Raw genomic sequence first — 53,426 nt, 5'->3', positions numbered from 1 at the left:
CATGAATAGATTTTTATTTCGTAAGGAGTAAGAGATGAAGAATCATCCCTTGCACATAGATATTTCAGAGAATCATCCTGCATATCTGTGGGCAAAGAAGCAATCAGACTCGGTGAATGCCTTTGGGCACATAGGGACTCACTTAGATTGCTACACCGCACAACCGCAATGTAGTTCATATAAAGTTGATGTAGTAGTTTTTGAATGTAGAGAAGGTATGCCCACTGTCGCTGACTTTGGAAAATTTGATCTAAAAGGAAAGGCCGTAGTATTATATACTGGTGTCTTAGACCGTTGTGGTTATGGGACTGATGAATATGGGCAGCAAAATACTTTTTTAACCAGTGATGCATTGGATGCGTTGTTAGCCGCAACACCGTCATTTGTACTGATAGATGCATGTGGAATTGGCGGTCATGGCAGCGAGCATCAAGAGTTTGATATGCGTTGCGAGAAGCATGGATGCTTTGTTATTGAAAACATTTTGTTAACTGCTGAGAGTGTGAAATATCTTTCGTCTGTAAAAATTGATATTGATCTATCAACTCCATCAACAGGCAAGCGTTGTCAGGTATGGGGACAGACAGAATAAGTTTGATATCCTATACAAATGTAAGGTTCTTTTACTTGACCACTAAATCTGCTTACGATAAAAATCTTTCCGCACATAAGCCAACATAGCTCAGTCGGTAGAGCAACTGATTCGTAATCAGTAGGTCGTCGGTTCAACTCCGATTGTTGGCTCCAAGATATTACAAGGGTTTACGTCACATTTTAGCGTGTGGTGCGAACCCTTTTTTGCGTCCAACTCTCGTTTTGTCCCACCCCTGTCCCACCAAGTTATCACTGCGAGTAATCCACCAACGATTATTCAGCAGCATCTATACACCTGTCGCCGCGCTAGCGGCATCCTTCATTCATGTCGTGCGCGACCGTATGGGAGCGTTCGACTCTCCGGTCGTGTTTTCCATCTTTATCCCCTCCCCCTGTTTTCAAGAAAACGACAAAAACTCTAAGGATCACCAAGCAGAGGCCATCTTGCCAGCAGGAGAGCGTAGGTTCTTTCGGGAGGTTGATCTCACAGGGGTCAGCGTAGGCGCGTGGCGTTTGCGGAGTGGTGGTTGGGGAATTTCTGAAAATTTGAAAAACGTGCTTCTGGCGCGGGTTTCGACAGTTTTTTCCATTCAAAATGACCGTATTCTGCGTCCAGAGAAAGTTTGGCCGAGAGGGCAACTTAATCATTTGGCTAAGAGGTCAGCTCGCAGGGCTAACAGCTTGGCTCATGGGACTAACCGCTTATCTGGTGATTTGATTCATCAGGCTAAGAGGCCGGATAGCGTTTTTGCGAATGCGGCTATCTATATGACTCACTCAGCTAGTGCTGTGTCGTGCCCAATCTATACGCTTCATTATGAAGAGAGCGCGGATCTGCGCTTGGGGAACTTGGAGCACCATGTTCCGGATGAGCCGCTTCGCTTTGAGGTTCAGCAGCTACTTATGGTGAACCATTCCCAATACGATTCGAGATGCATTTTGTATGCGCTGAACCGCGCTCTCAATGTTGTTTCGCACGTTGTCCGGAAGAGAGGGCAACGCACGAAGCCCCTCCAGCTGGTCGGACTGAAGAGATGGCGTGCTCAACCATACTGCATTCACATGCGTAGGCAATATGTGGTTCTCTTTCTTATTCTTACCGTGGAGGTACGTGATGCCTAAGACTCCGAAAATTTCGTTGGAAGATATCAAAGAGAAACATCTTTCTGAAATGACGCGCGATGAGTTGCGTGTGCTGATTACCCAGCAGGTAAAGGAGGAAGAACAGGCCGCGTGGGATGAAGCGCGTAGGAAGTTTCCTGACAAGCTTGATGTGAACAGGGAAACACCGCCGCCTTCGTATGCCATTTGGCAGGGCTTAGCGCCGAAGGAAGAGAAGCCCAAAACGTACTCCATAAAGCAGCTTTCACACTACATGCACAGGAACGAGCTGGGCGATCTGGAGATGCTTTTGAACGCAAAGAGGGGGAAGTTCTGCTTTGATAAAAAAGCCGGAGAATGGTGGCGATTTGACGGAGTATGGCGGCCTGATGCTGTGAGTGATTTTGGCAGGGAGGTAATGAACCTTGCTGAACATTATGACAGCGCAGCCAAGAAGCAGTGGAAGGTGGTGATGAACCCCAAGACCGTACAGGAAGGCAAGCTTACTGAAGCAAAGTCTCTGCATAAGGCTTTTACATCCAGAGCGAAATCGTTGCGCGGCAGCGCACGCCGAACATCGGTAATGCGCACAGCAGTTGTAGGAGAAGAATCCATGGCGATGTCAGGAGAGGAATGGGACAGGTATCCGACGTTATTGGCAGCACAGAACGGCTATGTGGATCTGGAAACAGGCAAGCTCTATCCTCCAGATCCGAAGATGTTTATCCGCCAGCGATCTCCCTATCCATATGTGGGATTGCATGCCCGAGATCCGTTCTTTTCTGACATGGTTTTCAAGCTGCTGTGCGGGTCGCACGGGCTTATGTCTTACGTACGAAAGGTGATTGGTTATGCGGCAACAGGGCTGCTTACGCATAAGGAATTTTATGCGGCATTTGGCCCGTTGGGGAACAATGGCAAGTCTATGTTCTTCAATGCCATTTGTGACGTGCTTGGGGATTACGCAGCCACTTTGCGCACGGAATTGTTGCTGGAAGGAAAGATGCAGAATAACGAGGATCCGTTTTGGATTGCTATGCGAGATAAACGCATGGCTGTAGCCAGTGAGGCGAAGAAAGGGAGTAAATTCAGCATGGACAGGATTAAACTTGTGACGGGAGCAGACACGACTGTTGTGCGCGGATTGTACGAAGCGCCCACTGAAATTCGCATGCCTTGCAAGCTGTTTTTGCACACAAACTACATTCCGCGAGCACATGGCGGTGACCATGCTTTTATGGATCGTTTACGCATAATTCCGTTCACAGCGCGTTTTGTGAATGACGCAAAAATGGTCAATGAGGAAAAACACATTTACATGGGAAAACCCATGAATGTCATTGAAAATAAACTAAAAAACGCTGGTCCGGCGATTCTCTCTTATGTCGTAAATGGCGCAAGAATGTACCTAAATGGAATGGATTTGACGCCTCCCGCAGAAGTGCAGGAATACACCAAAGAATACATTGAAGACGCTGATGTTATTGGTGAATTTCTTAAAATGAGGTGCATTTTAGGAGAAAATCAAAAAAACCAAGTTAAGCCACTTTTTAGCGCTTTTAAGGCGTTTTGTGTGCAAGAAAAGGACAAACCGGAAAAAGCGATTCCAGTCTTTAGCAGTTTTGTTTCTGACCTTGTTCGACGTGATGGAATTACAAAGAAAACAACTAATTATGCGTTCTTTTATGGTGTGAGTTTACGTCCTGAATTCCAAAATGAGAAGCAGTGATGCTCCAAAAAAACTCTAGAGTTGCATAAAACTCTAGATCAACTCTGTGAGCAAATCTATCTTCTAAACCCCTTTTTTTATTTCTTTTCTTTTCTTTATCTAGAGTTATAGAAAAAGAAAGAAGGAAAAGAGAGAAATAAAAAAAAGGGGGAAAAGAAGAAAAATAATAAGAATCGTTTTTTTTAAAATTTCTCTTGGTGGCTCCAAAAAACTCTTTTTTTCTATTTTTGGCGAAAAGTCTTCTGAAAATCAGGGTTTGCGCAGATAGAGTTTATTTAGAGAAATAGAGTTGCCTCTAGTTCGATGAAAAGACCGCCGAGTGAGATTGAAAGGAGTTTAATATGGGCGTTGCTATGCAGCTTCAATTTGCGGACAGAGAACGGATTGCGAGAAGCATACTTGTCGACGATAAGCCGCTTCATGGCGAAAGGATTCCTGCGAATTGTCCGTTTCACAAGGAGGGAACCCCTGGAGGAGCTTTTTTTTACTACCCCTCGAAAGACATTGGCAGGTGCCACAGCTGCGGTGAATGGACCGATTTGGTGGGCATTTTCAATGCGGTGAACGGTCGGGCGTATGACGACGGGCAAGGATATCTTGAGTTTGTTTCCACGTACCTTGACGATTCTGTGCACTTTAAGCCCAGAGAGCGCAAAGCGTTTGTTGCAGCTGAGCAGCCGAAGTGGAAGCCAAGAGCCTACGATATGCCGCCGGAGCGATGGAGTACGAAAGCGCTGGAGTTTGTGAACGAATGCGTGGACGCGTTGCAGCGTAACGAAGAGCAGCTTGCCCGTCTAAAAGACTGGGGTATTACGCCTGCGGTTGCCAAGGCTGCCAAGATTGGCTGGTTTTCCGCAGCAGGTGAGCGTGGAGAGGTTGCCTACCGCAAGGTGACACACTGGGGTTTGCCCATGCAGCGGAATGCCAAGGGCAACGAGCGGTGCATACGGCTGCCGAAAGGGTTTGTTTTTTGCGGCTACAGGTTTGACGGCAGCCAGTACCGCATAGCGCGCATGCACATACGCTGCGAGAACGCAGGCGTTGATGGCTTGCCAAGCTATTTGCAGATTACCGGAGGGAGTTCCCAGTACTACGTTTTCGGCAAGCAGGATTCCAAGATATGGGTGATTGTTGAGACGGTACGTGATGCGATTTTGATATGGCAGGAGCTTGGTCACTTTGGCGTAAGCGTGATGGCCATTGGCGGCGCTTCCAACAGACCGGACGACGGGGCGCATAAACTGCTGCTTGAAGCTGAGCTGATTATTAACGCCATGGACGCGGACACAGCGGGCGAGAAAAACAGCTGGAAGTTTAACGCGGATGCACACGGGCAGTTTGCATGGCAGGTGGAATACCCGCACACGGTTCGGTGGCCTGTACCTAAAGCGGCAGGCAAGGATGCAGGGGATCTGCCCCGCAGCGGAATGAACGTGTGGGACTGGTTTTGTGCAGGATTGCCTGAGGAAGTTTTGCGGAAGGTAGAGGGCGAGAGAGATAGAAAATTGCGGGAAGCGGCGGCAACACAGCCGAGCGGCAAGGAGGCAGCGTAAGATGGCAGGCGAATTTTTTGAAAACGTGAATCAGGTTCACACGTATTTGCAAAGCAAGGGCTGGAAGATTGCCTACAACACTCTGCGCAAAGCCATTGACGACAGGAAACTGGTGGAACGTAGAAAGGGCGGGTTTGCCCAGCGTACGGTTGACCAGTTTGCTCGCGTTCACCTTGCCAAAAAAGTGGACCCGACACCGGAACCTGAACAGCCGGCAGAGGAAAAAGTAACGCCTGGACTGCATGAGCAAAAGCTGAAGCGCCAGATTAGCGGCTTGGAAATGAAAGAGCGTCGCGAGCATTTTGCTTTTATGCGTGAGCGCGGCCTGTATACCCAGACCGTGACGGTTGAGCGTGAGCTTGCGGACAGGTGGATGTCTATGAAGCTGTTTTTAAGCTCATGGCTTGTGGCGGAAGCGGACACCATTCTTGCCATGCTGGGCGGAGATCTGGAACAGGCGGAGCGTGTGGCGGAACTAGTGCACGGCGAGAAAGTGCGTGCGGATGCACTGAGCCAGCACATATTTTCCCGCAAGGCTGAGCTTGTGGATCTGTTCCGCAAGGGGCTGACAGAAGCCTTGAACAAGTTCGGCAGCGGGCAGTGGTTTACGGAAGAAATGCGCGAGGCATGGGAAGAGTTTGAACTGAACCGTGAAGATGCCAGCCGTGAAGCAGCGGAAGACGTGCTTGAGCTGCTGGGTGCTGACATTGAGCCGGAAGCTGTGGAAGCCATTTTAGCCCGTTACTGGGTATTACCGAAGGAGGCAGCCTGATGACGTATTTACCACCGCCTTTTGAACTGCGTGAAGGAGAAAAGCAGGTGCTTGTGGTTCGGGAATGGCTTTCTACGTATGACTTTTCCCGCAGGCACTTCTTCCTCGTTACCGGCCCGTTTAAGGGGCAGAACTTTCGGCACGACATCATTCCCTGGGCAAAGCACATCATGGACATGTGGGACAGACCGGAAGTACGCGAGATCATCATTTGCGGTACTTCGCAGGTTGCTAAAACTTCCATTGCCTATGACTGCCTGCTTGCAAACCAATACCGTTCTCCTGCTCCTGCAGGGCTTGGTATGCCGGACAGGGAAAACCTGAAACGCGTAATGGACGAGAAGATAGCGCGCCATATTCTGGCTTCCAGTGAGCTGCGCAGAATGCTTTCCGACGGGGAAACCGTGAACAAGGGGCAGGTTCGATTTAAAGGCTCCACCATTTACGGCATGTATTCACACTCTGAAGCTTCCATGTCTTCCGTGACTATGCGTGATCTTGGCTTGGATGAAGAGGACGCCTACGCACCGTATGCAGTGCAGACCATGATGGAACGCCAGATCTCCTATGGGGATGAAGCAAAGACCATGCGTTATTCCAAGCCGCGCGGAAGCGAAAAGAATTCTTCCATATGGCGCGGGCTGAAGCATGACGCACAGGTGATTTACCAAGTGCGGGCGCGTTGTCCGATTGAGCTTTGCGGACATAGGCAGGTAATGACCGACAAGAACATTGTTGTGCCGCGCCTGTGTAAAAGCTGCGGTTGGCAGGGCTTTCCTGATGCTGAAACCTGCCCGCACTGCGATGGCAGAATGGAAACCATAAGCGACCCGCAGCGTATTCTGGTGCAGGATTTAGCCCGTTATCGCTGCGAGAAATGCGGTGCGCTGTGGAACGACCACATGCGTGATTTGGCTGTGCGCGGCGGTGACATGCATGCGGAACGCGAAATAGAGCGCCCCACAAAAGTGGGCTACCACTTCCCGAGCTGGGTTTCTCCTTTTGTGAAACTCTCCAAGGTGATGTCTGACTGGTTCAAGGCGTACAACAGCGGCGACCCTAAGCTGCTGCGTAAGTATGACAACGACCACAAAGCCATGCCGTACAAGGTGCAGGCAGTGCAGACGGACGCGGATGTGCTGCGCAAGATGGTGCGCCCAGACTGCGAGGCGATGGTGGTGCCGGAAGGCGTGCTTGCCTTAACTTGCGGCATTGATATGCAGATGGCGGGCTTTTGGTTTACCGTGCGCGGCTGGATGCGAACCCGTGAATCATTCCTCATTCAGTACGGTTGGCTTGATTCATGGCAGGACGTGGAAGAGCTGCTGTTCAACACTACCTTCCCGCATGTGAGCCGGACAAATGTGCGTTATCCGATCTGGCGCGCGGGCATCGACATCGGTGGCGGTGAAACCGAAATTGAGGGCTGGTCAAAGACGGACGAGGTGAAAAACTGGCTTGTGACGCTTCCGAGTCGTGGTTTTCCTGACAACGTTGTTACCGGCATCAAGGGTGCTTCCAGAACGCAGCAGCTGACAGTTCGCGCATCGCGCATGCAGCTTAACCCGCTGGATGCGGCAGCAGGGCAGGACAAGATTGGCTTGTACACCTTGGACACCAACGACCTGAAGGACACTATTTTTTCCGCACGGATTGGTGAAGATGCACGGCAGCCCATGTGGCTACACAAGGATACGGACGAGCGGTATTTTACCCAGATGACAGCGGAGGAGCGGGTGGAAAAAGAAAACGGAACTGTTGCATGGCGCGCTAAAAGCGCCAACAACCACCTGCTGGACTGCGAAGTGTACGCAGCGGCCTGCGCCCACGCAGACTGGATGCCTGCACTGGTTACACTGGATCAGCCGTACTGGAACGTAGTAACCCCGAAAGTGGAAGCGCCTGTTGTGCAGGGGCAGCCTAAAGCCTTTAATGGCCGTATGAAACGGCTGGGGAGGATTAACCCAAATGCAAGATAACAAGAAATGCATAGCGGATTTGCATAATCTTCCGAAAGAAACCTTCCGCAAGATTATGCGCGAGGTGAGTAAAGCAAAGGCTGTGGACTTCAATGCAAAAAAAGGAGCCGTATGTCCCGTTTGCGGCGCTGAAAGGTGCAAGGTGACCCGAAGTATGGGTTGGTACGAAAACGTCCACGAGAGGTATCACAAATGCGAAAAATGCGGACATTGTTTCAAGAGTGTTGACGTGGCTTAGTCTGTTTAGTTGAAAAGTGCATTTATTCAGAAAATTAAACAGGTTATCGCACGTTTAAAAATTAATTATACAACGTGAATTAATGGCAAACAGTACCCACTGTTTGCCATTAATTTTGCTTAAATTTCATCAAGTGTTACCGCAACGGTCGGTTCGTTTTCCCGCCCTTTTGCAATTCGTGCGAGATCTGCATCTTCAAGCTGCTCCATAAGTGCTTCCCAAGCCTTGGCAGGGACGCAATAAAAGACCGTTTCCCCGTTCTCCAGAATAGCGACAGGGGAGCCGTTGCCTTTCTGGACTGTTTTCAGTGGGGAGTTTTGGAGTTCTGTGATGGTGGCGGTGTTTTTTAGCATTAGGTGCTCAATATAGTTTGTAAAAATATATAATTAAAAATGAAAATATGATTATCAAGTTATAATTTTTAATTATCAGATGTTGAGTGCCAAATATTGACAGAGAAGAGTTTGGTTTCTCATAATGTAAAAAAATAGGTGATAACTATGGAATTTCCAATAGAAATAAATTGCATGCGGTTTGGTGTAAAGACCGAGCTTTTGATTAGGTCAGGAATTACAACTATTCTTGGACCTAATGGTAGTGGAAAAACTCAATTAATGAGGGGGATGCAACAGGCTTTAGGTTCTATTTTTTGTAGTAAGAAGGTCGTGTTTGTATCAGCAGGAAGAGTAGGACAGTTTGAGTCTTATCGAGCTGACTGTGATGGTCAGCGTAATGGACGTATAAACTATGATGGCGCACAGTTTGCGTACAAGAAAGATGTTGTTCGGCAGCACCAAATAGAGACGTTAAATGGTGGTTTTTTAACATTTTCTTCCAGACCAGATATTCGGCTTAAAGTTCAGGAAAGGTTAAGAAAGTTGTTGCAGCGTGAAGTTACCGTTAACTGGGACACAGGCTCTTTAAAAATTTTTTTTAGTACAAGTAGTGACCCAGAAGCAAAAGAATATTCTGCGGGACGTGAAGCTTCTGGTTTACTTCACGTTGTATGTCTATTGGCTAGATTGTATGATGATGACATTGGAGTGCTTTTTTTAGATGAGCCAGAAGTTTCATTGCATCCTCAACTTCAATTGTTTTTGCAAAATGAAATTAGTCGGGTAGCTGGATACCCAACAGAAAACAGTTACAAGAAGATAATTATTCAGGCGACACACTCAGCAGAAATGTTTTCTTTGCGCACTAGGGATGATTTGTCATCATTGATTTTTTGTAATTCTGCTTATGCCCTGCCGTTACAAATTGACCCAGAGCATGAAGTGCTCAAGGGTAGGAAGGTACAAAATTTATTAGCAAGATTGCGGCATGGTCACAAAGCAGCTTTGTTTGCCTCCAAACCTTTTTTAGTGGAGGGGATTTCTGATGAATATTTTGTTAATTTTTTGTCGGGGCATTTCGACTTTCATATCGAGGCAACAGGATCTTACGTTTTACCTGTATTAGGTAATGATGAACTGCTTTCCTCTGTTAAGCTGTTTAATTTGATGGGTAAAAAATGCATTGTTCTTACTGACCCTGATACGCTTGTCGATAGTTCAAAATTTGCTCTTCATATGCTTTCAGATCAGCCAGAGCTTGATCAAGAGCTTGCAAAAGATGGTCATGATTCTTGTCATCAATTGGCAAAAAAAGTGTTGGATGATTTTAAGAAACTGGTTGCCACAAATTGGGATGATATTAAGCAATACGCATGTCAACATGCATATTGGTCAGGCGAGCAGGAAGACGCAAAGGATATTGAAAAAGAAAAAAGGCGAGCTGCATTTTGTAGTTTATTTTGTATTCCCGATGAAGAGCTAAGAGCGATGGCGGGAGGAGCTTTCCTTATCATCAAGAGTCGATTGGAAAAGTTATTAACGACGCTAACTTGCGTTGGTTGCTTTGTTTTACGAAAAGGAGCTATAGAGTCTTATTATTTGGATGGCACAGCTGAAGGTAACAGTGATAAAATTAACCGTGTGCTTCAAGAGATAGAAAAAGCTTCAGCTCTTTCAATAGATAAGGTTAAAGCACAGTATGGTGATTTGTATGATGCTGTGAAGTTTGCTGCTAAAGGTGTCCTTATTGATGAAGCCGAATCAATGCAAGATATGCTTTTGAATGTTGTGCCAGCCGTTGTGAATAGGCTTTCTAATATTACTAATGCTCAAGAAGCCGCACAAATGGCGAAGAGGCTTTCTCCTGAAAAGGCATCTCTTTTTACGTATGAAGTTTCGGATAGTAAGTTGGTTGTAGGTTTGAAAAGCCCAATTATTGATGTTAAAGGCTTTCCAATTGTGATTTCAAAGGATGATAACCCTTACAAATTAATTGAGGAAGCAATACGTAACATTACTTCATAGTCCAATGGTCGTATGGTTGTAATTTTGCCTCCTCCTTGACACCCCAACAACATCCATGCTTAATAAAAAAAGGTGCTTGAAACACACCTAAGAACAAGCGGCTAACCGCTCCCGTCAGCAGTGGCTTTTTTATGCCTTTTTTCCAGACGTTCCTTGGGAAAGGTGTATCCAAAATTAATTTGCCTCTATTTTGTCGGGAGTCTGCAAGCCATACAATACCCGTATGGGAAAAGTTTGCAGGGCGCACTTGTTCGCGTTGTTTCAAGCTCCCGACATTTTTTATTTTCAGGTCTTGAAACAACCGAGAACAAGGAGGCACCATGCCTAAATCAACCACTCCCGCGGCTCTTATGAGCCATCTCAACGACATTCTTTACCCAATTCAAGCGTATGCTGAGGTTCTGCAAAGCAGTGACAAAGATCACGCTTCTCTTGCAGGTTTTGTTCTTGATGCCCTCTGCAATGATGCAGAAGGCAAGATGGAAAAGCTTAGTGATGCATTAGAAGCGCAGTTTGGCAGCTTTGGGGTGCTTAATTCCTGCCCGACTGAAATAGTACTAAAGAGTCAAGTTACAAAAGTGAATTAAGTTACGTTGTACTTTTTTCTATTTTAACTTCACCAAGTTCTCCGCTGTGTGTAATGAATATATCAATTGTTGATACTTTGTATGCACAAGTGCGGGTTAGATACGCACTATAATGCGAAAACCTTTCCGGAGGGTTTATGTCTGATTTAGTACATTTTGATTTTGGTATGAATACCGTAAGAACGTTGTTACGTGATGGCGAAATATGGTTTGTGGGGAAAGATGTAGCAGAGGTGTTGGGATATGCCCGTTCTGCGGATGCAATCCGTATGCATTGCAAAGGGGTCGATGAAATGGAGACCCCTTCGGCTGGCGGCATGCAGAAAATGAAAATTATCCCTGAACGCGATCTGTATCGTCTCATTTTCCGTTCCCGTCTCCCTGAAGCTGAACGGTTTGAAGACTGGGTAGTGAGTGAAGTGCTCCCAGCGCTTAGAAAGAACGGAACCTACACTATAGAACGTGAGGAAGAACCTTGCGAACTGGATCACACTCAGTTGCCTGATGAAGTATTGCATTTGAAGCCGCATGTGCGTTCCCAAGTTTTGAGCTGCGCTTTGCAGGCTGCAAAGATGGACGACAATACCCCTGAGCGGATTGATTACTACTTCACAAAATATGCTGCGATGGTTGGTGCAAGACCTGCGATGCTCAGTAAGACTCCATTGCACCGTAGTGGTCAAATCTACCAAATGGTTGAAGAGTGGTTGGCTTGCGATAAACTAGAGCCAGCAACAAACAGAGCTTCAAAGTACCGAGTACAAAGTAAGCACCTGTATAAGCGTTTCGAAAAGTGGTGCTTCATGAAAGGGATACAGGATATCCCCGGACATCACTCTTGGGCGCGTGAAGCAAGAAAAATTCTTCCGTATCAGAAAAGCAATTACTACTTTTTCTACGTGAAGGAACAAATTGTAGAACGCGCAGCGTAGGTTGTGTGAAAGAAATGAAAAGCGGCTCTTAGGAGCCGCTTTTTTTTGTGGGAGAACAAGCCGATTTTTACTGCTGACATGCGCCTACAGATTCACAGCTTGGAATGGAGTTTAGTTCTGCAAGGTGTTTTGCCTGTGCTTTGGAAAGGTCATGCTGCGTTTGCAGGTTGAGCCAAAACTCAGGACTGGTGCCGAAGAACTTTGCAAGCCGTATTGCAGTGTCTGCTGTTACGCTGCGCTTCTCGTTTACGATTTCAGTAATACGAGAGAGCGGCACGCGCAGGAAGCCGGAAAGCTTGTTGGCCGAAATGTTCCACGGCTGCATAAATTCTTCGCGCAGAATTTCGCCTGGATGTGTTTTTATACGCATACTCACCTCACGCGGTTAGTGGTAGTCGACAATTTCAATCTGCGCTGCTGTGTTGGTGCGTTCGTCCCAGCAAAAACAGATGCGCCATTGATTGTTGATGCGGATGCTGTGCTGTCCAGATCGGTTTCCCCGAAGTGCTTCTAACCTGTTCCCCGGAGGAGCCTTAAGGTCGTTTAACGTCGCAGCAGCTTCAATCATATCAAGTTTGCGCAGAGCAACCTTAACAATGCTTTGAAAAACTTTAGTCTTCCCTGTCTGGTAGAGCTTGGCAGTTTCTTTACATGCGAATTCAAGTTTCATACGTACAAGCCTGTTAACTGTTTCTCGGTTAGCTGTTTAACAGATATGCTGTGAAGCGTGTGGTGTCAAGGATAAGCGGGAGCACTCCTTTTTAACCCAATTGAAACATCGTGCATCATTTGTAGGATAAATTTTGATGCTCTTTGCTGTGATGCTTTAGAAGCGTAGTTTGACAGGGTGGTATGGAAAGTCCTCTCAGCTGATGATGAGAGGACTTTCTTTCTTGAGCGTGTCTAGCAGTTACTTACATATGTTTTCGACTGAAATACTCTATTAAGTTTAGGACGATATAATTAATTTATAATCTATTATAGTATGATAAGCAGCATGGTATTGGTTGTCTGTGTAAATATAAATTTTAGTTAATTTAAGAGGTAGGTGCTGCGTGGGTAGGGGATATAATCATAGGCCGGATTGTACATGTGGGTGGTGCACTTCTAAATGGGGGAGTCGGAGTAGGGCTACTGTAAGTCCTGTACGGAGGAGTCAGCCGGAGGTGCAAACCAAGAGCTGCTACCAGTTGTTTGGCATTTCACCTATTCGACCTATTTATGAATCTTATACAATCCCAAATGCCCGTTGTCCTGTGTGTGGCGCAGCAGTTTTTTTCTATCAGTCCCCAAATGGAGGGCGAGTCTTTTTTGATGAATTGGGCCCGCCATGGCCAAAACATCCTTGTACATCAATGGGGGATACGTTTGGAAAACATTATGTGCCTGCTCCTGTTGGAGATAGAACAAATAAAGAAGTAGTAAGGCCAATTCAATGGCAACAAGAAGGGTGGCAACCTTTTTTTCTTTCAGATGTTTATAAAGATGGTGGGCTGTATAAACTGCACGGAAAGCTCGGCAACGTTAATTTGTCATTTTATGTATGTAAAAAGAAAAAGATTCCAATGTTCGTATGTGGGAATGTTCGTGATTATATATGCTTTGCTAAAGGTGTCCGGAAAGGTGTTTGGGAGGTGTCAATATACTATCAAACCCGAACAACTTTTTTATGTGCACAAGATTTTTGTGAAGCGAAGCAGATATGGAAAAAAGAAAAAAGGGAAAGGGTGGCACTGCAACAACCACCAAGGAAAAAACAAAAAAAAGCTGCTCATCCCCCCAATAAAAACGTCAAAAAAGACGTGATAACGAGCAAAGTTAAGGTTCTGGATGATCGAAGTAATAAATTCGGGAGACTTTATGCTTCTTTTTTTTCAGAAATTCTTGTCACTTGCTGTAAATGCCAAAAAACTTACAGAATTAGAATAGATACTTTTGAAAATAGAACTGTTTTGAATGTAGTTCGTGCTTGCCTGAAAGGTGGTTGTGTGGCGTGCAATCATAGGAAGTTTAAAGTGCATGGAATTTCGCATGCAAACACTTCATTCGATTTAATTGTGAAAGTTCCTTTTCTTAAAAAAGCATCATAAAAAAGAATTTAATTTTGTCGTTTTCCTATGTCCATTGCGGAGTTAATGCTTTTAAAGAAGGTCGTGATGTTAGATTTTATATCGAAGAATTATGAATGGATATTTTCAGGTATTGGCGTTTTTGCTTTAACAGTTGTTGTAGCTTTGTTTAAACGGCGTTCTTCTAGTCAGTCTATGGTTGTTGGGGACAATAGCACTGCGAATCAGGCAGGGCGTGATATTCTGAATAATAAAGGGGAGAAGTAAATGGTTGGGGATCAGAAAATGGAGGTTGGTAGCGGTGCTGTTGCCAATCAAGCAAAAGGCAATATAGAAAATCACTATCATGGGATGAGCTTTGCGGACGTTGAACGAATTGTTAATCTTCTTTTTGATGCAAATTTCCCTAAGTTGCTTGCGGATGCGAGAGAAACGATAGATCAGCGATTAGGTGAGGTTACGAGGCAGTTGTTTAGCCTGCTTGAGGAACATAAAGAAGAGATAGATGCACAACGGTTTGCTGAGCCTAATGTTCAGTTTCAGTTACAACAAATGACAAAAGCAGCTGCGCAAAAGGGAGAAAAAAGTAACTTTGAACTTTTATGTGATGTTTTTATTTTAAATCTTAAGAAGGACACTTCTGATTTAACAGAGCTTGTAGCCAATGAAGCGCTTGAACTTCTCCCTAAATTGTCTGCCCGTCATGTTGAATTTCTAGCTCTTTATGTTTTTGTTAGAAAAGTAAGTATCCCAGGTGCAACTCTTGATTATATTGAAGAGTTTTGTAGAGTTTTTCTCGAGCATATTTCCCTACCTGTAGATATAACAGAGCGAGATAGGACATATATGGCTGGCGTTGGTGCGTTCCAGATGGCGAATATGTCCCACGTTGAAATGATCCCTGAGTTTTTGAAGCAGCTGGATGATATAAAAAAATTGTCACCAGTTAATGTGCGAAGATACCTTGAAGAGAAGAAGCTCACTTCAACACTAGCAGTCTTTTTACTTTCGAATGATAGCCGTATTACTCGATGTGTTATTTCAGAGGCTGGAACTATGATTGGTTGGATTGGGTTGTCGAAATTTTTCCCTGTAGATCTTTCTGAAGTTCTAGAAACGAGCTAGTCTTTGTTTGTAAATAGCTATCAAGACATTTTCCACCTCTAGACATTTACTACGTCCAATCTATCGACATAATTTTTACCGCCATCGTATGGTCATTCGTGAATTTCACACAATGACCATGCGAGGTGGCTATGTCCGAACAAATCCTTCCTGATTCTCTTACAGCTGAAAAAACAGAAGATGCGCTGGAGCAGGCGTTACGACGCGGCTCTGAATACAGCGTGGATGGCTTTACGCAGAAGAGCCACAACATTCGCGATATTATGGCGGTGCGCCGTGAGCTGCTTGCAGAGCAGGCAGCTGAAAAGGGCAACTTGCTGCAGCGCGGCTTTAACCCTGTTCCTCGTAGGGGGTAGGGCATGCGTGGGCAGGCCAATCGCGCATTCTCCCGTAAGCGTTCATACGGGAAAACCGTTCGCCGTAGTGGTGCCAGTATTCAAGGCACCATGGCTAACTATGTGACAACGGTTATTAGCGAACGTATGGCAGAGCGGGAAAAAGCCCGCGTTGTGGAACGGGCGCTTGATCTCTACACGAACGATTCTATGGGGCACGGTGTTGTTGAAGGCGGTCTTATTGAGACTGTCGGCATCGGGCTTACTCCTTCCTTTACTCCCCGTGCTGAATGGCTTGGCAAAGACACAGCATGGGCGGAGCTTTTTGAACAACGCGCGAATCAGATGTTTAACCGCTGGGGGCTTGGTGTGCACCTGTGGTGCGATGCCCAGCGGCGGTTGAACTTTTATGCCTTGCAGGCGCTGCAATACTTTCAGTGGAAGATCTTCGGCATCGGACTTTCTCAGGCTGTTGTACGCAGTGATGCGCTGCGTCCGCTTGGGCTTGCGCTGCTGCCTGTTTGTCCTACCCGTTTGGGGACGCCTTCTGATGCTACCGGAGAAGTTTTTGACGGTATTGAAATTGGAAAATACGGCGAACCTACCCATGCATTTATCCGAAAACCTGACCGACCTGTTGGCAATACGACCGATTGCTATGATCGGGTAGCTATACGTGATCCAAAAACAGGGCTGCCCAAGCTGCTGCTTACATGCGATGTGCGAAACGTTGCCGAGTACAAGCAGGATTCTATTTACGCGACCCTTATTAAAACCCTGCGTGACGCAAACGACATGAGCGACGCCGTGCTGGTGGGCGCTGTAGTGCGCAACCTGTACGTGGGCTTTATTAACGCCGTGGGGCAGGGCGCTATGGGCGCGAATAAGAATTTGGACATTGAAGACCGCATTATCCAGACGGATAACGGCACCATTCTGCAGGGGCTTAAGGGTGAGTCCATGGACTGGTTTTCTCACACGGCAGCTCCCCAGAATCTGACAGATCTTACCAGCATGATTCATGACCGTATTGGCGTTGGTACTGTGCGCGGGCAGGAAAATATTCTGCGCAAGTACCAAGCCTCTTACTCTGCCAGCAAAGCGAGCTTTGAAAAGGCTGAAGAGGTTGCCGCCTACGAGCACACTATTCTTAACCGTGCCTTTAATGCGCCTGTAATGGCGTGGATGCTGTACGAAATGTGCCTTCGCTCGCTCCTTCCTGTTACTTCCTCCGAGCATTTTATTGCCAACATTGATGCGTATTACTCCGCTGAATTTTTGCCGCAGCCGATGCGCCAGATTGACCGCAAGAAAGCGGCTGAAGCTGATGTGATTGGTTTGAACAGCAATACGACTTCGTTGAAGGACGTGTACGGCAGGGACGGCAAAGACTGGCGTGTGGAAACTGAGCAGCGCGCAAAAGAGCTGAAGCACTTGCAGGATCTGGAAGAAAAGTACGGCGTAAGTTTGAGACCGCCAGTCAAAGAAACGGGAAGTGAAGGAACAGCAAACAGTGAGGAAGAGGATGAGTCTTAAAATTTTACAAGGCGAACTCTTCGCCATTTTACCTGAGAAACTGGAAGCTATTTGCGAAGTGGTGGAAGCGCACGCACAGGGCAATCCGTTGGCGTTTACCGGTTCCAGTAAACGCAGCAATCGTGATGATGAACCGTACGAAACGCTCAACGGTATTGCCGTCATTAACCTGTACGGCGTGATGGGGCGCAGGCTGGACGCATTTGAAGAGATGTGCGGCGGCTGCTCCTGCAAAACCCTTGGCAAGCATATCAGCCATGCATTGGCAAACGATGCTGTGAAGGCCGTGTTGCTTGATGTGGACAGCCCGGGCGGAACTCTTGCCGGATTGGACGAATTGTCCGGCACAATTTCGCGCGGTCGCAGCATTAAGCCCATTGTTGCCTACACAGATGCCACCATGTGCAGCGCTGCATATTGGGTTGCCAGCTCCGCCACCGCAATAGTTTCCACCAAGTCTGCCGTTGTCGGCTCCATTGGCGTTTTTACCACACACTATGACGAAACAGCCAAGGATGAGACACGGGGCGTTAAGCGCACCATCATTAAAGCCGGAGCCTACAAGGCTGCCATGCGCGAGAGCCTTACGGATGATTCCCTGACGTACCTCCAGGGACATTTGCAGGCAGCGTACGACACCTTTGTTGAGGCTGTGGCTGAACACAGAGGCTTAGACGTGAACGCGGTGCATCCGGCAATGGCAGACGGCAAAATTTTTACAGGCAAGCAGGCTCTGTCCGCTGGCCTTGTTGACCATATAGGCGACTTGGAGTTTGCCCTGAATTTGGCAGGGCAGCTCGCTGCAAACGTTAAGGAGAACACAATGGGAACTGAAGCAGTAAAGCAAGCGGCAGAGCAGAGCATTACCTATGCAGCCCTGACCGTGGAAGGTTTGAAAGTACACGCGCCTTCGCTGGTGGAACAGATTGTTGGCGAAGCTGCTGTTGATGCCAAGGCATTGGAAAAAGCAGCTGAAGAGGCAACGAAAACAGAACGCAGCCGTGTTGTGGAAATTATTAAAGCCGGTGCAGGCACAGAGCTTGCGCTGAAAGCCATTGAAGGAGGTGATCCTGCACACGACATTTACAAGCAGATGGTGACAGCCATGCAGGATGGCAAGGCAGATGCTCTTGCCAGTATGGAAAGTACCCTTGGCGACGGTGTGGAAGCCAAAGGTGAAGAGAAGAAACCGGACGGTGCAGGCGGTGGCGCAAAGCCTGACTTTATGAAGCTTGTAAATGACCACATGAAGGCTGAAGGCGTTGAAAAGGGCACTGCCATTCGCACAATGGCGCGCGCTCATTCTGAAGTGTATCAGCAGTGGCTTAACCGCTAGCGCAGCGCGGAACAAAGGAGACGACTCATGAGTATGGGCTACAAAGATCTTGGCTATGTGACTCTTCCCGTTGCGGAGCGGTTAACGGAAAACCTGCGCGTTAAGCATGACAGCGGCGTGTGCGTGGTGGCAGGGGCAGATACTGCGGGAATAGGCACTGTGTTTGATTCCCCGTTTGATGATCCGCGCGCTACCATTGCTTTGTACAACAAGCCTGGAACACAGATCATGATTGCCAGTGCAGCCATTAACGCCGGAGCTGATGTGTATGCAGCAGCCGAGGGCAAAGTGAGCATGCTGCCGACGGATGCGGGAACGTACTACAAGGTGGGCGTTGCGCTTACCGTGGCAAAGGCAGACGGCGACGGCGTGGAGGTTGCTCCTAACGGTGCGTGCCTTCCTGTGACTGTGTAATTTTTTGACCGCATTATCCGCACCATAAGGAAAACACTATGCGACCTACTGGACGATTTTTACCACGCGAAGACCTGAGCGCCATGATCACAGAGGATGTGCTTAATCAGGCAGAGCACTCCGGCTACGTGGCAACAAGGCTTATGCCGTATTGCTGGGTTAACCGCGATTCCGGAACGTATCCGGTAATGCCTTTGAAGTCCCTGTACAACACAGCGGACACCAACCGTACTTCCAGCGGTGCTTACAACCGCGCATTTGAAGAATTTGAACAGGGGAACTTCCGCACCCGTGAACATGGTCTGGAAGGGCCGGTGGATGATCGCAATGCGGCTGTCTACAAAGATGTTCTGGACATGGAAGAGACGGTTACCAAACTGACCATGGGCAAAGTGCAGCATGCACACGAAATTCGTGTTGCCAACAAGCTTATGGACACCAACAACTTTCCGACTCAGGCAGCAGCTGCGCCGTGGTCTGACCGTGAGACCGCAGATCCGAAGAAGGATGTGAACACAGGCATTGTAGACATGCGTTCTCGCGGGGTTAGTCCGAACACACTTGAGGTGAGCTGGGCGCAGTACATGAACCTGCTTAACTGCAAAGCGGTTAAGGACGCCATCCATTACATTTTCCCAGATACCAAGAAGACAGGGAATATTACCCTGACGCACCTTGAAACCTATCTTGAAATCAACATTGTTGTGGCGGGTGCTTTGTTCAACAGCGCCAATGCGAAAAAGGAACCGCAGCTTGACGGCATCTGGACTGATGAGCGTGCGTTGCTGTGCCTTACTGCCTCGCAGGATTCGCAGGTGGTTACTCCTTGCATCGGTCGTACCTTTATCTGGAACGAAGGTGCCAAGGAAGAATTTGTTGTTGAAGATTACCGCGAAGACGCAAACCGCGCGGACATTATCCGTGTTCGCCACGATGTGGATGCAAAGCTGTTGCGTTCCACAGATCCTGAAACAGACAAAGTCCTCAGCGATATCTCCCGTCGCTGCGGTTTATTGATCACAGGCATTCAGTAATGTACTGATCCTCCGCAAAACCCCTGTCCGACTGCATCTTCCCCCCCCTTTGATCGGTCGGGCAGGGCACAAGGAGACACAATGCAGGATTTGACGAATTACCTACAGGAAATGGGCAGCAACATGGATGTGAAGAGTATTTTTTCTGTGTTTGCTGCAGGTGCGGCTGCTGTGTTCGGTGGCTCTGTTCCGCTTGTGTATGCGCTGACTGCATTGTGGGCGCTGGATTTTATCCTTGGATTCAAGCGTGCGTGGGACGGCAAAAGCCTTTCCGGTCGCAAGTTCAGAGCCGGAGCAATGAAGATTGTGCTGTATGTGATGACCGTAGTGGTGATGGGGCTTGCTGAATATTCGCTTGGTGCCCTGGGAACGTTTTTACCGTTGCGCGACATAACCATTGCCTACCTGTGCATGACTGAGGCGCTGAGCTGCATTGAGCATCTTTCCTTTTTCGGGGTGCCTATTCCCAAAGGTGTACGGGAACGGTTGAGAAGCTACCGCGACTGTTTACACGAATGCGATTTGCCGCAGGGAGATTCCAAATGAAGAATTTAACTGGATACAGAACAGACCGTTTTGCGCTGTATGAGCTGCTGCCCAAGTACGAATATTCCGTGCTTTCCGAAGCAACCGGATGGGGGCTGTTTGACCCGCGTATGCTGTGGACGCTTGACCGCCTGCAGGAACGGTTTGGCACTGCCATTATGAATGACTGGTACTGGGGTGGCTCTAATCAGTTTCGTGGCTGGCGTCCGTTTGCCTGCCCTGTGGGTGCTGAGTGGTCTACACACAAGTTCGGTCGAGCCGGAGACATCATGTTCAAGCACTGCGCAGCTGAGGAAGTACGCGCGCATGTTTTGGCGAATCCGGAAGACGGAGCCTACCAGTTCATTACCTGTATAGAAATGAAGGTGGACTGGTTCCATTTTGATACCCGCAATTTCAATACAGCACGCGGTATCTTAAAAATTTATCCATAGGAGACAGCCATGAAACGACTTGTTGCATGTGCTCTGGTTGTTGCCTTTTGCCTGCCGCTTACAGGCTGTGAGGATTTTGCAAAGAACACTGAAACCACAATCAAGATGCTGACCGTGGCGCATGACGGCGTGATTACATCTGCCTCCATTGCCTACAAGCATGACCGGATCTCCAAGAAGCAGTTGTTGCAGATCCGCGTTGCTGGACACGCCTTTGATGCTGTGCGTGAAAGCGCCATCAATCTGCTTGAGCAGTACGTGCAGCTTGAGGCGCAAGGCAAAGATGCTGAGGCACAGGGCATAAAGCAGACGCTGATAGACATGCTGCCCACCGTACGACAAGAGCTTGGCATGCTGCGAAAGGCTTTGTCCGATGCCAAGGATGAATACCAGAAGCTAAAGGAAGGAGCTTTGTATGAAGAAGCAAGACTTGCATCTCGTTCTTGATTTGACCTCCAAGGTGGGTGTTCCCGCTGTTAAGGCTTTGCTGGATGCCTTGGACAACGACGAAGTGACAGCGGCAGACATTGCGCAGCTGCGCCGTGAAGCTAGATCTACAGACGAAATCTTTGAAGAGAACGGAATTACTTTCGACTCTGAATAGGCAGCGCCATGAACGAACTTTTTGAGATACAGCAGCGTGACCTTGCCATCCTGATTGAGGAGCACGGGGAAACTGTGACGCTTACGCAGAACAGTACAGATGCCACGATCAACATGATCATAAGCTCTGTCCCCGATGCTCCCAACTGGGTGCGTGACTACCGCAGGCGTGATGAAACAAGCTGGTTTATTGCGCGTGTGGTTGGGACAGATCTGCCTGCAGGGCTTGGTGCAAAAGTGACTGTAACAGACAGCATCGGTACCAAATTCACCATGCAGGATTTTAAACCTATCGGCAGACCTGTGAACGGCAAGTTCATCGGGTACATGCTGGCGCTGGTAACAGATACGCGCCTTGGCGGGCTGTAATGGCAAAGCTCCACGGCAGCGTTGCCCTGTGCAAAGTTGAAGATGAAGCACAGGGGCAGATGGAATGGCTTGCAAAGCATTTCCCCAGCGAGTTTGGCAGAGCGCTGCGCCATGTTGGATGGCGATACAAGATTGCTATCAGCAACGCCATCTATGCAGGGGGCAGCCCTCCGCAGTCCAACCGCAAGATTTCTTTGATGCGCCAGTACCGACGAATGGATTTGCTCGGACGAGTAAACAGCCTTTCTGGAACATCACACGATTACACAAGGCTTGCGCTGAAGCGCAAAACCAAAAAGCAGAAACGGTACGAGGCAAAAGGCGGCACACGACAACGGCACATGACAAGATGGAAGGTATGGGGACGGCGCGGGCGTGAACATGCTTTTCAAGGCAGCTTGGCAAATGCTGTGCGCTACAAGTTTTATCCGGAAACACAGGCTGTACGAATCGGCTTTTTAACTCCTTCTGCCGCTAAGTGGGCAGATGCTGTGCAATCCGGCAAGCGTGGCTCGGATGACATTTTAGGTTTCAGAGGCAGGCAGCCCGTAACAGACAGAATGCGGCGCGCATTCTGGGCGGCAGGTGTTCCGCTGAGTAAATCCACCACCGTGCTCGAGCAGCCGGAGCGTCCGATTATTGATCCGGTCTTTGAGCTGCTGAATCCTGAGCTGCCGATGATTGTTGAGAAGCGCATTTACAAGATCATTCAAAAATCAAAGGGAAGCGTATGGCCTCTGCTACCAGTTGGAAGATAATTGAAAGTTTTGCCGCTGCATTGCGTAACCATGCAGCGCTTAATGCTTGGGCGCAGGCAGAATACGAGCAGCCCTTGCGCATTATGCAGGGGGTAAACATGGCAGCGCTGCCGCGTGAGGAAGATTGCCCGCTGATTGCCCTTGTTCCGGAGAGTGGAAAGTTCGGGCGTATTGCAGAGCATGCAAGCTCAGTGCGGGTGATCTTGGCAGTGCATGATGAACGTTTTGAAAATGATGAACTGGCGGGCTTAAAGCAGCTTGCTACAAATTTTGGTTCCCTGACTCTGCAAGCTCTGCAGGACGGGGAAGACGGTTTTTACATTGGTGAAGTAACTGATCTGTATGAGCTTGCCGACTTTCCCCTGCTGTACAGAGAACTGAGCGTAACTGTTACCGGCTCCACCTGCATTGGTGGAAACGGACTAGATTGATGACAAACCCGCACATTGCGGCGTTGCTTCGATAAAGTCAGATACTCACATAGGTTGAACTATGCTTCGCCCCTGACTTTATCTTGCGCCTTGCACTGCACAGATTTGTCTCAATCTAGCAAACAAGGGTTTTACCAACAATATCAAGGGAGAACTTTATGGCACAGGCAAAAGGAAGCAGCGCCAAGGTCGTTGCCGGATTTGAGAACGCATACAAGGCTGGTGCAGGTGCAAAAGGCACGGTTATGCCGCGCGTTAGTATTTCCGCAGGGGCATCCCGCACGTTGAACACTTCCAGTGTGATCACCGGCAGCAGAAGTCCTTCTGCGCCAAGTGCGGGCAACACAGATTACTCCGGCAACATTGTTGTGCCAGTCGATGCGCAGACCTTCCCTATCTGGCTCATTGCCTTGTTCGGACTGCCTGCCACCAGTGCAGATGGAGACAACTACAAGCATGTTTTTACGCCAAGTGACACGCAGCCATCCATCTGGGTGGAAAAGCAATTTCCGGAAGTCACTTCCTACATGCTGGGCTACGGCATTAAAGCCTCCAGCCTTGCACTTTCTGTAAGCTCCGAGGGTGAAGTAACAGCGGACATCGGGCTTATGGGCGCAGGTGAAACAAGTAATGCAGCGGCTGCTGTTGCGGCTCCAACTGTGCTTGCCTCTCAGCAGTTCCAGAACTTTCAGGCAACCATCAAAATGGATGATGGCGCACTTTCAAACCGCATTACTGAGTTCTCCTTGAACTTGGATTGCGGGCTTGATGGTGACTCGTTTTGTGTTGGCGGTGGCGGCGAACGCGGCAGCCTTGCAGAAGGCATTCTGGGTATCTCCGGCAACATCACAGCACTGTTTACGGACAAGACCCTGCTGCAAAAAGGGGCTGACAACGCCACTGTGAGCTTTGCCGTTGAGTACGTTTTGGGCGCAACCAAGCTGCTAATCGAACTGACAGAAGCCAAGATCAACCGTGCATCACCATCCATTGAAGGCCCCAAAGGCATTAAGGAGAGTTACTCCTTCCAAGGTTTTGCCAGCAATCCTTCAAGCGATGCCATCCGCGTTTCTGTAACCAATGACGTTGAAACCTACAGCCTGACATAAGGATGTTGTGATGAGTGAAGCAAAGCAGCTTGTAGTTGTTGTGGGTGAATTTGAAGTGGATGTGAAATCCATGACCCGTTCCCAGATTCTGGAACTGAACGCACGCCGCAAAACCATGCAGAAAGAGAAAGATAACGATGATGCCGTGCAGGCGGTGCAGGATTACATGGAGTGGGTTTTAAAAGATCTGTACCCGCAGATTGTGACCAATTTTGATGAGCTGCCCAACAGGGAACTGATGGTGCTTGCTTCAGTTACTGAGCAGTATTCCGCAGCAGTGCCCATTGAGGTGATTGAGGCGCTTGTAAAAAATGCATAGCGGTCTGGGAGTTTTTTACAAACCCAGACCGTACAGAATATTGCAAGCAGTGCCGCAAAACCCACGGCGGCAGGGAGTGTCCGGCTTGCAGCTACATGCTGGATGCTCCCGAACTCCTGCCCCAGTGCCACGATGCGTGGACGCTGTGGCTTGAGATCCAGACCCAGTGGCGAATCAGCTTCGGCGTACGCACAGGGCTTGATATGACCGCCGTAAAAGCTGTTGCTGAACTGCTTGAAATTGAGCTGACCCCGCCTACGTATCGCATTCTCCGAGGTCTTGAGTTGCATACTTTGCAAAATGTGAAAACGGATGAGGACACCGCATGAGTACCGTAGCCACCCGCATTGTCATTTCCGCAAAGGACACAGCCACAGGCGTTTTCCGTAAAACCGGTATGCAGGTGGAGAGCCTGAAGCGTAAAATCTTCAGCTTAAATTCTGCCCTTGCAGGTCTCGGCGTGGGGCTTGGCGGTGTGGAAGTCTACCAGCAGACCAAAGCTTTTGAGACTGCGCTTACAGACATGAGCAAGGTCACAAGCCGCGACCTTGGCACCATCCGTTCCGAGATCATGAGCCTGCCTCCGGAGCTTGGAAACGCAACCCAGCTCATGCGCGGGTACTACCAAGTTATCTCTGCAGGTGTGACAGACCCTGCCAAGGCAATGGAAGTACTGGTTACTTCCGCAAAATCTGCCAAGGCTGCCCATACTGCGCAGGATGATGTTGTAAAAGCCCTGACAAAAACTATGGCAGGCTTTGGCGGTGAAATTAAAAACGCTGTACAGGCTAGTGATCTGCTCTTTTCCATTGAGAAGGCAGGTCAAACCAGTTTTGCGGAACTGGTACCTGTGATGGGCGACCTTTCCACATTGTCCCATGCCTTGGGGCTGAATACTTCCGAACTTGGCGGTGCACTTGCCCACGTTACCCAGACAGCAGGAAGCACTGCGCAGGCTGCCACACAATACAAAGCCGTACTCATGGGCTTGTACAAGCCGACTGAGAACATGCAAAAGCTGCTCAGCAAAATCGGCTATGCCTCCGGTAAAGCGCTGGTGGCAGACAAGGGCTTTGTCGGTGCGCTGCGTGCCGTTAAAGAAGAATCTGAAAAGTCCAACATTGCGCTTGGCAAAGTGTTTGAAAGCTCTGAAGCACTTATTGCCCTGAACGCGCTGTTCTCCAATTCCTTCCAGACGCTTGAAAAAAATATTTCCGCAGTGGAACAAGGCGTTGGTGGTAGCAATGCTGCGTGGCAGCGCTGGCTTACCACTTCTCAAGCAATGGAAGATGCTCTTAAGAATCAGCTTGCCAACACGCTGGTTGATTTAGGCACTGAGCTGCTCCCCACAATTAAAGATAGCATGAGTCAGCTCACAACTTGGGTGGGCAACAACAGGACTGAGGTTGTCGGCTGGGGTGAAGACGTAAGCGTGGTTCTCTCTTCCGTTGTGACGCATACGGGAGACATTTTAAGTATCTTCCATTCGCTTCCGGACTGGATGAAAGAATCCACCGGCATGGGCTTAATCGGCGGTATGCTGTTCGGCCCAAAAGGCGCAGCCGTTGCCATGCTGCTTGCCACTACCGTGGATGCTGCGGACAAGTTTTCCAAAGGACATGCTGCCTACAAAGACGGCACAATCTCCTTTGGTGAATGGGCAGGCTCTGATGACAAGGAACTGGCTGCACTGGTTGCAGAACGTAAGAGCCTTCAGGGACAGATTCAGCAGTTGGAGATCGAGCGGGAGAAATACCGCAAGTTCAGCAACAGCTCCTATTACAGAAATGATCAGGACATGCTGCAGGGCAAGATCGTTGAGATCACAAAGAAGATTGATGCGCTCAAATTACAACAGGAAGAACAGCGACTGGCTTTGGCTGCCAAGCAGTATGAAAACTTGCAGCCAGTGGAAAAGAAGCCCGATGCCATAACTGGCGGCAGCAGCGCAACACCTAAAGGCACCAAGGATAACCCTGTAAACGTCGCTCTTGCCGGAGCTGAAACCCTTTGGTCAAAGCTGAACATTCCGAGCAATTCTTCCTACGCTTATGACCTGAACAACATGGATTCTGTTCTTTCTGACCGTGACGCTGCAATGGATAGAGCCTTTGAACAGGCTGCAAAACGTCAGGCAAGAGCCATAGCCAGCGCGCATAAAAAAGCTGCCAAAGAAGCTGCTGCAGCGTGGGATGACAGCACAGGCTCCATGCAGCAGGTAAGCGAAACCGTTGCTTCCACCGTGGGGGATGCAATGGGTGAAATGGCGCGCGGTGCCGAAGTGAATTTTGAAAATATGGCGAACTCCATCATCCGTTCGCTCATGCGCATTTATGTGACGCAACCGTTGATTGACGGTCTGGGCGGCTTGTTTGATTCGTTCATGAAATCCGGAGGCGGTAACAATGTAGGCGGCGCTCTTGGCTCTTCCACCGGAACAGGTGGCGGCTACAACATGGGCAATGGTCTTGTGACCGGACTGCATACAGGCGGGCTTGTGGGACAGTCCTCCACCTTTACCCGCAGTGTTCCCATGTCTCTTTTCTCCGGAGCCGATCGCTACCATTCCGGCGGCATGGTGCTTCGCCCAGGAGAAGTTCCCATAATTGCCGAAGTAGGCGAACGGGTTCTTACCCGCGAACAGAATGCAAGCTACGAGCGCATGCGTAATTCTGCCCCTGCTGCCCCGCAGATCAACATTCACATTACCAACGAAGACGGCGTGAAATCTGAAGTGAGCCAAGAAGAATCCTTCTTTGATGGAGAACGCTGGGTGTGTGACATGTGGATGCGCGGCTACAAGAACAATACAAACGGCATGCGCGATAGCTTGGGAGGTAACAGGTAATGTACAACTGGCCGAACAGTCTTCCGTTCCCTTCAACGTGTCCTTCCGGTGTTCGTGATCCGCTGCTCGAAGATGAATTCCAAAGCGGTGATGATGCTGCAAGACCGCAGTTTGCTGCGCCGCGTTGCATGCCTGTGACTCTTACATGGAACTGGATGCATAAGACGCACCTTGCAACGCTACGGGCATTTCAAAAATACCACAGAGCAAAGCTGTTTTTATGGACAGATCCTTTTACCGGAGAATTATGGGAAGCCCGTTTTTCCGGTGAAGAGCCTATTAAGTGGAGTCCCATTGCAAAGCTCCCCGACTATGCGCAGGTGACAGTTGTCATTAAAGCCGTGAACGAGGTGACGTGATGCCGAGCTTATCCCAGTGTATTGAACGCAACCGCACACACTCTGAACACAGCTATGTATTGCTTGCCAAACTCACACTTCCGGACGGTGAAGAAATTCGCCTTGCCCGTAACCCGCATTCTCTTGTGTATCCCGAAAACAAAGGCGTGCAGCAAACTGTCAGCGTGGCAGGAGACGTGCTGAGCATCACCAACACCGATGCTGACTATGTGGCTGTGTCCATCACCGGAGAATTTACCGGATCAATTCTTTTTCAGCAGCTGCAAGGCGGTACATGGCACACCGTGGAAACGTTTATTTCGGCAGCTTCCAGCACATATGCTGCGCTGCCAAACACCCAGTACCGGATTTACGTTGCCAGCCTTGAGGCAGGCAAACCCTTTTGCGCGTTGGCAGAACATGGCGGCCTGTGGCAAGCGCTGGACTTTTTACCGGGGGATATTGAGGAGTCGGATTCGTACGAGACTCGCGGTTTGTCCCTCTCCATAGGTAACGGCGGCGGTATTATGCAGCCGTATCTGGAGCAGCTTGATGCGTGGCGCAAACAGCACGGCAACGAGTTTGTCAAAGTGCAGCTCCTAGTGGTGAACACAGGGCTTCTTGATGATCCCGAGCCTGTGGGGGAATGGCATTTTGTGGACGACGGCATAAGCCTGCCCGCGCCGATGGATAAATGTGAGATCAAACTGGGCATTGATGATGTGGGTACAGCGCCCATTCCTGCCCGTTCCATCAATCGTGACTTCTGCCACTGGCGTACCTCAACTCAGTGTCCATTTTACGCTGTGTGCAACCACACCCTTGCCATGTGCAGAACAGATTACAACCGCAGTGAGTACATAGGAGCATTCCCCACTGTGGAGCAGGGAGGCGTGTATGGATAGCGGACTGCGTATGTTGTGTAACAGCCGGTATGTTCCTGCAGGGCGCGGTGAACTTGATAACCACGGCATTCATCAGTTCGACTGCTGGGGCTTTGTTATGGCTGTTTTCGACTACTTTGGCGTTACTGTTCCGGACTACACAGAACATCCGGACAACTACAGTCTTGTTGCCAAGCTCTATGAATCTGCGTCTGTTTCCCCGTTATGGGAACGCATTGAATCGCCTGAAGTGCCTTGCCTTGTGGCAATGGCAACGGTCATGCCCAAAGTGTGCAACCATTTTGGCGTGTATCTGGGCAACGGTGTGTTTGTGCATGTGCAGAAGAAAAACGGCGTGCATACAGCGCGTATTGATGCTGCCCCGTGGGCTAAGTTCGTGCACAGCTTCTGGAGGTTCGTGGGATGAATGTTCTAGTGTATGAACAGCTGAACTTCGTAGATCCACTTTCTTGTGTGAAGCAGGCTGTGCCGTGGCAGGCAGGAATGAGTCTGCACGATCTTGTTCCGGAACGCATAGATGTTCCTTGCGGGCTTGATGTGATCTGCTCTGTGAACGGACATGACGTGACCGACTTTGAAGCGGAACTGTATCGCGTAAAGCCGAACGATGCGGTGCTGTTTCGTGTAGCTCCACGCGGTGGAGGTGGCGGTGGTAAGAATCCGCTCAAGCTTATTGCAATGGTGGCAGTCGCTGTTGTGGCAGCGTACACAGGGCAATGGTATGCAGCCTCACTACTCAAAGCGGGAACAATCGGCGCGGGCAGTGTTTCTGCTGTTGCAGGCATAACCACAGCGGTTGTGGGCATGGCAGGCTCTATGCTTGTAAATGCTATTCTGCCGCCGGATAAGCCCACCTTTACCAACAAGAACATCACAGAAGACTCCCCGACGTATTCATGGCGGGCATCCAATCCCAGCCGGAACGGTTCGCCCGTTGCCATCGTTCAGGGTGAATGCAAAAACATTCTTCCCTTCAAGCTTTCCCAGTACATCAGCACAGACGGTGATAAGCAGTACATAAACGCCTTGTACGCCGTTGGTGAAGGCGAACTGGAGCTTTCCAATTTTTGTATTCGCGGCATGCCTGTTGATCAGTACAAAGGCGTGACCATTGAAACCACTGCCGGCACAGCAAACCAGACCGCGCTTAAAGGTTTTCAGGACGGCATTTACGAGCGGCCTGTTTCTATGAAGATCACGCACAGCGACTGGACATATTTTAACGGCGAAGGTGATGCCATTCAGGCTGTGGGCTTTGGATTATCCTGCCCGTCCGGTCTTTACTACGCCAACGACAATGGCGGATTCAGCACCACCAGTGTGCAGATTGCGCTCGAGCGTGCTCCGCATGGCACAGAGAACTGGCAGCGCCTTGCAACGCAAACTGTCAGCGGTGCACAGCGTACTGCTTTGCGTAAGTTCTGGCGGTTTGATCTGCCTAAAGGACAGCACAGGTATCGTGTAAAACTGGCAGCGCAGCCGCCTTCAGATGCAACCCGCTACGTAAATGATGTGTGGTGGGAATACGTACAGGAAATTGTTCCGGATGACTTCAGACATCCCTATACAGCATGCTTTGCGCTTAAAGGGTTGGCCACAGATCAGTTTTCCGGCTCTTTCGACAGCTACCGCATTACCTGCAATGCCAAGCGTGCCACAGCGCAGCTTCCGGACGGTAACGGCGGGCTTGTTGAGCGCAGCCTGACCAATCCTGCATGGATGGCACTGGAGCTTGCCACGCATCCGCGATTCGGTGCCGGACTTTCTGAAAAGCGCCTCATCGTGGATGAGTTTGCCGTTGCTGCAGAATGGTGTGAGCAGCTCGGCATCACCTCCAACATGTATTGGGATACGCAGACAGATCTTGCCAGTGCGTGGGATGAGCTTGGGCGCTTCGGGCGGTTTCGTGTCATTCCACGCGGCACCCGTTACGGTGTGATTTCTGACAGACCAGTGCTGCTGCCAGACCAGTCTTTCATTGCTGCAGATTCAAATTCGCTGCTCGGGTCCACCTCCATTGACTACCTGCCTGTTAAAGATCGGGCAGAAGCCGTTGAGGTTACGTGGTTCCATCCGGAAAAAGGCAGACAGATTCTACGGCGACACAGCCCGCATTTTCATCAGCTGACAACTCGGCTGCCGTCTACAGCAAAGATCACCTTAGCTGTGTGTAACGATTTCGACAGTGCATGGCGTTACGCAGGCTACAGGCTGAACTGCAACAGATTCATTACCCGCACCATCAAGCGCACCATGTCTGTGGATGCTGCAAGCGTTCAGCCCGGGCATGTGATTCAGGCCGTTGTTCGTGACTGGAACTGGGGCGAATCTGCAAGAGTACGCGGCAGCTCCGCAACACAAGTTACGCTTACCCAGCCGGTAACGCTGAAAAAGAACACACCGTATTCCCTGCAGGTGAAGCACGGCGGCGTTCAGAATGCTAGCGGGCAGGAAAAAATCGACATGGTGGACATTACCCCTGTGGCTGAAGACACCGTGACCACGCAGCTTAATTTAGCAGAAGCACTAAGCGCTGCGCCGCAGGTAGGCAGCGTTGCCACTGTAGGCAAAGCAAACGATGCGCTGCATCTATTCCGCGTTTCTACCATCCGTCGCACCAGTAAAAACAGAGTTGAGATTACCGGCGTTGAATACGCAGAAGAGATCTATGCCGACAATGGAGATCTGCCAACGGTGGACGGTGACGCCGGAGTGATTGGCGCACGTAACTTGGCGTGCAGCGTTCAGGCCGTAGATGAAGACGGGCTGCATAAAAAGCTGGTGCACCTTTCTTGGCAGGGAAACGCCATTACATGGCGCATTTTCATCCGCAAAGTGGGCGCTGGCGTAACGCCGTGGCAGCTTTACGGCACCACGCGCGACACGCAGGTAACGCTGCGAGGCATTGAAGATAAAAACTTTTACCGCATAGCTGTAAGCCATACGGACAACCCAGCAGACGGCGCAGTGACAGAGGTTTTGTACGACCCAGACGTGATGGGCACAGGAACAATCAGGCCGCTGCGCGTGATCAAAGAAGATCAATCCGGATTTGAGCCGCTGATGTACACAGCAGAGTCCGGTGAAGTGCTGCAGCTTATGGAGGTGTTTTAAATGAGCGGATTCCACAGAGACATCAAGGGCGATCAGAACCACATAATCCACTTTCGGGAGTACGCCACCAAGGAAGCACGCGAGGCAGCCACAGGGCTTGATGCTACGCACTTGCATAAAATTGCCCTGCAAGCAGATGACAACACCATGTGGCAGCTGGTGGATGTAAGCCCTGTAGAATGGCAGGCGCTTGGCGGTACTGGCGGCGGCAGAGTCTCCGGAGAGATTGTTTCTTTCTGGGGCACCATTGATTCAGCCGGCAGGCCGTTGAGCATGGTTACAGGTGAACCCATGCTTGAATGGGGCTGCTGTGACGGGCGCACTTACCTTTCGCCGGACGGCAGAAGTGTTGGTACGCCGAACATGCAAAATCGCTTCATCGTTGGTGCAGGTGGTTCCTACGGCAAAGGTGCAACAGGCGGTGCCAGTACTGTAACCTTGTCAGCCGCTCAAATGCCGAGCCACTCACACTCCCGAGGCGTTAGCATCCGTACCAATAAGCATTTTACTAACCTTGATGATTCTGCATCTATCTTTGCCGCCAGCACATCCACCGGCGGTGCTGGTAGTTCCCATGCACACGAAAACAAACCGCCATACATCGGCGTGTACTTCATTATGTATCTATAGGAGCCATCATGCACATTACAGTTGTTGCTGCAGATAAGTTGGTATTGGTAAACGGCGAAGCCTTGCACCTTCCGGACTTTGCTTTTGATGAAGGACTGCACGCCATTCAGTTTGACGGTGAACAGGGACACATTGAACTGCTTACACCGGATGGCGGCATCTCAACTGCGCCTGTTTCAACGCTTGAAGTGCAGCCCTATGTTGATGCATGGCAGGCGGAAAAAGATCGCTTAGAAGCGGAAATCACGCCGCCACAGCCGCCAACATTGGAGCAGGTAAAGGCAGCCAAGCAGGCAGAGATCCGTGATGCCCACAATGCATTCTTAATGGCGCACGGCGTGGAATATTCAGAAATGGAGCGGCAAACGTGGGATACGCAACGCGAAGAAGCAAAAGCGCTTCTTGCAGATCCGCAGGCAGCAGCACCACTTGTTCGTGCGATCGCCAGTGCTAGAAACATGGATGTGCTTGAACTGGCGCAGCGTATTGAAAACAACACACAAGCATGGTCAGTCCTTGCAGGGCACGCCACAGGGCAGCGCTTGGCGTTTCAGGATGCGTTGGAAGCATGCACGACCATAGGAGCGGTTGAGGCAATTACAGTGACCTTTACGAATCCGGAGTAAGTTATGAAATTACTCGCACCTGCAACCTACCTAGAAGCATCGGAAGAATTAAAACAGCAAATTTGTAACGGCTGCGGTCCAGAAGGCTTGATCGGTAAACTTGTTCCGGAACACTTACTCGGAGCAAGTATTTCCAGCGCCTGCAATATCCACGACTGGATGTATCAGGAAGGTGAAGACAAGCAAAAAGCAGATCTCTATTTCCTCGCCAACATGATCTGCCTATGCGCCCAAAAGAGTAAGCTGCTGTTGCCAGTACGTGCGCTGTTAGCAGTGCATTTTTACTTGGCTGTTCATTATGGCGGGGAAGAATATTTTGCTGTGGATGAAGCATAAAAGAAGCAACGAAATGTCTTCCGTTGCTTCACTGAGTTGATAGTGCTTATCGGGAGGCACAATTGTCAGCAATTTTGAACTGACATTTTTGATCCGGTGCTGGAGTTCCAGCAGCTTCACAAGAGATAATATGTTGCTCGGGGTTGTTCATGATATAACTAAGACATGCTTCACATATAACTTTTTTTGGGAGAAAATGGTCGTCATTTCCAGAGCAGGCACTTGCAGAAATTTGAACGTATTTCATGTTTTTCTCCTTATTGTATTTTCTAAAAGTGTAAATCCTAAGAGAAGCCTCTTCAATGAGTATAGGCAGGAACCTCTTTGCTACTGGGGCGTATGAGCAGGTTGTTGTATTTTTTAGAGCTTTTCTTTGCCAGTAAGCACAAGTTGTTATCATTGTGGCTGCTTTTATAAATTTTGTACTCTTCAATGCATTATTAAAACGTGGAGGGTTGTATGAAGGCTGTGACGCGGTTGTTTCTGGTCAGCATGGTGTTAGTTCTGTTGAGCACCAGTGCTATAACTGCCAATGCTCATACTCCGCAGCAACTGGAACGCGATCGTATTTGTATGCTTGCTGCTTATTCGCTTGTTTTAAGTGATTGGCAGGAATCAAACCAGAAAATACGCGGGTACAATATTGGTTCTGTGCTGGTTTCTCCTGAAAATCGTATTGTTTGTCATGCTAGAGATAGCGTGTACGAAACACAAAACAATACCCAGCATAGTGCTGTGCGTTTAATGACGCAGTACTTAGCGGCTAACAAAGGGCTATCTATTCTTCCTGACTATACGATTTATACCACCTTGGAGCCGTGCGCCATGTGTACCGGCATGATGTTTTTTACTGGAGTTTCCCGAGTTGTGTATGGCCAGAAAGATTTATGTTGTGGTGGAGCTGTTGGGCGGCTTAAGCTGAATAGCAAGAAATGGAATAAGTCCGGATATACTCCGTACCCAGACTTAAGCACTCGTTATGCTCATAAGGAGTTTGGTGCTGCTAAAAGCGACTTGCCATATTGCGAAGAGCTGGAGCAAGCCTGTGCACAGGCTATGAGAAGGCTCCCAACTTTGCGCACCACTGATTTTTTAAAGTCTTCTGAAGCGAAGAAGATCTACGAAGAGGCAGCTCATGAGCTGTGGAATTACAAATTAGAGTATCCAGAAAATTCCAAGCTATTGGAAGATGCACGAAAGCTAGTTCCTAGAGAAATGATGATTGATGGAAATTTTTAATGGAAAAACAGGGAACTATATTTTTCAAAATAAAAGGGGTGAGAAAATTTTTGTGCTAAATTAGATCAATCGATAGTTATTTTTTCATGAATTTCATGAGAGAAGTTACTTGATGAGTATGTCTCTTCATTCAAAATTAAAACAGGCTACTAGATCTTCTTTTCTTGAGGTGGTGCTATGAACAATAAGACAACAGACTGGCTGCTGTTTGCTTTCGCAACTGTTGGCTTATGTTACATTTATGTAGCTATTTTTGTTTACGCTATCGTGCCATTAAATTCTCCATGCTACTATGAATGGATGCAAGGTCGTTCTATGGAGGAGGTTACTACCGATTACTCATCAGACTTTTTGGATTATTGGTTTTCAGTAGTTACCCCTTTGAGTCTGGTTCTTGGTAGTATCAGCGCCTTGTTGATCAAAAATAAATGTACAGAACAGCACAAAAAAATATTTAGATTGCTGGGGATAACAGGAGGAGTTTTTACCGCATACATACTAATAAGGTTACTCACCTAGCTGTTAAATTTTTTACTGTACAAAAAAAGCGTTGCAGGCTCGTGTCTGTAACGCTTTTTTGTATTTTAAGTTACGGTTGTGATATGAAAAGCCCGTTTTTATATGACCCTGTAAAATACCTGCTAGATAAAGGTGTAACGCTTCGTCTTGGCTTGCCGCAAGATGGCAAGCGTAAGATTGAAGTCTGTTTTGATAAGGACCGTTATTGGGAGGCCGACAAGGTACAAGCCATCTATAGGCGAGTACAGCAGAGTTGCAACCTGATTATGATGCAGCTGAATGTAGATAAAGGAATGCCAGCTCGAACGGTTGAGTCTTTGCTGGGCAAAGATCTTATTCGTATCGTGTGTGATGACCAGGGAAGAAAGCGGTATGTGATTACGGAGAGGGGGAAGAGGTGGATTGCAGTTTGTAAAATCTGAGAGATGAAATGGTTAGATGTTTTCTATTTTGAATTTGGTAAAAGCTATATAATTTAAGGTTTTTGCATTTTTTTGTGCGTAGTTTATATCTGCTTTCAGTAGGTAACGAGCCTCCTTTTTATCCTTTGTAATCCAGTGAAACCATAGTGCAAGGGTTTGATCAGTACTTTCTTTGCTTTTAGTTACAGAAGTTAACACAGCGCCCTTAGTCGGATATTTTTTGATTTCATCAATGAGGCTTTTCATATTTAAATTATTACTTTTTTATGTTTTAGATGGCTGATTAAATGGTAGGCTATAAAAGTTTGCGGGCGTAGGCAATGGCTGAAAATTTTTATGCTTTTTTGATTAGTTGAAATTAGTTCCAGATTATTTTTCTGCCATTCATTGTCAATGTTATTATAGAAGCCATTAAGGCTTTTTTTTTGTTTTTTGATAATAATGTTCCAAGTGGTTACGTTTTTATTATGCTGAATATAAAGAATAAATTTCTAATTTGTAAACTTCATTGACCAATAAAAAAAAATGTTACAAAAGGGTGCTATGACACAAGAACATGTACTGCTGAAAAACATAGCTGCGCTTGCTGCTCGACGCCCCGACAATGAACTGTTGATGGTGTTAAGGCGTAGTTTGTCAAAGATACGTAAAGAGAATCCAGATTTAGCGAACGAACTTTCTTATGCGATTTCCTCAGCTGGTGGAGTTGGCGCTGTTCGGCACTTTAACTCTGTTGGGGATATTCCAAGGGATCAGGATTCAGGACTAGAACTTATTGACCGAGAGGACGTAGGTGGAAAGGCTCCGTTACCAATCTTTTCTGAAGATATTTCTCAAAAAATTTACCGATTTATAAAAGAACGTAAGGCTGCTGAAGAATTGCGTAAGGCTGGGATCAAAGTTCCGTCAAGCTTGGCTCTTGTTGGGAAGCCGGGCACTGGAAAGACATCTTTGGCCCGTGCAATTGCCTCAGAATTAAATGTTCCTTTTATGGTAGTAAATCTTGCTGCAATAGTTACAAGCTATTTAGGTCAAACAGGCCAGAATATAAAAAAAGTGTTAGACAGGGCAAAAATAGAGCCATGTGTCCTTTTGTTAGATGAGTTTGACGCCTTGGGTTATCAGAGGGGGGATGACGGTGATGTTGGAGAGATGAGGCGTGTTGTAACCGTTTTGCTTCAGGAAATAGAAAATTGGCCAGAACAGTCTGTTGTTATCGCGGCTACAAATATGCCGGAACAAGTAGACCTTGCATTTCAAAGAAGATTTTCTACATGGTTAGAAATACCTTTACCTAATTATAAAGCAAGGTTAGATATTTTGACGCATTACTATCCAAACAGAAAGCGTACTGAAAAAATAATGAATTTAGCAGCTTCTGCGTTGGTGGGGGCTAGTGGGGCAGATATAGAAGAATTTGTACGTAGGGTGAGGATAGGAGAGGTTGTTGAGGGGTATAGTCCCAAGAAAGCAATTCTTTATGAGTTAGAAAAAGAGCTTTTCGATAAAGGTATATCGAAAAAGGATTTAAAGCAGTTTGCTCAGTTCGCGCGTGATTTTGATAGTAGGTATTTTACATATCGAAAGCTTGGGCAATTGCTTGGCATTTCACATACATCAATACAACGATTGTTGAGTTAGCTTGAGGAGGATCTAGTGAGTTCGTCTGAATATTTTCCAATTTTAGGGAAGGCTGAGGTTTTAAGTCACCAAGTCCCGCACAGTAGCGCAGGGGTTCCGCCAGAGGAAGTTTGGACTTTTGACGAAGCTCGCGAAAGACTTCTCCCGCAGCTAGAAGATACTATTGAGCTGGCTTCTCAAATTCCAGATATGAGAAGGCTGGATTCAGGGGTATTTTTTTCGGTTGATATTGACCACAAATATATTGCTAAAAGCTATTTTCCCAAAGGGTATTTTGATAAAGCAGGGTGGGACTTTGTTGGGTCAATAAAAATAGACCAAACGACTCGTGATGAAAAGCCGTTGCCACAAAAAAAACAGGCCCGCAGGCTTTATTTTAAAGCTCCTGTAGCTAAGTTAGAGCAGGCCGTTACAACTCTTCGGGAGAATTCTTTTACGACTGAAGAAGAGAGAAAAGGGCTGCAAAAGATTAATCAAATACTGATTGTTCCCCCAGAGTCTAAGTTGATTAACTTAGATCAGTTGGAGAGTAATATTTTGGAATTGATCGTTCACCCTATGAGAGAAGGGGAGTGGGCAGATTTTCAAGATAAACTATTTGATGTTGTGAATACAGATTCTTATCCCCGAAAGTTGTTTAATTGGGTAATGGGAGGAGGGATAAATACCCCTCGCTTTGTTCCAGTTCAAGCTACAAGTGATTTATTTGAAACGTTGGCGGAATTTAACCCAGTGCGCTCCATCCGCCCTATGCCCAGGCTTTCAAAATCTAGAGCAACCTATGAGGGAGAAATACCAGCTTCAGATCTTCCAAGGTCTAGCATGTTTCGTGTAGGTGATCGGCCAACGGTTGGTGTTTTTGACGGCGGAGTTGACCTGACAATTCCACACTTGGCTAAATGGGTTGTTCCTGTCGAACTTACAAACTCTCCGGTAACAGATGAATCGTTGCAGCATGGAACAGGTGTGTGTGGCACCGTGTTGTACGGTGATAAGCCAAGCTCCATTACAGAAGAGCCTCAGTTTGATGTAAAATCTTTTCGGGTTCTTCCAGAACCTTATGATCCAGAGCTTCCGCCGGATTTAGGTGCATATCAGTTGGTAAAGCTGATTGAAGAAACTGTTGTATCAAATGAAAATGCGGATATAAAAACGTATGTTTTAAGTTTTGGCCCTGACAAACCTGTTGAAGATGATGAAATAGATTTGTTTACTTCAACCTTGGACAGACTTGCATACGAGCACGATGTTCTCTTTGTTGTAGCTGTCGGCAATAGTGGGCGTTATGCAGCCCCCAATGATAGGATCCAACCTCCTGCAGACGCTGTAAACGCATTAGGTGTTGGAGCGTATATTTTGGATGCAGATGGTAATCCAGTAAAAGCATCTTATAGTAGTGTTGGACCAGGCCGTTCCGGAAATGCTATTAAACCTGATGTTCACTTGTTTGGCGGGGATTCAGGGCAGATGTTTGAGGTTTTTAAAGCAGGTGGAGGAGGGGCGTGCACCTTAACTTGTGGTACCAGCTTTTCTGCACCGTTAGCTGCAAGTGTAGCTGGGCAGCTGTTGTATCGAGCTGATGACTCTAGTTCAATGACCCCACAAACGGCCAAAGCTTTGATGATACATAAGGGTTTTCGAGATGGTTGGACCCCTCAGTGGGGATGGGGAGCGTTAACCTCTAGTGTTGAGGATATGATGTTATGTACACAGGGGCATGTGACGCTATTGTATAATGGCGAGTTGCCGTTGGGTAAACATACAGCACTTCAAATCCCATTTTATAGTGACATCGCAGAACGCGGAAGTGTGCGGCTTTCATGGACGCTTGTTTATGCAACTGACGTAGCATCTAATATGCCAGATGAATATACTTTAGGCGGGGCACAAATATACTTTAGGCCGAATTGTGATGTTTTTACCTACTTCTGTAAGAAAGAGAATAGGACAAAAACCATCAACAGGTCTGATGACCCAAATCAATTTGCGCAGTTAGTGGAAAAGGGAACCATAAAAGATAATCGGTTACCAAAAACTGAGTCTCCTAAGAAGAAAAATGTTCATCTGACGGAGGAGCAGCGCAGAAATCATGGTGTTTGGGATACCGCGAAGCATTACTGGACGGGGTTTAAAAGATTTTCGTCATTGAAAGATCCAATGATTGATATTCATGCTCAGGCTAGATCTGATTGGTATTATGATAAGGCACGTCCTTCTCATCTGACTTATGCTTGTGTAGTAAGTATTGAGTTGAAAAATAAATCATTACCACTGTACCAGACTATTAGGGAAAGAGTTCCAGAGCTGGTTGAGATCCGTTTAAGAGATCGTGCTAAAATTAGAGTTTAACTAATGACAATAAAAAAAACCCGCTTGTTTAGCGGGTTTTTTTATTGTCATGTTCAACGAACATGATTCACTTTAAAATACCAAGGCGACTATCTCTAAGCTTGATAGAGAAGATGGATTACAATAAATCAAGGAGCTTTTGTTCAAGTGTACCTTTTGAACCGCATGATAAGGTAAAGAATTTATCGTTCTCTTGGGCGGTGCGTTGGTACTTTTCATTTGTTGAAAAAGCTTCTGTTATAGTGCGTTGCAGTGTTGTACGATCTATAATGAATGCAGGATTGTTTGTGTGCTCATATCTAATGCTTTGTGTAACATTGTTTTTAAGCACATAGCGTATATTGACTGAATATTGTGTTTTGTTTTTTGAGATTGGTGCAAGGTAAAGGTTTATTCGGCCTTCTAAGTTACAATTTCTTGTAACATCAGACTTTGCCTCGTAGAAGCCGTTTGCACCAAGTTCAAGAGAGTACTGGGAAGATTCAGCTACAGGGTAGGTGTAGCTGCGGGTGTCTTCTTTGTATCGAGTGGTTGTTCTGTGGCTTGTGCCACAGTCAATATATTTTCCTGCGTTGTTGCTTGAAAAAGATATATTGATAATACGTGATTCTTTGTCGATGTTATTAATTACAAAGTAACTCTCTGAGAGTTGACCAACAAGTTTGTCCCATGCTTTTGCAAAAGGCATATTAATAGTTTTTTTGTTTTTGATGTGCTCAATATTAGGTGCAGCGTAGTCATACGTGCTTGAGCCTGGTTTAGCTCCACAGCCAACAATAAATAACAAACTTACAAAACAGGAAATAATAAGAAAGCGTTTCATATTACTTTCCTCCCCCTTTACTGTCTCCACCTACAGCACCTAGCCCTCCCTAATTTGCAGCGGGCGCGTGGGCAGGGACACATATTAAAGTCTATGGTTGTTTTATACTCCGATCGCGATCATTCGCGAATGCCGGAGTACGCAACGTCTCTTCTGCCTGAGTGTGTGGCTCATTTTGTAATTCTAAAATTTTAAAAAACGTCTGCTGAATCAATTCTGGAGATGCTCCAGCCTTCTCCAATGAATCAGCTGCTACCTTCATGCGCTGTGCAATCGGGTCTGTAATAGACTCGTCTTTTTTTTGTTCCGCAGCTTCTGTTCCTTCCCCAAGAAACATTTCGCCGACCCCAGTCAACAGCCAATTTGAATTGATGTTAAGTTCGCCGACCCACTCGGCAATGACAGAACAAACTGGAGTACGCCCCTTATTCAAATATCCAGAAAAGGTTTGCTTAGTTATTCCAGCATGATCAGCAAGGTTGCTTCCTGTCGTGCGGGTGGCGTCCATGAACGCTTTTAAGCGCTGGACAAATTCATCCTGCGAGAAAAAAGTTTTATCTTTATTCAAAATTAGTTGACCTTGATTTAAAATCTGCTTACCAAAGTTATAACGGAACAACAAAAACGAAAATGGAAAACAAAAATAACCGCAAGGGGTTAATTGATGAAACAACGAAACATGATTCCCGAACTAATATCCGATTTGACTCGTACTGAAAAGGTCGAAATCTACCTTAAACGCAAAAAGATTACCTTCACCGATATCGGGAAGGCGATCGGTGTCTCCCGTGGATCTGTCCATAATATGCTTTATGGCAAGCACGTTTCGTCCTACCGCCACGCACAGCTTCTTGCTGCCGGTCTTCCGGAAGTATTGCTGCCTCCTGCCCGTGACATTGCTCCTGGACCTAAGCCGAAGAATAGAGCGCTTGCAGAAGACAGCGATCCAAATTCAGTGGAGCAGGCTGCATAAAAGCAGCGCGCACCTGTTCTGCACAATATGCTGCCTAGAATGCCGCATAGTTCTGCATGGTGCCACGGTAATAAACAAGGAGCAGAATACACCATGAAATCATTAGCAAATTTATCTTTCGCCAGTGCGCTTGACCTTGCGCTGGGTGAAAGCGGGCTTACCCGTGACGACATTGGCCATGGAATGGGGTGGAGTGTGAGCAAAACAAGCCGTGTGTTCAGCCATGACGATAACTATTGGCCGAATATGCCTTCCATTCCTCAATTGTGCGCCATTCTTGGAAACGATGTTTTGCTGGATTGGCTGCGCGTCAACACGAACGAGTTGCGTGTGGGTAGGCATGAGCTTGTGCCGAGGTTGTCGGAACTGGAGTTGCTTCGGCTGCTCAGTGAGATTGGAAAGGAAATGGGGGACGTAAACAATGCAGTAAACAAAGCCCTCGCCAATGACGGCCTGATCGATAAGCAGGAAAGCAAGAAAATTATCCGAGAGTCCTACGATGTGCTGTCCCGCTATCGCGAAGTAATTGTCGCTATGAGGGCGATACAGGAGGGAACATGATTAATCCATCCGTAATTATCCGGCGTAAGGCCGAGTGTGTCCGCAATTCTGTGAATATCTTGTGTAAGCAGGCGGGCATCACCATAGAGGACGAACTGAACATAAGCAGCATTAATCGAATGCTTGCGCAGATAGACGAACGCCACAGAGATTTACTGAAGCTATCCGGAAAGGCTGTTTTGCCTGCGCACAGGCGGGCGCTTGCCGCAGATTGTTTGACTTCAGCTGAGCGAAATGCCTTGAAGGAACGTCTTTCCGGAGGTGGGGATCATGATCCCGCAGCTTGATCCATTTGAATGGGCTGTTTTTGGGCTGGTACTGGGGCTGACGCTTAGTTTTATCATAATCCTATGATGGAGGGTGCCATGAAGAATGCAGACGCTGATTCTGGCGGCACAGCTGCCACGGTAGACTTGTTTGCCTATGCTGAACGGCTTGGTGAGCTTCCTGTTTCAGAGCTGATCCACGAAGCAAAGCAGGTGAGTGGCGTAAGTGAAGAAGTAGTGTTGATTACAGTTCTGGCCAGACGGCTGGAGCACTTTTCGTTAGTGGAAGAATTACGCGGGTCAATGCAATGCGTGCGTAATGTGGCGTAGGCGTTTTTAACCGCGGAGACGTATCATTTAAAAGGGGATTGTAACGTGAATTACACTGATCATCGACTTAAAGAACAATTTGTTACGGCCTATTACGACACGTTGATGGAATACATGCGTATTTACAAGGCAGCCATCATAACAGGCAATGAACCACCTTCTATGCCGGAATTCGTAGTTGAATCGGAATTATGGGGCGAAGTGTTCGACACTACGCCGCCTGTGGTGAACGTGCTGCGTCCTTTGTTTTTTCAGTTGCCACCAATTGTTAAACGTACAGAGCTTGGACGCGGGGTGCTGAATTTTGTGTCCAAGTCTAACGTCTCTGTTGACGATAGCAGAGGCGCCGGCCCCCGTGTGCGTTTCAAAATAGGGCAGGGCGTTTGTTATCCTGTGGGGTATCTTCTTGAATACCTTGAAGCGAATCCACGCTTGCGCGTTATCGTTAAACAGCGTCTTGGGCGTGTTGCGTAACTATTTATCCAGGCGTTTGATAAATCCGTTTTGATGCGCACGGGCTACGCTTTCCACGCGGAAGCTTTCTACAAGTGGAAGATAGTTTTTACTTGTGGTGCCTATGTCGCGGTGTCCCAGTTGGAGGCGCAGGTTTTCTAAATCCATACCGCCGACAAGCATACGCACCGCATAGGTTGAGCGTAGGGTGTGGAACGTAGCTCGTAGCCGGTTGTCGTTGATCCCTGTGTTTAGGCCGATGGCATCGGCAATACGTGTGAACTGGCGGGAAACACTGGCGGCAGTTCTATGGCCGTTAACGCCATTGCCGGAAAACAGCCAGTTACGCGTTGCATCTTTTCGCATATGCATAATTTCATCTAATACAGGCGGGAAGCTCACAGTACGAGTGCCGCTTTTGGAGTCCAGAATATGGATAATTCGTCTATCAATAGCAGTAAGGTGTTCGCGCTGCAGGGAGACAATTTCCTGCTCGCGCATGCCTGTGTGAAGCGCGATCATAGTAATATGGTACTGATCGTTGCTACAGGCGTGAGAAGCATGAAGAATAGCATCCACTTCATCATCATACAAAACGCGAAGGTTGCGGTTGTCCTTCTTAGGAAGGATCTTGGCCGCGCCGAACTTCTTATGCTTCACTGGGTTTTCACCGGTGAACAGTTTAGTGTCGGGGTATTGCGCGGAAACCTCGGTCTCAATGCAGTAGTTGAAAACTTCGCGCACAACGCCAAGGCAGCCCGTAATGGTCGAAGCGGCAAGAGTTTTTCCACGGCCTCGCGTTGGCTTCTTCTTCTCAAGCTTGGCGCGCAGGCGCATGATCTCGTGTGTGGTAATCTCAGCAAGAGGCATTTGGCCGAGCTCCGGAAGGATGTGCAGGCGCAGATGCTGCTCGTATCCAACATGAGTCTTGGGCTTTGTATTGTAACGGGCCCATTCCATAAAGCGAGCGGCAGCTTCTTCGAAGTTCAGATGGGTAATACGCTTCTTTCTACGTTCTTCAGCACGCTGAGCTGCAAGGAGCGCGCGTTCTTCCTGTGCTTCTGCCTGCAACTCTTTGAAGGACTGAGGGCCAATGCCGCTCTTCATGTTCTTCTTGATGATGCCAACGTATCTGGCGGCTTCTTCAATGGTCCAGCCGTCACTCGCCCAGCCGAGCGCTTCGTCTACAGCTTTGCCATTCTTTTTAAGACGAATGATATAGTACACGTCCATTTTGCGACCGTGTCTGCGCGTCTTATGATCTCTGCAAAATACACCGGAAATGCCACTGTGGTATCTTTTACTCATGACCTACTCCCTGTCCCACTTGTCCCACCCCTGTCCCACCTTTTGATTATAAACAGGGGTAAAAGTAAGAAACCTCATTTTCATCTTAATGAGGTTTTTCAGCTACTTTTGCAAGTCTTCATGACGTTTTTATGCCACATCAAATTTTTCGTAATCAGTAGGCCGTCGGTTCAATTCCGATTGTTGGCTCCAGTAAATACAGGTAGTTATAAGTTATTAAAAGCTTCTAGCTACCTTTTTTTATACCCTATTTATACCCAAAAGTGTGGGTGAAGTGTGGGCAGGGTAGAAAAGTTGGGTAACGTGGGTATAAAATTTGGGTAGAAATTAGTGCCTATTCAGAGCGGATAAGTGAAGCTAGCTGGTATTCAGTTGCAGGAATTTTTTTTAAGTTAGCTTTTTTAATTTTTAGGTCACTAATTTTGTATGGTCCATAAAAGCTTACATCATGCCATCGTTTGGATCGCTTGAAATATCCGCCCCCAAAGTCTGTTGATTCTACATATAAAAGGTGGTGGGATAGTTCGTATTTCCAAAACATTTGTGAGCTGGGATCATAAATCCAAGCTCTGTCCTGATGAATCTTGTCTAGCCATTGCATCAGCTGAGTTGCTGAGAGCTTTTCGATATGGCAGTAGCCCTTCTCTCCTGCTAATTCTTTACTGAGTTTAGGTGGAGCGAAAGGGATCCACAGCGAGTTAATATTTGCATCGGCATATGCTTTTGATCTTTTTATGATGTCATTTTCAGTGATGTTTGTTTTTTGAAGTTCAATGGCAACTTTTGCCCCATTAGGACTTGTTACTAAAATGTCAGCAATGCGGTTTCCGAAGGGACTGAGGGTGCTAACATAAGCCTCAACTTGAGCCTGTAGTCCTCTTGCTGTTAATGCCTTGAACACTATTTCTTTTGCTTTGAGATGTTCTATCGATTCACTTTTATATGTACAGGTTGCCCCTGGCTTATGCTTAAAGTGATGAATTACCTTAGTGCCGAGGTGTGGAACAACTTGGCTGTGGCAATGAGGACACAGGTATTGTTCTTTGCGCTTAGCTTGGCTAGCGAAGACTCGTTTTCCATTGTTCAGAGCAACAAGCATTATATGACCCCTCTTTGTTGTGATCTTGTTAGATAACCAGTTAGATCCAATAAAAGTTCTTAGTCAATGTGTGATAGTTAGAAATACTCAGCCCCCGCATATTGCTATGCGGGGGCTGAGTATTTCTATGTACCGATGTTGGGTACAATTAGCGTTGATCTAAAGTTGCTTGTTCGTGAGTCTCTAGGAAGTTGATAATTGCCTGTGGTCGGTAATAAATCCGGTTGGCGATTTTAATATACTTGGGACCTTCTCCCTGATGCCGCCATTTAGCAAAAGTCTGCTTCGGAATCCCTGTAGCTTCGCTTGCCTGATCCGGTGTGAGACTGAGGCGGTCAAGTTCCTTAATCTGGATCTGGATATGCTGCGGGATTGGCTCAATGTATCCCGGTGGTTGTTCGTGTAGTGTCCGCATGGTGTCTCCTAGTAGTCAAAGTCGCAGATAAAAGTTTTGCCGCATTCAGGGCAGTAGACTTCTTGGTTTTTCAAATGAAGGATGGCGAAGCTGTTCGGCTTATCTTCCCAAAAATCACAGTCTTCGAGCAGATCCACTTCTTCCTTGCAGTGTGGACACGTAGCATTGAGTTCAAGTGTCCAGTCTGCTGTTATCTTTTCAGCCATGTCTTACCCTTTCGGCATACAGCGGGTGCACCATACGCCGTGGTTGTTGCTGGTGTGTGGTTCGCCTTCGCAGATCAGGTGACCGCAGCAGTCGCAGTGGGCTACTACTGGAACGCCGGATACAGATTCTACTTCGAGGTAGTAGGGGGAGTGGTGAAGATTACTGCGAAACTGTTCGGCAAGACCGGAGAGTTCTAGTTGACCAGTTTGATTTAAGATTGTTGCTACCATGTTCATTGCTCCTTTGACTCTGCGGTCTAGTTTAAATCTCGTGCGGGTTGAAAAATGCTGCATTCGCGAACGGGCAAGGTGGCGTGCATTATTTTGCAATCAGGACGGTAATACCCTTCCCTTGTGCAGTGTTCACAAACTTTGCAGAGAGGTGTTACTGCATCGCCGGTGATCTCGCTGTAGTTTGGATTGCGTGGACACTCGTTTTCATGCTCTTCGCATTCGTCCTCGTAATCAAATTCCCTGTAGCAATATTCGCATTCCCAAGTGGTTGTTACGCATTCAATTGGCATCGTTGCCTCTTGTGGCGTTTAGTTCCGCAGTTTTTATGATTTTAGAAACAGGAAATACCTTTGCCGTGAACCCGTAACCGGAAGCTTTGATCACGTGCTTACCGTCAACGATTTCACTGTCTTCAACGGTTATGGCTCTAATCTGCTTTGTCGGTTGGCTGAGAACAATCCATGTGTGCTTTGGGATTAGCTCCGTGGGCAGCGGGTGTTGTCGTATCTGCATGGATTTCCTTACCTAGTTAAAATTTCGCCTAAGCTGAGATAGGCAGCAAAGCTAAGAGCCAGAATGCCAGCCACAAGCAGACGATTGATAAAGGCTGTTGTAGGCCATTCCTTTGGCGTGGATACATACATGCTGCTTCTCCCTTTTCCTCAGTGTTGTTTTTGCTGAATCGCATCCATTGCACCGACTATGCGTATGCCGCAGATGCGTACCCAAGATTGACGGACTAACAACGGTGCTATGCTCGCGTTGCGTTTGGTCTTTTTCTTGCGGCGTGGAAGATATGTTACGCATGCGAAACAAAGAAGGTCAAGAAAAATGTTACGTGTGCGTAACATTTGGATTAGAAAAAAATATAAAAGCGATGATGAAGGATTGGAGCGTTAGTCAGAGTATGGTTTAGGCTCAAACCAATGAAGTCTATCAGATAGATAGAATAGACCAAGAAGAGTGGTAGTAACTATGTTAGCAAAGCAAGTAATGTAAAGAAAGAGGGCTGTTACTCTAAAGTACAAAAGAAGATTTTGATAGTGAATCTTTGATTTTAAGAGTTGAGAAAGTGTTTCATTTATAGTGTCTAGAGCTGCCCCAAAAATGTATAATAGAAAAGTTACCAATGAAAGATATCCAAAAAGTAAACATAAAAAGCGTCTACGCGTTAGGATTCTTTCGCGGATTTCATTGTCTAAATCAGAGCAAATAACTTTTGGGGGATCACCATGCATTGTTCCATCAAGAGTCGGTTTGTCGAATGTTGCAATTGCAGCAAGAGCTGTGATGAAAAATCCTGGCAAGATTGTTAAAATTAGTTGAATGTTTGCAATGATACCATGTTGTTCCCAAAGTGGCGCAATGCCATTGGAAAAATAATATAAAACCGCTGCAGCTCCACCAGCTATGAGTGGAATGTAGGTGTCATATAGTTCTTTGTTAGGCAGTATTATGTTGCGATACAGTAGTGGACGAAAAAGAACTGCTTCTTTCTTTTGCTTCATTTGCTGCTCTCCCAATTCCTGTTTCAACTTTTGCTAGATGAAGCATTTTGTGCATCAGTTCTCCATGAAAAAAATCTGATGCTTGATCTATATCTTTGCTGACCTTCACTTCCTTCTTTTTGGCAAAATAAAAGTCGCTAATATCTTCATCACCACGAACGCTCACAGAATAGGTTTTTTCTGAGTCTTTAAAGCGAAATTTTGCTTCGTCAGGTGAAGTTTTTTGAAGAATTCTTTTTAAGCCTTGCTCAAGTGTCTTAAGGTCTTCTTGTGGGGCAAGTTCGACTTTTAATGTTTTGATTTCTGTTGTTTGTTCAGTGATTCTGTCCAGTTGTTTATGCGGTTTTGATTTTACTAGTTCAATGAAGGAAAGCCGGCCATTTTGGATGTCCGTCAGCAAGCGATCAGAGGGGAGTGCTCTAAAAGAGATAGACGGATATGAAAAACTTTTTCTCCCATTATCATCGCAATATTGTTTTCCTAATAATTTTGAGCTCTCCTTGTTAATTATGGCTGCCAAGAACTTATCTGTAAGTCCGGGGACGTATTCTCTAAATGCGTAGTACATTCCCTTGGGGTCTGGTTTTAGGGTCAGTACTAGGTGGCAGCTGTATGCATTGCCTTCTTCAGTATTTTTTCTATGAACTGTAATTTTTTTTTCAGTTAAGTTGCCTGTGGCTTGATCTACACCGTTCTGATCGCACATGCTAAAAAGTAATACTGCAAAATTGTTATCATCTGTGATTACGAGTTGTTCAAGGAAGAAAGCTACTGTGCCAGACTTTGCCGTATAGCGAATGGCTTTAATCTGTTCTAATTGTTTTTTTAGACGTTCTACAATGCCTAGCACGGTGATGTCTTTAGGGATTGACCAGAGTGATTTGCCAGAGAATTGGTAAGTTGCAATGTGAGAAACGATTGTTCGTTGCTTTTTTTTGAGCATGAAGTCCCCTTATTTTGCTGCCAGCGAGTACTCACAGCAAAATATGTTTAAAAAAAGTGCACTCATCTTACATACCAATTGTTGATTTATTGAAGCTTTCCGCCCCCCAGCGGTAAAGCTCTGCTACTGCTTTATTTTCGCGCTATTCTTTTTCCAGCATGTTCATTGCACGGTTAAGAACTATATTGGCTTTAACTTCAAGCACCTTGCAAATCTTGTAAAGTTGGCGTGCAGTAATTGCTTTTTCACCATTGAATATGGCGTGTATTTCGTTAGAAGGGATTTGAGTTTTGTTAGCTAGATCGCTGATAGTTAGCTCGTCTTCTTTAGCGAACTCATTAAGCACGTTTCCAAGTGCCTTGTCATAGTCGTCTGCATTGTTCCAACTTTTCTCCTGAAGGCCGGCCAATTTATTAAAATCGATGTCTAACGCCTTAGCATGACGCAGCATGTCGCCGAATGTTGTGCGTTCTCCGCCAATATCTTCACTAATCCATCTGCTTACTGTGGCTCGGGTGACATGCAACATTTTGCCGATCTCTTCGAGTGTCTTTCCCTCAGAGCGCAATGCCTGAATTCTATTCATGATTAGTGCCCATGCGTAGGCTGCTTCTTGATCGTATTTTCCCATACGGTGGGAGTTATCGTTTTTTTTGTTAACTTGTCGTAACATTGCGCTTGACTTCCTTTGTTACGCATGCGTAACATTAGCAGCATGGAAAACATATTAAATCAATATCGACGGGATAATGAGCTTTCCTATGCAGAGATTGGTCGGCGTTGCGATCTGAGTCGCAGCATCGTTTTACGGCACTGCAAAGGGGATTGCGCTTTAAGCGGGGAATCAGCCTTACGTTACCATGTAAAGCTTGGCATCCCTTTGCAGAATTTACGCCCTGATTTGTACGAGCAGAGCAGAGTTGCTGTAGATAACGCATTGTAGCATTTAGCACAAAAGCTGCACTGTTAAAGTGTGTATAAGTATTCACTGATTAGAAGGAGGTGAAGATGCCATTTAATTCACAAATGACAAGTGAGAAGGGAAGAGAATTGTTTGAGATTGTAGTCGTCCTTAAAGAAATTGGGTTCTCTAAGGACGAAATTAAAAAAACTATTCTTGAGTATCTGCTGAAGTAGAGGCTGTTTCTTTAGCTTCTACCTCAGAAATTGTTTCATAAAGGCTCGTAAACATCTGTGAAAAGTATTCTGGTGAGTCTGCTTTATCAGTTTTCTGGGCGTGGGCTAGCGTGATGTTGTATGCAGCTTCAAGTGCTTTGCTGCTGCCAGTACGAAATGAGTCGAATGGTGAATCAAAATCCATGTTTTTTGCTCCTTTGTTGAATGGTTATGGTCAGCTACGCATAACGAGGAGTAAGCTTTAAGGCAACGGGAAAAGTATATGAGTAATGCGATGTTAGAGCCTTGGGAATTAATGAGCGCAGCTAAAGACGTGCTCGGGGTTTCTGCTTTGGGACGTATTTTAGGGGTTGGGCATATGCAGATTTATCGGCAAGTGCGTAATCCTGATTTTACAGAGGACTTTATTCGCTCACCTATTCAGCGGATTCGTGCGCTTGTGTACGAGTTGAAACAGTCCGGTGAGCATGAGCTTGCAGAAGGCATTCTTAACTACATGGCAGAAGGTGCGGACATGCACGTAACGCCTAACAGTTGTGCAATGCCGGATAAAGACAGCATTGAGGGTGAATGTTTGGACGATTACCCCGTGCTTATGGAGCTGCATGAAGCTATCCGCAGTGGCGTGGATCTGCGAGAGATTGAACGACTTGCAGAACGTGTGAAGGTGGAAGTTGAAGAAACAGTTACCGCTGTAAGAATGGAGCGGGAAGGGTGAGTTACGTAACCATGCAGGGAAATGAACTGCATGTGTTCTGTTTGCCGGAGTGGTCTGTTGACTCGGGTGTGCGTTTGGCTGTGCGTAAAGCGAAGCAGGAAGGGCGTTCCATTCGATACATAGAACCAACGGCAGAGCAGCTTTGTGCAGCTTGCCCGCTGGATGTGAAGCCGTGTTCTTGGCTTCCGTGTCCGTATGTTGGGGAAGTGGCATAAGAAAACGCCCAGTGCGGGAACACTGAGCGTTCGTTTTCACTCGCAACAAACAAGCGAAAGAGCAAAAAATATTATGCCGTAATCCTTTGGTGTTGGCAAGTTTTTCGCTCGTATCGCAACAAACAGAGAGCAACGAATTATGTCTAAGAGACGTTACCGTAAAATTTCCGTGTGTATTTGGAACGATGCCAAATTCATGGCTTTGTCTAACGATGCAAAGTTAATTGTTTTCTTCATGCTTACGCATCCAGATTTAACCCAGCTCGGCGCGTTACGGGCTAATGTGCCAGGGCTTGCTTGTGAGCTTGGTATGGAGCTGGAAGCCTTCACGAAAGGCTTTGAGGAAGTCTTAAATCAAGGGATTGTTAAGCACGATGGGAAGCTCCTCTTTTGGTTCCCTAATTTCTTACGCTACAACCTGCCGGAAAGTCCTAACGTAGTTACGAATTGGCAGAAAGGATATGACGGATTGCCCGAAAGTCCTCTTAAAGATGAACTACTAATAGGCGCTAAGGCGTTGGTAGACGGTCTCTCAAAAGCCTTTCAGGAAGCCTTTACGAAAGCCTTTGCAGAAACACTCGTACAACCTTCCCCGAATCATAGAGCATATAACATAGAACATAGAGAAGAAGACATATACGGCGAAACGCCTTCCGAACCGTCAAGCGATTCTGGTGTAGATCTTCCAGCCGAACCGGAACCACTTTTAGAGCCTGAAGCCGTGAAGGGTAAAACCAAGGCGCAGGAAGAAGAGGAGTTCCTCACTGACGTTGCAGCCATGTACAACGCTATCCTCGTGGATGAGCAGCCGGAAGGCAGAAAGTTGCCGAAACTCATCAAGCTTTCGGACAAGCGCAAAAAGCTTATCCGCGCTCGTATGAAGTTCGATGCAGAATTACGTGATATCGGCGGATGGGAAACGTATTTCACTCGCGTTCACAACTGCCCGTACCTGATGGGCGAGGTTAACTCTTGGTCTGCCTATTTCGACTGGCTGCTAGACGTGAATAACATGCTCAGAATTCAAGAGGGCGCGTTTTTGCCGAAACAGGGAAAGAAGAAAGCAGCACCTAAACCTGCTGGTGGCTCAAGCGTTGCAGCGCATAACGATGATGTATTTGCCGATTTTGTGGAGGGCTAAGCATGGACTGGAATAACGAAGAACACCGCAAAAGATTTGCAGAGGGAATGAAAGGCATGTGCGAATTACACAACCGTGCTGCTTCAAAACCAATGCTGAAAATGTACTTTTTTGCGCTGGCAAAGTTCGACATTGAGGACGTGTTACGCGCATTTGTAGAAGCTGTTTCCGCCACTAAGTTCTTTCCAAAGCCAGCGGAGATTATCGAACTTATTCAGGGCAGCCCTGAAGATGTAGCAGAGTTTGAAGCCTCCAAGGTTGTAAACGCGGTTCGGCGTGTTGGTGGCTATCGCAGTGTAGCTTTCGACAACCCGACTACTGCGGCAGTGATTGAATATGCTTTTGGCGGCTGGGCAAAGTTTTGTTGTGAGTTTTTAGACGCGAACGAAAAGTGGTTCCGCAAAGAGTTTTGTAATACCTACGCAGCATTTGCACGGCGAGGGGTGCAACACTTTGGCGAATTAGCTGGACGTGCTGCTATTTCCAACGAAGGGCATTGCAAGCCGCATCAAGAAAATCTTGCTTTGATCGGTGATGCAGGAAGGGCGCAAGCCGCGCTTGCAGCAGGGCAGGAACAACGGAAAACGCAGATTACGATGCTTGTTGGCGAGACCGCAAAACAACTGGCAGTTGGGGCTTAGAGGTTTAAGCATAGATCGAGCAGGAATTGAATAAAGTCTGTGAGAAGTTCGATACAGATGTTGATTAAGACTTCGCGTAGAATTTGTTTCATGTAATCTCCGTAGGTTTTGTAACCGGATAGCTCAAAAACTATTACGTGGACAGAAAGTTCGTTCCAGAAAGAGCTATTCTGGACCCCTTAGTTTCTTTTTTCGAGATTACGTTTAGTCGATCTAATTTGTTATCACTAGAAAATCTTGTCCAGATTACGCAAAACTGGACAAGAAGTTGAGGAGACGAATCATGTCTAACACATACATTCCGAAACATTTCGCAATTGAGGAGCTTTTACCGCCACCTGTGTTCCTGCCTGATGCGTTCCGGAAGGCATATCAGCAGTCTCGAGAAAAGCTGTTTCGCTTGTTTGATTACCGTGTGCTTGTAACACTGGATCGGCTGCGAGAGCGATACGGAGTGTGTACTGTGAACAACTGGCACTTCTTTGATGCTTCTGCATGGAATGACTTGTCTGTGCATATGTTCCGGTTCTCCGGTTGGCGTCCCTTTGATTGTCCCGAAGGTGTTGAGCTTTCCGAGCATAAGTTTTTTCGCGCTATGGATTGTAAGTTCAAGCACACAACCCCGCCTGAGATCTGGGCAGAGCTTCGCAAAAATAAAAATGCGCCAGAATTTGAATTCATCCAGCGCATTGAAGCTTTCGAAGGCATGTCATGGTTCCATTTTGATATGGGACAACACGGGCGATACGATAAGGCCGTTAAGGTGCTTAGTGGTAAAGTGGATCGAGCGGGACTGCCGCAGTTTGTTGAGAAGGTGGCTTAGTACGGCCAACTTGTATGGAAAATGAAGAGTGCGAACTGAAAGGTGATAGTAACGGCGTAAAATGAAAAGAAAAGAGGTATGAATATGAGTAGTAAGTTTAAGCTGTTGGTCGCTTTTTTATGTCGACATGAAGACGAGTAAGCTCTTTGTGAATGTAATGACTTTTTTTTGGCAAGTGCTTGAAGGCGCTCATCTCTCTCGATCATATCAAGATACTGTAAGACTTTTTTATTAAATTCTTTGTTCTCGTGTTGTTCCGTAATCAACTTTCTTTCAGTCTCTGTTTCTTGGCAAGTTGTGAAGTGATCCTGCTACAAACTTGTGGACACATAGTTAAGCCATTATCCTGAATGAAAGAGGAGATGAAAGTGAGTGTCCGAAAACGTAGATCATATGATGCTG

The 53,426-nt window shown here is 47.2% G+C and carries 71 protein-coding genes and 1 tRNA gene; 52 read left to right on the top strand and 20 right to left on the bottom strand.

All coding sequences use genetic code 11. The features are described 5' to 3' along the window. Positions 1 to 34 precede the first annotated feature (34 nt). From QZY95_RS15425 to QZY95_RS15410, 4 genes are all read left to right on the top strand, one after another. The gene (locus tag QZY95_RS15425; protein WP_290925165.1) at positions 35 to 592 is read left to right on the top strand and encodes a cyclase family protein; all 558 of its coding nucleotides are present in this window, start codon (positions 35 to 37) and stop codon (positions 590 to 592) included. 79 nt (positions 593 to 671) lie between these two features. After that, a tRNA-Thr gene (locus QZY95_RS15420) sits at positions 672 to 747 on the top strand. A 291-nt stretch (positions 748 to 1,038) separates the two neighbouring features. Next, positions 1,039 to 1,716, top strand: a complete 678-nt coding sequence (locus tag QZY95_RS15415; RefSeq protein ID WP_290925163.1) for a hypothetical protein — start codon at positions 1,039 to 1,041, stop codon at positions 1,714 to 1,716. Positions 1,717 to 1,732: 16 nt separating this feature from the next. After that, positions 1,733 to 3,424 carry a phage/plasmid primase, P4 family gene (locus tag QZY95_RS15410; protein ID WP_290925162.1) on the top strand — a complete coding sequence of 564 codons (1,692 nt, stop codon included), beginning with the start codon at positions 1,733 to 1,735 and terminating at the stop codon, positions 3,422 to 3,424. 275 nt (positions 3,425 to 3,699) lie between these two features. Here the strand turns inward: QZY95_RS15410 and QZY95_RS15405 are convergent, their stop codons facing one another. Then, positions 3,700 to 3,879 (bottom strand): hypothetical protein, encoded by a 180-nt coding sequence (locus QZY95_RS15405; RefSeq protein WP_290925160.1) that lies wholly within the window; start codon positions 3,877 to 3,879, stop codon positions 3,700 to 3,702. A gap of 105 nt (positions 3,880 to 3,984) precedes the next feature. Between QZY95_RS15405 and QZY95_RS15400 the strand changes: the two genes are divergently transcribed. The 3 genes from QZY95_RS15400 to QZY95_RS15390 are packed head-to-tail and all read left to right on the top strand — an operon-like array spanning position 3,985 to position 7,728. Continuing rightward, positions 3,985 to 4,977, top strand: a complete 993-nt coding sequence (locus tag QZY95_RS15400; RefSeq protein WP_290925158.1) for a hypothetical protein — start codon at positions 3,985 to 3,987, stop codon at positions 4,975 to 4,977. A gap of 1 nt (position 4,978) precedes the next feature. Further along, entirely contained in the window at positions 4,979 to 5,749 is a 771-nt protein-coding gene (locus tag QZY95_RS15395; RefSeq protein ID WP_290925156.1) for a hypothetical protein, read from the top strand. Beyond that, positions 5,749 to 7,728, top strand: coding sequence for a terminase gpA endonuclease subunit (locus QZY95_RS15390; protein ID WP_290925155.1), 1,980 nt, complete (start codon positions 5,749 to 5,751; stop codon positions 7,726 to 7,728). The genes QZY95_RS15395 and QZY95_RS15390 overlap by 1 nt, the downstream gene beginning before the upstream one ends. A 357-nt stretch (positions 7,729 to 8,085) precedes the next feature. On the opposite strand, the gene QZY95_RS15385 is transcribed toward QZY95_RS15390, so the two are convergent. Then, a complete protein-coding gene (locus tag QZY95_RS15385; protein WP_290925153.1) occupies positions 8,086 to 8,319 on the bottom strand; it encodes a plasmid stabilization protein in 234 nt (77 codons plus the stop codon). A gap of 147 nt (positions 8,320 to 8,466) precedes the next feature. Here QZY95_RS15385 and QZY95_RS15380 point away from each other — a divergent pair, with 147 nt between their 5' ends. After that, a complete protein-coding gene (locus tag QZY95_RS15380) occupies positions 8,467 to 10,326 on the top strand; it encodes an AAA family ATPase (RefSeq protein WP_290925151.1) in 1,860 nt (619 codons plus the stop codon). Here QZY95_RS15380 and QZY95_RS15375 read toward each other — a convergent pair. Next, complete coding sequence (locus QZY95_RS15375; RefSeq protein WP_290925149.1) at positions 10,316 to 10,663, bottom strand: hypothetical protein; 348 nt, start codon at positions 10,661 to 10,663, stop codon at positions 10,316 to 10,318. The genes QZY95_RS15380 and QZY95_RS15375 overlap by 11 nt on opposite strands. On the opposite strand from QZY95_RS15375, the gene QZY95_RS15370 reads away from it, so the two are divergent. Further along, positions 10,647 to 10,913 (top strand): hypothetical protein, encoded by a 267-nt coding sequence (locus QZY95_RS15370; protein WP_290925147.1) that lies wholly within the window; start codon positions 10,647 to 10,649, stop codon positions 10,911 to 10,913. The genes QZY95_RS15375 and QZY95_RS15370 overlap by 17 nt on opposite strands. Before the next feature lie 137 nt (positions 10,914 to 11,050). Next, a complete protein-coding gene (locus QZY95_RS15365; protein WP_290925145.1) occupies positions 11,051 to 11,845 on the top strand; it encodes a Bro-N domain-containing protein in 795 nt (264 codons plus the stop codon). Between the two features lie 67 nt (positions 11,846 to 11,912). Here QZY95_RS15365 and QZY95_RS15360 read toward each other — a convergent pair whose 3' ends face one another. Together QZY95_RS15360 and QZY95_RS15355 are read right to left on the bottom strand one after the other, a co-directional pair. Continuing rightward, the gene (locus QZY95_RS15360; RefSeq protein WP_290925143.1) at positions 11,913 to 12,215 is read right to left on the bottom strand and encodes a HigA family addiction module antitoxin; all 303 of its coding nucleotides are present in this window, start codon (positions 12,213 to 12,215) and stop codon (positions 11,913 to 11,915) included. 15 nt (positions 12,216 to 12,230) lie between these two features. Then, positions 12,231 to 12,515, bottom strand: a complete 285-nt coding sequence (locus QZY95_RS15355) for a type II toxin-antitoxin system RelE/ParE family toxin (RefSeq protein WP_290925141.1) — start codon at positions 12,513 to 12,515, stop codon at positions 12,231 to 12,233. Positions 12,516 to 13,011: 496 nt separating this feature from the next. On the opposite strand from QZY95_RS15355, the gene QZY95_RS15350 reads away from it, so the two are divergent. The 26 genes from QZY95_RS15350 (at position 13,012) to QZY95_RS15225 (ending at position 33,060) form a co-directional block, all read left to right on the top strand. Then, the gene (locus QZY95_RS15350) at positions 13,012 to 13,935 is read left to right on the top strand and encodes a hypothetical protein (protein WP_290925139.1); all 924 of its coding nucleotides are present in this window, start codon (positions 13,012 to 13,014) and stop codon (positions 13,933 to 13,935) included. 66 nt (positions 13,936 to 14,001) lie between these two features. Further along, positions 14,002 to 14,181 carry a hypothetical protein gene (locus tag QZY95_RS15345; protein WP_290925136.1) on the top strand — a complete coding sequence of 60 codons (180 nt, stop codon included), beginning with the start codon at positions 14,002 to 14,004 and terminating at the stop codon, positions 14,179 to 14,181. Further along, a complete protein-coding gene (locus QZY95_RS15340; protein ID WP_290925134.1) occupies positions 14,182 to 15,039 on the top strand; it encodes an LPO_1073/Vpar_1526 family protein in 858 nt (285 codons plus the stop codon). A 131-nt stretch (positions 15,040 to 15,170) separates the two neighbouring features. Further along, positions 15,171 to 15,395 (top strand): hypothetical protein, encoded by a 225-nt coding sequence (locus QZY95_RS15335; protein ID WP_290925132.1) that lies wholly within the window; start codon positions 15,171 to 15,173, stop codon positions 15,393 to 15,395. 3 nt (positions 15,396 to 15,398) lie between these two features. Next, a complete protein-coding gene (locus tag QZY95_RS15330) occupies positions 15,399 to 16,910 on the top strand; it encodes a phage portal protein (protein WP_290925130.1) in 1,512 nt (503 codons plus the stop codon). Further along, complete coding sequence (gene sppA, locus QZY95_RS15325; protein ID WP_290925128.1) at positions 16,900 to 18,246, top strand: signal peptide peptidase SppA; 1,347 nt, start codon at positions 16,900 to 16,902, stop codon at positions 18,244 to 18,246. The genes QZY95_RS15330 and sppA overlap by 11 nt, the downstream gene beginning before the upstream one ends. A 27-nt stretch (positions 18,247 to 18,273) precedes the next feature. Then, positions 18,274 to 18,660, top strand: coding sequence for a hypothetical protein (locus QZY95_RS15320; RefSeq protein ID WP_290925126.1), 387 nt, complete (start codon positions 18,274 to 18,276; stop codon positions 18,658 to 18,660). Positions 18,661 to 18,698: 38 nt separating this feature from the next. Continuing rightward, entirely contained in the window at positions 18,699 to 19,694 is a 996-nt protein-coding gene (locus tag QZY95_RS15315) for a hypothetical protein (RefSeq protein ID WP_290925124.1), read from the top strand. An 81-nt stretch (positions 19,695 to 19,775) separates the two neighbouring features. Continuing rightward, positions 19,776 to 20,240, top strand: a complete 465-nt coding sequence (locus QZY95_RS15310; RefSeq protein ID WP_290925122.1) for a phage holin family protein — start codon at positions 19,776 to 19,778, stop codon at positions 20,238 to 20,240. Further along, on the top strand, positions 20,237 to 20,674 hold the full coding sequence (locus tag QZY95_RS15305; RefSeq protein WP_290925120.1) for a peptidase M15: 438 nt from the start codon (positions 20,237 to 20,239) through the stop codon (positions 20,672 to 20,674). The genes QZY95_RS15310 and QZY95_RS15305 overlap by 4 nt, the downstream gene beginning before the upstream one ends. A gap of 9 nt (positions 20,675 to 20,683) precedes the next feature. Then, on the top strand, positions 20,684 to 21,121 hold the full coding sequence (locus QZY95_RS15300; protein ID WP_290925118.1) for a hypothetical protein: 438 nt from the start codon (positions 20,684 to 20,686) through the stop codon (positions 21,119 to 21,121). Next, positions 21,090 to 21,278, top strand: a complete 189-nt coding sequence (locus QZY95_RS15295) for a hypothetical protein (RefSeq protein ID WP_290925116.1) — start codon at positions 21,090 to 21,092, stop codon at positions 21,276 to 21,278. The genes QZY95_RS15300 and QZY95_RS15295 overlap by 32 nt, the downstream gene beginning before the upstream one ends. Positions 21,279 to 21,286: 8 nt before the next feature. Further along, a complete protein-coding gene (locus tag QZY95_RS15290; protein WP_290925114.1) occupies positions 21,287 to 21,646 on the top strand; it encodes a hypothetical protein in 360 nt (119 codons plus the stop codon). Further along, positions 21,646 to 22,404 (top strand): hypothetical protein, encoded by a 759-nt coding sequence (locus QZY95_RS15285; protein WP_290925112.1) that lies wholly within the window; start codon positions 21,646 to 21,648, stop codon positions 22,402 to 22,404. The genes QZY95_RS15290 and QZY95_RS15285 overlap by 1 nt, the downstream gene beginning before the upstream one ends. Continuing rightward, on the top strand, positions 22,377 to 22,835 hold the full coding sequence (locus tag QZY95_RS15280; protein WP_290925110.1) for a hypothetical protein: 459 nt from the start codon (positions 22,377 to 22,379) through the stop codon (positions 22,833 to 22,835). Before QZY95_RS15285 ends, QZY95_RS15280 begins: the two co-directional genes overlap by 28 nt. Positions 22,836 to 22,993: 158 nt before the next feature. Then, the gene (locus QZY95_RS15275) at positions 22,994 to 23,944 is read left to right on the top strand and encodes a phage tail tube protein (RefSeq protein WP_290925107.1); all 951 of its coding nucleotides are present in this window, start codon (positions 22,994 to 22,996) and stop codon (positions 23,942 to 23,944) included. A gap of 10 nt (positions 23,945 to 23,954) precedes the next feature. Continuing rightward, a complete protein-coding gene (locus QZY95_RS15270; protein ID WP_290925105.1) occupies positions 23,955 to 24,263 on the top strand; it encodes a hypothetical protein in 309 nt (102 codons plus the stop codon). 95 nt (positions 24,264 to 24,358) lie between these two features. Beyond that, positions 24,359 to 24,592 (top strand): DUF1799 domain-containing protein, encoded by a 234-nt coding sequence (locus QZY95_RS15265; protein WP_290925104.1) that lies wholly within the window; start codon positions 24,359 to 24,361, stop codon positions 24,590 to 24,592. Beyond that, entirely contained in the window at positions 24,589 to 27,111 is a 2,523-nt protein-coding gene (locus QZY95_RS15260; RefSeq protein WP_290925102.1) for a phage tail tape measure protein, read from the top strand. The genes QZY95_RS15265 and QZY95_RS15260 overlap by 4 nt, the downstream gene beginning before the upstream one ends. Next, positions 27,111 to 27,470, top strand: a complete 360-nt coding sequence (locus tag QZY95_RS15255; RefSeq protein ID WP_290925100.1) for a hypothetical protein — start codon at positions 27,111 to 27,113, stop codon at positions 27,468 to 27,470. Before QZY95_RS15260 ends, QZY95_RS15255 begins: the two co-directional genes overlap by 1 nt. Next, a complete protein-coding gene (locus QZY95_RS15250) occupies positions 27,470 to 28,354 on the top strand; it encodes a hypothetical protein (protein WP_290925098.1) in 885 nt (294 codons plus the stop codon). Before QZY95_RS15255 ends, QZY95_RS15250 begins: the two co-directional genes overlap by 1 nt. Beyond that, a complete protein-coding gene (locus QZY95_RS15245) occupies positions 28,347 to 28,760 on the top strand; it encodes an NlpC/P60 family protein (RefSeq protein ID WP_290925096.1) in 414 nt (137 codons plus the stop codon). The genes QZY95_RS15250 and QZY95_RS15245 overlap by 8 nt, the downstream gene beginning before the upstream one ends. Further along, complete coding sequence (locus QZY95_RS15240) at positions 28,757 to 31,468, top strand: hypothetical protein (RefSeq protein WP_290925094.1); 2,712 nt, start codon at positions 28,757 to 28,759, stop codon at positions 31,466 to 31,468. The genes QZY95_RS15245 and QZY95_RS15240 overlap by 4 nt, the downstream gene beginning before the upstream one ends. Continuing rightward, the gene (locus QZY95_RS15235; RefSeq protein WP_290925092.1) at positions 31,469 to 32,098 is read left to right on the top strand and encodes a hypothetical protein; all 630 of its coding nucleotides are present in this window, start codon (positions 31,469 to 31,471) and stop codon (positions 32,096 to 32,098) included. Positions 32,099 to 32,106: 8 nt separating this feature from the next. Beyond that, the gene (locus QZY95_RS15230; RefSeq protein ID WP_290925090.1) at positions 32,107 to 32,724 is read left to right on the top strand and encodes a hypothetical protein; all 618 of its coding nucleotides are present in this window, start codon (positions 32,107 to 32,109) and stop codon (positions 32,722 to 32,724) included. Between the two features lie 3 nt (positions 32,725 to 32,727). Further along, complete coding sequence (locus QZY95_RS15225) at positions 32,728 to 33,060, top strand: hypothetical protein (RefSeq protein WP_290925088.1); 333 nt, start codon at positions 32,728 to 32,730, stop codon at positions 33,058 to 33,060. Between the two features lie 46 nt (positions 33,061 to 33,106). Here QZY95_RS15225 and QZY95_RS15220 read toward each other — a convergent pair whose 3' ends face one another. Beyond that, entirely contained in the window at positions 33,107 to 33,307 is a 201-nt protein-coding gene (locus QZY95_RS15220) for a hypothetical protein (RefSeq protein ID WP_290925087.1), read from the bottom strand. 212 nt (positions 33,308 to 33,519) lie between these two features. Here QZY95_RS15220 and QZY95_RS15215 point away from each other — a divergent pair, with 212 nt between their 5' ends. The 3 genes from QZY95_RS15215 to QZY95_RS15205 all read left to right on the top strand — a co-directional run bounded on the left by QZY95_RS15215 (position 33,520) and on the right by QZY95_RS15205 (position 35,240). Beyond that, positions 33,520 to 34,299, top strand: a complete 780-nt coding sequence (locus QZY95_RS15215) for a nucleoside deaminase (RefSeq protein WP_290925084.1) — start codon at positions 33,520 to 33,522, stop codon at positions 34,297 to 34,299. A gap of 177 nt (positions 34,300 to 34,476) precedes the next feature. Then, complete coding sequence (locus QZY95_RS15210; protein ID WP_290925081.1) at positions 34,477 to 34,818, top strand: hypothetical protein; 342 nt, start codon at positions 34,477 to 34,479, stop codon at positions 34,816 to 34,818. A gap of 41 nt (positions 34,819 to 34,859) precedes the next feature. Further along, positions 34,860 to 35,240, top strand: coding sequence for a hypothetical protein (locus QZY95_RS15205; RefSeq protein ID WP_290925079.1), 381 nt, complete (start codon positions 34,860 to 34,862; stop codon positions 35,238 to 35,240). 12 nt (positions 35,241 to 35,252) lie between these two features. On the opposite strand, the gene QZY95_RS15200 is transcribed toward QZY95_RS15205, so the two are convergent. After that, positions 35,253 to 35,486, bottom strand: a complete 234-nt coding sequence (locus QZY95_RS15200; protein ID WP_290925077.1) for a hypothetical protein — start codon at positions 35,484 to 35,486, stop codon at positions 35,253 to 35,255. A 297-nt stretch (positions 35,487 to 35,783) separates the two neighbouring features. Here QZY95_RS15200 and QZY95_RS15195 point away from each other — a divergent pair, with 297 nt between their 5' ends. Both QZY95_RS15195 and QZY95_RS15190 read left to right on the top strand, forming a co-directional pair. Next, positions 35,784 to 36,881, top strand: coding sequence for an ATP-binding protein (locus tag QZY95_RS15195; protein ID WP_290925075.1), 1,098 nt, complete (start codon positions 35,784 to 35,786; stop codon positions 36,879 to 36,881). A 15-nt stretch (positions 36,882 to 36,896) separates the two neighbouring features. Further along, the gene (locus tag QZY95_RS15190; protein WP_290925073.1) at positions 36,897 to 39,230 is read left to right on the top strand and encodes a S8 family peptidase; all 2,334 of its coding nucleotides are present in this window, start codon (positions 36,897 to 36,899) and stop codon (positions 39,228 to 39,230) included. A 118-nt stretch (positions 39,231 to 39,348) separates the two neighbouring features. On the opposite strand, the gene QZY95_RS15185 is transcribed toward QZY95_RS15190, so the two are convergent. Both QZY95_RS15185 and QZY95_RS15180 read right to left on the bottom strand, forming a co-directional pair. Beyond that, complete coding sequence (locus QZY95_RS15185; protein ID WP_290925071.1) at positions 39,349 to 40,053, bottom strand: hypothetical protein; 705 nt, start codon at positions 40,051 to 40,053, stop codon at positions 39,349 to 39,351. Between the two features lie 91 nt (positions 40,054 to 40,144). Beyond that, positions 40,145 to 40,726: a helix-turn-helix domain-containing protein gene (locus QZY95_RS15180; RefSeq protein ID WP_290925069.1), complete on the bottom strand. Its 582-nt coding sequence runs from the start codon at positions 40,724 to 40,726 to the stop codon at positions 40,145 to 40,147. Here QZY95_RS15180 and QZY95_RS15175 point away from each other — a divergent pair. The 5 genes from QZY95_RS15175 to QZY95_RS15155 all read left to right on the top strand — a co-directional run bounded on the left by QZY95_RS15175 (position 40,718) and on the right by QZY95_RS15155 (position 42,657). Next, positions 40,718 to 41,026, top strand: a complete 309-nt coding sequence (locus QZY95_RS15175; protein ID WP_290925067.1) for a hypothetical protein — start codon at positions 40,718 to 40,720, stop codon at positions 41,024 to 41,026. The genes QZY95_RS15180 and QZY95_RS15175 overlap by 9 nt on opposite strands. A gap of 39 nt (positions 41,027 to 41,065) precedes the next feature. Beyond that, positions 41,066 to 41,587 (top strand): hypothetical protein, encoded by a 522-nt coding sequence (locus QZY95_RS15170; RefSeq protein WP_290925065.1) that lies wholly within the window; start codon positions 41,066 to 41,068, stop codon positions 41,585 to 41,587. After that, positions 41,584 to 41,874 carry a hypothetical protein gene (locus tag QZY95_RS15165; RefSeq protein ID WP_290925063.1) on the top strand — a complete coding sequence of 97 codons (291 nt, stop codon included), beginning with the start codon at positions 41,584 to 41,586 and terminating at the stop codon, positions 41,872 to 41,874. Before QZY95_RS15170 ends, QZY95_RS15165 begins: the two co-directional genes overlap by 4 nt. A gap of 78 nt (positions 41,875 to 41,952) precedes the next feature. Beyond that, on the top strand, positions 41,953 to 42,183 hold the full coding sequence (locus QZY95_RS15160) for a hypothetical protein (protein ID WP_290925062.1): 231 nt from the start codon (positions 41,953 to 41,955) through the stop codon (positions 42,181 to 42,183). A gap of 45 nt (positions 42,184 to 42,228) precedes the next feature. Next, a complete protein-coding gene (locus tag QZY95_RS15155) occupies positions 42,229 to 42,657 on the top strand; it encodes a hypothetical protein (RefSeq protein ID WP_290925060.1) in 429 nt (142 codons plus the stop codon). On the opposite strand, the gene QZY95_RS15150 is transcribed toward QZY95_RS15155, so the two are convergent. The 10 genes from QZY95_RS15150 to QZY95_RS15105 form a co-directional block, all read right to left on the bottom strand. Continuing rightward, entirely contained in the window at positions 42,658 to 43,944 is a 1,287-nt protein-coding gene (locus QZY95_RS15150; RefSeq protein ID WP_290925058.1) for a site-specific integrase, read from the bottom strand. A 334-nt stretch (positions 43,945 to 44,278) separates the two neighbouring features. Then, a complete protein-coding gene (locus QZY95_RS15145; RefSeq protein WP_290925056.1) occupies positions 44,279 to 45,043 on the bottom strand; it encodes a competence protein CoiA family protein in 765 nt (254 codons plus the stop codon). Between the two features lie 148 nt (positions 45,044 to 45,191). Next, on the bottom strand, positions 45,192 to 45,458 hold the full coding sequence (locus QZY95_RS15140) for a helix-turn-helix domain-containing protein (RefSeq protein WP_290925054.1): 267 nt from the start codon (positions 45,456 to 45,458) through the stop codon (positions 45,192 to 45,194). A gap of 8 nt (positions 45,459 to 45,466) precedes the next feature. After that, the gene (locus QZY95_RS15135; protein WP_290925052.1) at positions 45,467 to 45,664 is read right to left on the bottom strand and encodes a hypothetical protein; all 198 of its coding nucleotides are present in this window, start codon (positions 45,662 to 45,664) and stop codon (positions 45,467 to 45,469) included. Between the two features lie 3 nt (positions 45,665 to 45,667). Further along, on the bottom strand, positions 45,668 to 45,895 hold the full coding sequence (locus QZY95_RS15130) for a hypothetical protein (RefSeq protein ID WP_290925049.1): 228 nt from the start codon (positions 45,893 to 45,895) through the stop codon (positions 45,668 to 45,670). A gap of 26 nt (positions 45,896 to 45,921) precedes the next feature. Continuing rightward, positions 45,922 to 46,188, bottom strand: coding sequence for a hypothetical protein (locus QZY95_RS15125; RefSeq protein WP_290925048.1), 267 nt, complete (start codon positions 46,186 to 46,188; stop codon positions 45,922 to 45,924). Further along, the gene (locus tag QZY95_RS15120; RefSeq protein ID WP_290925046.1) at positions 46,178 to 46,411 is read right to left on the bottom strand and encodes a hypothetical protein; all 234 of its coding nucleotides are present in this window, start codon (positions 46,409 to 46,411) and stop codon (positions 46,178 to 46,180) included. The genes QZY95_RS15125 and QZY95_RS15120 overlap by 11 nt, the downstream gene beginning before the upstream one ends. A 383-nt stretch (positions 46,412 to 46,794) precedes the next feature. Then, positions 46,795 to 47,406: a hypothetical protein gene (locus QZY95_RS15115; RefSeq protein ID WP_290925044.1), complete on the bottom strand. Its 612-nt coding sequence runs from the start codon at positions 47,404 to 47,406 to the stop codon at positions 46,795 to 46,797. Next, positions 47,342 to 48,349, bottom strand: a complete 1,008-nt coding sequence (locus QZY95_RS15110) for a hypothetical protein (RefSeq protein WP_290925041.1) — start codon at positions 48,347 to 48,349, stop codon at positions 47,342 to 47,344. The genes QZY95_RS15115 and QZY95_RS15110 overlap by 65 nt, the downstream gene beginning before the upstream one ends. A gap of 142 nt (positions 48,350 to 48,491) precedes the next feature. Next, on the bottom strand, positions 48,492 to 49,022 hold the full coding sequence (locus QZY95_RS15105; protein ID WP_290925039.1) for a helix-turn-helix domain-containing protein: 531 nt from the start codon (positions 49,020 to 49,022) through the stop codon (positions 48,492 to 48,494). Positions 49,023 to 49,357: 335 nt separating this feature from the next. Between QZY95_RS15105 and QZY95_RS15100 the strand changes: the two genes are divergently transcribed. Further along, positions 49,358 to 49,486: a hypothetical protein gene (locus tag QZY95_RS15100; RefSeq protein WP_290925037.1), complete on the top strand. Its 129-nt coding sequence runs from the start codon at positions 49,358 to 49,360 to the stop codon at positions 49,484 to 49,486. Here the strand turns inward: QZY95_RS15100 and QZY95_RS15095 are convergent. Then, positions 49,461 to 49,670, bottom strand: coding sequence for a hypothetical protein (locus QZY95_RS15095; RefSeq protein WP_290925035.1), 210 nt, complete (start codon positions 49,668 to 49,670; stop codon positions 49,461 to 49,463). The genes QZY95_RS15100 and QZY95_RS15095 overlap by 26 nt on opposite strands. A gap of 78 nt (positions 49,671 to 49,748) precedes the next feature. Here QZY95_RS15095 and QZY95_RS15090 point away from each other — a divergent pair, with 78 nt between their 5' ends. From QZY95_RS15090 to QZY95_RS15070, 5 genes are all read left to right on the top strand, one after another. Next, entirely contained in the window at positions 49,749 to 50,204 is a 456-nt protein-coding gene (locus QZY95_RS15090) for a hypothetical protein (protein WP_290925033.1), read from the top strand. Next, complete coding sequence (locus QZY95_RS15085) at positions 50,201 to 50,419, top strand: hypothetical protein (RefSeq protein WP_290925031.1); 219 nt, start codon at positions 50,201 to 50,203, stop codon at positions 50,417 to 50,419. Before QZY95_RS15090 ends, QZY95_RS15085 begins: the two co-directional genes overlap by 4 nt. Before the next feature lie 139 nt (positions 50,420 to 50,558). Further along, positions 50,559 to 51,560, top strand: coding sequence for a hypothetical protein (locus QZY95_RS15080; RefSeq protein ID WP_290925030.1), 1,002 nt, complete (start codon positions 50,559 to 50,561; stop codon positions 51,558 to 51,560). Between the two features lie 2 nt (positions 51,561 to 51,562). Beyond that, the gene (locus QZY95_RS15075) at positions 51,563 to 52,201 is read left to right on the top strand and encodes a DUF6475 domain-containing protein (protein ID WP_290925028.1); all 639 of its coding nucleotides are present in this window, start codon (positions 51,563 to 51,565) and stop codon (positions 52,199 to 52,201) included. Positions 52,202 to 52,484: 283 nt separating this feature from the next. Continuing rightward, complete coding sequence (locus tag QZY95_RS15070) at positions 52,485 to 53,024, top strand: hypothetical protein (RefSeq protein ID WP_290925026.1); 540 nt, start codon at positions 52,485 to 52,487, stop codon at positions 53,022 to 53,024. Positions 53,025 to 53,426: the final 402 nt, after the last annotated feature.

The sequence above is a fragment of the Halodesulfovibrio sp. genome, from assembly GCF_015482765.1.
Classification (GTDB): domain Bacteria; phylum Desulfobacterota; class Desulfovibrionia; order Desulfovibrionales; family Desulfovibrionaceae; genus Halodesulfovibrio.
This window is presented reverse-complemented; position numbering and strand designations above follow the sequence as displayed.

Bases quoted from the DNA above. Each gene is read 5' to 3' on its own strand.
- QZY95_RS15425 (WP_290925165.1), top strand. From the start codon at position 35: ATGAAGAATCATCCCTTGCACATAGATATTTCAGAGAATCATCCTGCA.
- QZY95_RS15395 (WP_290925156.1), top strand. From the start codon at position 4,979: ATGGCAGGCGAATTTTTTGAAAACGTGAATCAGGTTCACACGTATTTG.
- QZY95_RS15390 (WP_290925155.1), top strand. From the start codon at position 5,749: ATGACGTATTTACCACCGCCTTTTGAACTGCGTGAAGGAGAAAAGCAG.
- QZY95_RS15385 (WP_290925153.1), bottom strand. From the start codon at position 8,319: ATGCTAAAAAACACCGCCACCATCACAGAACTCCAAAACTCCCCACTG.
- QZY95_RS15380 (WP_290925151.1), top strand. From the start codon at position 8,467: ATGGAATTTCCAATAGAAATAAATTGCATGCGGTTTGGTGTAAAGACC.
- QZY95_RS15370 (WP_290925147.1), top strand. From the start codon at position 10,647: ATGCCTAAATCAACCACTCCCGCGGCTCTTATGAGCCATCTCAACGAC.
- QZY95_RS15365 (WP_290925145.1), top strand. From the start codon at position 11,051: ATGTCTGATTTAGTACATTTTGATTTTGGTATGAATACCGTAAGAACG.
- QZY95_RS15360 (WP_290925143.1), bottom strand. From the start codon at position 12,215: ATGCGTATAAAAACACATCCAGGCGAAATTCTGCGCGAAGAATTTATG.
- QZY95_RS15355 (WP_290925141.1), bottom strand. From the start codon at position 12,515: ATGAAACTTGAATTCGCATGTAAAGAAACTGCCAAGCTCTACCAGACA.
- QZY95_RS15345 (WP_290925136.1), top strand. From the start codon at position 14,002: ATGTTAGATTTTATATCGAAGAATTATGAATGGATATTTTCAGGTATT.
- QZY95_RS15340 (WP_290925134.1), top strand. From the start codon at position 14,182: ATGGTTGGGGATCAGAAAATGGAGGTTGGTAGCGGTGCTGTTGCCAAT.
- QZY95_RS15335 (WP_290925132.1), top strand. From the start codon at position 15,171: ATGTCCGAACAAATCCTTCCTGATTCTCTTACAGCTGAAAAAACAGAA.
- QZY95_RS15330 (WP_290925130.1), top strand. From the start codon at position 15,399: ATGCGTGGGCAGGCCAATCGCGCATTCTCCCGTAAGCGTTCATACGGG.
- sppA (WP_290925128.1), top strand. From the start codon at position 16,900: ATGAGTCTTAAAATTTTACAAGGCGAACTCTTCGCCATTTTACCTGAG.
- QZY95_RS15320 (WP_290925126.1), top strand. From the start codon at position 18,274: ATGAGTATGGGCTACAAAGATCTTGGCTATGTGACTCTTCCCGTTGCG.
- QZY95_RS15315 (WP_290925124.1), top strand. From the start codon at position 18,699: ATGCGACCTACTGGACGATTTTTACCACGCGAAGACCTGAGCGCCATG.
- QZY95_RS15310 (WP_290925122.1), top strand. From the start codon at position 19,776: ATGCAGGATTTGACGAATTACCTACAGGAAATGGGCAGCAACATGGAT.
- QZY95_RS15305 (WP_290925120.1), top strand. From the start codon at position 20,237: ATGAAGAATTTAACTGGATACAGAACAGACCGTTTTGCGCTGTATGAG.
- QZY95_RS15300 (WP_290925118.1), top strand. From the start codon at position 20,684: ATGAAACGACTTGTTGCATGTGCTCTGGTTGTTGCCTTTTGCCTGCCG.
- QZY95_RS15295 (WP_290925116.1), top strand. From the start codon at position 21,090: ATGAAGAAGCAAGACTTGCATCTCGTTCTTGATTTGACCTCCAAGGTG.
- QZY95_RS15290 (WP_290925114.1), top strand. From the start codon at position 21,287: ATGAACGAACTTTTTGAGATACAGCAGCGTGACCTTGCCATCCTGATT.
- QZY95_RS15285 (WP_290925112.1), top strand. From the start codon at position 21,646: ATGGCAAAGCTCCACGGCAGCGTTGCCCTGTGCAAAGTTGAAGATGAA.
- QZY95_RS15280 (WP_290925110.1), top strand. From the start codon at position 22,377: ATGGCCTCTGCTACCAGTTGGAAGATAATTGAAAGTTTTGCCGCTGCA.
- QZY95_RS15275 (WP_290925107.1), top strand. From the start codon at position 22,994: ATGGCACAGGCAAAAGGAAGCAGCGCCAAGGTCGTTGCCGGATTTGAG.
- QZY95_RS15270 (WP_290925105.1), top strand. From the start codon at position 23,955: ATGAGTGAAGCAAAGCAGCTTGTAGTTGTTGTGGGTGAATTTGAAGTG.
- QZY95_RS15265 (WP_290925104.1), top strand. From the start codon at position 24,359: ATGCTGGATGCTCCCGAACTCCTGCCCCAGTGCCACGATGCGTGGACG.
- QZY95_RS15260 (WP_290925102.1), top strand. From the start codon at position 24,589: ATGAGTACCGTAGCCACCCGCATTGTCATTTCCGCAAAGGACACAGCC.
- QZY95_RS15255 (WP_290925100.1), top strand. From the start codon at position 27,111: ATGTACAACTGGCCGAACAGTCTTCCGTTCCCTTCAACGTGTCCTTCC.
- QZY95_RS15250 (WP_290925098.1), top strand. From the start codon at position 27,470: ATGCCGAGCTTATCCCAGTGTATTGAACGCAACCGCACACACTCTGAA.
- QZY95_RS15245 (WP_290925096.1), top strand. From the start codon at position 28,347: ATGGATAGCGGACTGCGTATGTTGTGTAACAGCCGGTATGTTCCTGCA.
- QZY95_RS15240 (WP_290925094.1), top strand. From the start codon at position 28,757: ATGAATGTTCTAGTGTATGAACAGCTGAACTTCGTAGATCCACTTTCT.
- QZY95_RS15235 (WP_290925092.1), top strand. From the start codon at position 31,469: ATGAGCGGATTCCACAGAGACATCAAGGGCGATCAGAACCACATAATC.
- QZY95_RS15230 (WP_290925090.1), top strand. From the start codon at position 32,107: ATGCACATTACAGTTGTTGCTGCAGATAAGTTGGTATTGGTAAACGGC.
- QZY95_RS15225 (WP_290925088.1), top strand. From the start codon at position 32,728: ATGAAATTACTCGCACCTGCAACCTACCTAGAAGCATCGGAAGAATTA.
- QZY95_RS15220 (WP_290925087.1), bottom strand. From the start codon at position 33,307: ATGAAATACGTTCAAATTTCTGCAAGTGCCTGCTCTGGAAATGACGAC.
- QZY95_RS15215 (WP_290925084.1), top strand. From the start codon at position 33,520: ATGAAGGCTGTGACGCGGTTGTTTCTGGTCAGCATGGTGTTAGTTCTG.
- QZY95_RS15210 (WP_290925081.1), top strand. From the start codon at position 34,477: ATGAACAATAAGACAACAGACTGGCTGCTGTTTGCTTTCGCAACTGTT.
- QZY95_RS15200 (WP_290925077.1), bottom strand. From the start codon at position 35,486: ATGAAAAGCCTCATTGATGAAATCAAAAAATATCCGACTAAGGGCGCT.
- QZY95_RS15195 (WP_290925075.1), top strand. From the start codon at position 35,784: ATGACACAAGAACATGTACTGCTGAAAAACATAGCTGCGCTTGCTGCT.
- QZY95_RS15185 (WP_290925071.1), bottom strand. From the start codon at position 40,053: ATGAAACGCTTTCTTATTATTTCCTGTTTTGTAAGTTTGTTATTTATT.
- QZY95_RS15175 (WP_290925067.1), top strand. From the start codon at position 40,718: ATGAAACAACGAAACATGATTCCCGAACTAATATCCGATTTGACTCGT.
- QZY95_RS15170 (WP_290925065.1), top strand. From the start codon at position 41,066: ATGCCGCATAGTTCTGCATGGTGCCACGGTAATAAACAAGGAGCAGAA.
- QZY95_RS15165 (WP_290925063.1), top strand. From the start codon at position 41,584: ATGATTAATCCATCCGTAATTATCCGGCGTAAGGCCGAGTGTGTCCGC.
- QZY95_RS15160 (WP_290925062.1), top strand. From the start codon at position 41,953: ATGAAGAATGCAGACGCTGATTCTGGCGGCACAGCTGCCACGGTAGAC.
- QZY95_RS15150 (WP_290925058.1), bottom strand. From the start codon at position 43,944: ATGAGTAAAAGATACCACAGTGGCATTTCCGGTGTATTTTGCAGAGAT.
- QZY95_RS15145 (WP_290925056.1), bottom strand. From the start codon at position 45,043: ATGCTTGTTGCTCTGAACAATGGAAAACGAGTCTTCGCTAGCCAAGCT.
- QZY95_RS15140 (WP_290925054.1), bottom strand. From the start codon at position 45,458: ATGCGGACACTACACGAACAACCACCGGGATACATTGAGCCAATCCCG.
- QZY95_RS15135 (WP_290925052.1), bottom strand. From the start codon at position 45,664: ATGGCTGAAAAGATAACAGCAGACTGGACACTTGAACTCAATGCTACG.
- QZY95_RS15130 (WP_290925049.1), bottom strand. From the start codon at position 45,895: ATGGTAGCAACAATCTTAAATCAAACTGGTCAACTAGAACTCTCCGGT.
- QZY95_RS15125 (WP_290925048.1), bottom strand. From the start codon at position 46,188: ATGCCAATTGAATGCGTAACAACCACTTGGGAATGCGAATATTGCTAC.
- QZY95_RS15120 (WP_290925046.1), bottom strand. From the start codon at position 46,411: ATGCAGATACGACAACACCCGCTGCCCACGGAGCTAATCCCAAAGCAC.
- QZY95_RS15115 (WP_290925044.1), bottom strand. From the start codon at position 47,406: ATGAAGCAAAAGAAAGAAGCAGTTCTTTTTCGTCCACTACTGTATCGC.
- QZY95_RS15110 (WP_290925041.1), bottom strand. From the start codon at position 48,349: ATGCTCAAAAAAAAGCAACGAACAATCGTTTCTCACATTGCAACTTAC.
- QZY95_RS15105 (WP_290925039.1), bottom strand. From the start codon at position 49,022: ATGTTACGACAAGTTAACAAAAAAAACGATAACTCCCACCGTATGGGA.
- QZY95_RS15100 (WP_290925037.1), top strand. From the start codon at position 49,358: ATGCCATTTAATTCACAAATGACAAGTGAGAAGGGAAGAGAATTGTTT.
- QZY95_RS15095 (WP_290925035.1), bottom strand. From the start codon at position 49,670: ATGGATTTTGATTCACCATTCGACTCATTTCGTACTGGCAGCAGCAAA.
- QZY95_RS15090 (WP_290925033.1), top strand. From the start codon at position 49,749: ATGAGTAATGCGATGTTAGAGCCTTGGGAATTAATGAGCGCAGCTAAA.
- QZY95_RS15080 (WP_290925030.1), top strand. From the start codon at position 50,559: ATGTCTAAGAGACGTTACCGTAAAATTTCCGTGTGTATTTGGAACGAT.
- QZY95_RS15075 (WP_290925028.1), top strand. From the start codon at position 51,563: ATGGACTGGAATAACGAAGAACACCGCAAAAGATTTGCAGAGGGAATG.
- QZY95_RS15070 (WP_290925026.1), top strand. From the start codon at position 52,485: ATGTCTAACACATACATTCCGAAACATTTCGCAATTGAGGAGCTTTTA.